Annotated in this window: 39 protein-coding genes, 1 tRNA gene and 1 pseudogene (1 of these 41 running past the window's edge); 22 read left to right on the top strand and 19 right to left on the bottom strand. The window is 43.6% G+C overall.

Annotation, left to right across the window (positions count from 1 at the left end):
* The first annotated feature begins 202 nt into the window (after window positions 1-202).
* Window positions 203-391 (top strand): hypothetical protein, encoded by a 189-nt coding sequence (locus EO92_RS17150; protein ID WP_082098558.1) that lies wholly within the window; start codon window positions 203-205, stop codon window positions 389-391.
* Between the two features lie 466 nt (window positions 392-857).
* Window positions 858-2,189: an ATP-binding protein gene (locus EO92_RS09905; RefSeq protein WP_048171279.1), complete on the top strand. Its 1,332-nt coding sequence runs from the start codon at window positions 858-860 to the stop codon at window positions 2,187-2,189.
* A gap of 53 nt (window positions 2,190-2,242) precedes the next feature.
* Here the strand turns inward: EO92_RS09905 and EO92_RS09910 are convergent, their stop codons facing one another.
* From EO92_RS09910 to EO92_RS09965, 12 genes are all read right to left on the bottom strand, one after another.
* Entirely contained in the window at window positions 2,243-3,583 is a 1,341-nt protein-coding gene (locus tag EO92_RS09910; protein ID WP_235283283.1) for a hypothetical protein, read from the bottom strand.
* Window positions 3,584-3,859: 276 nt separating this feature from the next.
* On the bottom strand, window positions 3,860-4,150 hold the full coding sequence (locus EO92_RS09915) for a hypothetical protein (protein WP_156161359.1): 291 nt from the start codon (window positions 4,148-4,150) through the stop codon (window positions 3,860-3,862).
* Between the two features lie 96 nt (window positions 4,151-4,246).
* Window positions 4,247-5,146 (bottom strand): hypothetical protein, encoded by a 900-nt coding sequence (locus tag EO92_RS09920; RefSeq protein WP_048171281.1) that lies wholly within the window; start codon window positions 5,144-5,146, stop codon window positions 4,247-4,249.
* Between the two features lie 694 nt (window positions 5,147-5,840).
* Entirely contained in the window at window positions 5,841-8,729 is a 2,889-nt protein-coding gene (locus EO92_RS09925) for a DEAD/DEAH box helicase family protein (protein WP_369793142.1), read from the bottom strand.
* 12 nt (window positions 8,730-8,741) lie between these two features.
* Window positions 8,742-9,278: a DUF4145 domain-containing protein gene (locus tag EO92_RS18290; RefSeq protein ID WP_200896764.1), complete on the bottom strand. Its 537-nt coding sequence runs from the start codon at window positions 9,276-9,278 to the stop codon at window positions 8,742-8,744.
* Window positions 9,278-11,386 carry a DUF262 domain-containing protein gene (locus tag EO92_RS09930; RefSeq protein WP_048171283.1) on the bottom strand — a complete coding sequence of 703 codons (2,109 nt, stop codon included), beginning with the start codon at window positions 11,384-11,386 and terminating at the stop codon, window positions 9,278-9,280. The genes EO92_RS18290 and EO92_RS09930 overlap by 1 nt, the downstream gene beginning before the upstream one ends.
* A 5-nt stretch (window positions 11,387-11,391) precedes the next feature.
* Entirely contained in the window at window positions 11,392-12,195 is an 804-nt protein-coding gene (locus tag EO92_RS09935; RefSeq protein ID WP_048171285.1) for a TIGR02391 family protein, read from the bottom strand.
* 1 nt (window position 12,196) lies between these two features.
* On the bottom strand, window positions 12,197-13,363 hold the full coding sequence (locus EO92_RS09940) for a restriction endonuclease subunit S (protein WP_048171287.1): 1,167 nt from the start codon (window positions 13,361-13,363) through the stop codon (window positions 12,197-12,199).
* Complete coding sequence (locus tag EO92_RS09945) at window positions 13,360-14,898, bottom strand: class I SAM-dependent DNA methyltransferase (protein ID WP_048171290.1); 1,539 nt, start codon at window positions 14,896-14,898, stop codon at window positions 13,360-13,362. The genes EO92_RS09940 and EO92_RS09945 overlap by 4 nt, the downstream gene beginning before the upstream one ends.
* Before the next feature lie 725 nt (window positions 14,899-15,623).
* A complete protein-coding gene (locus EO92_RS09955; RefSeq protein WP_048171294.1) occupies window positions 15,624-17,159 on the bottom strand; it encodes a helix-turn-helix domain-containing protein in 1,536 nt (511 codons plus the stop codon).
* 490 nt (window positions 17,160-17,649) lie between these two features.
* Window positions 17,650-19,089 carry a hypothetical protein gene (locus tag EO92_RS09960; protein WP_052734327.1) on the bottom strand — a complete coding sequence of 480 codons (1,440 nt, stop codon included), beginning with the start codon at window positions 19,087-19,089 and terminating at the stop codon, window positions 17,650-17,652.
* Between the two features lie 260 nt (window positions 19,090-19,349).
* Entirely contained in the window at window positions 19,350-20,438 is a 1,089-nt protein-coding gene (locus EO92_RS09965) for a radical SAM protein (RefSeq protein ID WP_048171341.1), read from the bottom strand.
* A 218-nt stretch (window positions 20,439-20,656) separates the two neighbouring features.
* On the opposite strand from EO92_RS09965, the gene sugE reads away from it, so the two are divergent.
* A complete protein-coding gene (gene sugE / locus EO92_RS09970; RefSeq protein WP_048135080.1) occupies window positions 20,657-20,974 on the top strand; it encodes a quaternary ammonium compound efflux SMR transporter SugE in 318 nt (105 codons plus the stop codon).
* A gap of 27 nt (window positions 20,975-21,001) precedes the next feature.
* On the opposite strand, the gene EO92_RS18295 is transcribed toward sugE, so the two are convergent.
* Complete coding sequence (locus EO92_RS18295) at window positions 21,002-21,196, bottom strand: hypothetical protein (protein WP_156165783.1); 195 nt, start codon at window positions 21,194-21,196, stop codon at window positions 21,002-21,004.
* Window positions 21,197-21,364: 168 nt separating this feature from the next.
* Here EO92_RS18295 and EO92_RS09980 point away from each other — a divergent pair, with 168 nt between their 5' ends.
* The 3 genes from EO92_RS09980 to EO92_RS17755 all read left to right on the top strand — a co-directional run bounded on the left by EO92_RS09980 (window position 21,365) and on the right by EO92_RS17755 (window position 24,080).
* A complete protein-coding gene (locus tag EO92_RS09980) occupies window positions 21,365-22,171 on the top strand; it encodes a hypothetical protein (protein ID WP_082108027.1) in 807 nt (268 codons plus the stop codon).
* A 988-nt stretch (window positions 22,172-23,159) separates the two neighbouring features.
* Complete coding sequence (locus EO92_RS09990; protein WP_048162576.1) at window positions 23,160-23,351, top strand: hypothetical protein; 192 nt, start codon at window positions 23,160-23,162, stop codon at window positions 23,349-23,351.
* A gap of 534 nt (window positions 23,352-23,885) precedes the next feature.
* Complete coding sequence (locus EO92_RS17755) at window positions 23,886-24,080, top strand: hypothetical protein (RefSeq protein WP_156165784.1); 195 nt, start codon at window positions 23,886-23,888, stop codon at window positions 24,078-24,080.
* 248 nt (window positions 24,081-24,328) lie between these two features.
* Here EO92_RS17755 and EO92_RS10000 read toward each other — a convergent pair whose 3' ends face one another.
* Both EO92_RS10000 and EO92_RS10005 read right to left on the bottom strand, forming a co-directional pair.
* A complete protein-coding gene (locus EO92_RS10000) occupies window positions 24,329-26,116 on the bottom strand; it encodes a DUF790 family protein (protein ID WP_048171299.1) in 1,788 nt (595 codons plus the stop codon).
* Entirely contained in the window at window positions 26,103-27,623 is a 1,521-nt protein-coding gene (locus tag EO92_RS10005; RefSeq protein ID WP_048171301.1) for a DEAD/DEAH box helicase, read from the bottom strand. The genes EO92_RS10000 and EO92_RS10005 overlap by 14 nt, the downstream gene beginning before the upstream one ends.
* 216 nt (window positions 27,624-27,839) lie before the next feature.
* Between EO92_RS10005 and EO92_RS10010 the strand changes: the two genes are divergently transcribed.
* Window positions 27,840-28,508: an HD domain-containing protein gene (locus EO92_RS10010; RefSeq protein WP_048171303.1), complete on the top strand. Its 669-nt coding sequence runs from the start codon at window positions 27,840-27,842 to the stop codon at window positions 28,506-28,508.
* 58 nt (window positions 28,509-28,566) lie between these two features.
* On the top strand, window positions 28,567-29,475 hold the full coding sequence (locus tag EO92_RS10015; protein ID WP_048171305.1) for an MBL fold metallo-hydrolase: 909 nt from the start codon (window positions 28,567-28,569) through the stop codon (window positions 29,473-29,475).
* Window positions 29,476-29,673: 198 nt separating this feature from the next.
* On the opposite strand, the gene EO92_RS10020 is transcribed toward EO92_RS10015, so the two are convergent.
* Window positions 29,674-30,486 (bottom strand): winged helix-turn-helix domain-containing protein, encoded by an 813-nt coding sequence (locus EO92_RS10020; RefSeq protein WP_048171308.1) that lies wholly within the window; start codon window positions 30,484-30,486, stop codon window positions 29,674-29,676.
* Between the two features lie 510 nt (window positions 30,487-30,996).
* Here EO92_RS10020 and thiC point away from each other — a divergent pair.
* On the top strand, window positions 30,997-32,244 hold the full coding sequence (gene thiC, locus EO92_RS10025) for a phosphomethylpyrimidine synthase ThiC (RefSeq protein ID WP_048171310.1): 1,248 nt from the start codon (window positions 30,997-30,999) through the stop codon (window positions 32,242-32,244).
* Window positions 32,245-32,521: 277 nt separating this feature from the next.
* Here the strand turns inward: thiC and EO92_RS10030 are convergent, their stop codons facing one another.
* Window positions 32,522-33,397 carry a PAS domain-containing protein gene (locus EO92_RS10030; RefSeq protein ID WP_048171345.1) on the bottom strand — a complete coding sequence of 292 codons (876 nt, stop codon included), beginning with the start codon at window positions 33,395-33,397 and terminating at the stop codon, window positions 32,522-32,524.
* 224 nt (window positions 33,398-33,621) lie between these two features.
* On the opposite strand from EO92_RS10030, the gene EO92_RS10035 reads away from it, so the two are divergent.
* The 9 genes and pseudogenes from EO92_RS10035 (at window position 33,622) to EO92_RS10075 (ending at window position 48,127) form a co-directional block, all read left to right on the top strand.
* Window positions 33,622-33,981 (top strand): DUF2769 domain-containing protein, encoded by a 360-nt coding sequence (locus tag EO92_RS10035; RefSeq protein WP_082108030.1) that lies wholly within the window; start codon window positions 33,622-33,624, stop codon window positions 33,979-33,981.
* 391 nt (window positions 33,982-34,372) lie between these two features.
* Window positions 34,373-35,017: a dimethylamine corrinoid protein MtbC gene (mtbC, locus tag EO92_RS10040; RefSeq protein WP_048171312.1), complete on the top strand. Its 645-nt coding sequence runs from the start codon at window positions 34,373-34,375 to the stop codon at window positions 35,015-35,017.
* Window positions 35,018-35,087: 70 nt separating this feature from the next.
* Window positions 35,088-36,491 (top strand): annotated as a pseudogene (gene mtbB, locus EO92_RS10045) ([dimethylamine--corrinoid protein] Co-methyltransferase).
* A gap of 300 nt (window positions 36,492-36,791) precedes the next feature.
* The gene (locus tag EO92_RS10050) at window positions 36,792-38,237 is read left to right on the top strand and encodes an APC family permease (RefSeq protein WP_048171313.1); all 1,446 of its coding nucleotides are present in this window, start codon (window positions 36,792-36,794) and stop codon (window positions 38,235-38,237) included.
* Window positions 38,238-38,688: 451 nt separating this feature from the next.
* The gene (locus EO92_RS10055) at window positions 38,689-41,259 is read left to right on the top strand and encodes a histidine kinase dimerization/phosphoacceptor domain -containing protein (protein WP_048171315.1); all 2,571 of its coding nucleotides are present in this window, start codon (window positions 38,689-38,691) and stop codon (window positions 41,257-41,259) included.
* 1,723 nt (window positions 41,260-42,982) lie between these two features.
* Window positions 42,983-43,768, top strand: coding sequence for a winged helix-turn-helix domain-containing protein (locus EO92_RS10060; protein ID WP_048171317.1), 786 nt, complete (start codon window positions 42,983-42,985; stop codon window positions 43,766-43,768).
* 83 nt (window positions 43,769-43,851) lie between these two features.
* Window positions 43,852-46,470: a histidine kinase dimerization/phosphoacceptor domain -containing protein gene (locus tag EO92_RS10065; protein ID WP_048171319.1), complete on the top strand. Its 2,619-nt coding sequence runs from the start codon at window positions 43,852-43,854 to the stop codon at window positions 46,468-46,470.
* Between the two features lie 3 nt (window positions 46,471-46,473).
* Window positions 46,474-46,875 carry a response regulator gene (locus tag EO92_RS10070; protein WP_048171321.1) on the top strand — a complete coding sequence of 134 codons (402 nt, stop codon included), beginning with the start codon at window positions 46,474-46,476 and terminating at the stop codon, window positions 46,873-46,875.
* A 733-nt stretch (window positions 46,876-47,608) separates the two neighbouring features.
* Entirely contained in the window at window positions 47,609-48,127 is a 519-nt protein-coding gene (locus EO92_RS10075) for a response regulator (protein WP_048171324.1), read from the top strand.
* A gap of 127 nt (window positions 48,128-48,254) precedes the next feature.
* On the opposite strand, the gene pap is transcribed toward EO92_RS10075, so the two are convergent.
* Together pap and EO92_RS10085 are read right to left on the bottom strand one after the other, a co-directional pair.
* The gene (pap, locus tag EO92_RS10080) at window positions 48,255-49,769 is read right to left on the bottom strand and encodes a polyphosphate:AMP phosphotransferase (protein ID WP_048171327.1); all 1,515 of its coding nucleotides are present in this window, start codon (window positions 49,767-49,769) and stop codon (window positions 48,255-48,257) included.
* A 2,762-nt stretch (window positions 49,770-52,531) separates the two neighbouring features.
* Window positions 52,532-52,996 carry a hypothetical protein gene (locus EO92_RS10085; protein WP_048171330.1) on the bottom strand — a complete coding sequence of 155 codons (465 nt, stop codon included), beginning with the start codon at window positions 52,994-52,996 and terminating at the stop codon, window positions 52,532-52,534.
* A gap of 847 nt (window positions 52,997-53,843) precedes the next feature.
* On the opposite strand from EO92_RS10085, the gene EO92_RS10090 reads away from it, so the two are divergent.
* From EO92_RS10090 to EO92_RS10105, 4 genes are all read left to right on the top strand, one after another.
* Entirely contained in the window at window positions 53,844-54,176 is a 333-nt protein-coding gene (locus tag EO92_RS10090; protein WP_048133979.1) for a DUF2551 domain-containing protein, read from the top strand.
* Window positions 54,177-54,213: 37 nt separating this feature from the next.
* Window positions 54,214-54,615 (top strand): hypothetical protein, encoded by a 402-nt coding sequence (locus EO92_RS10095; protein ID WP_048133975.1) that lies wholly within the window; start codon window positions 54,214-54,216, stop codon window positions 54,613-54,615.
* Window positions 54,616-54,818: 203 nt separating this feature from the next.
* Window positions 54,819-54,891, top strand: a tRNA-Gln gene (locus EO92_RS10100).
* Between the two features lie 676 nt (window positions 54,892-55,567).
* On the top strand, window positions 55,568-57,671 hold the 5' portion of the coding sequence (locus EO92_RS10105) for a tetratricopeptide repeat protein (RefSeq protein ID WP_048171332.1). It continues 1,124 nt past the right edge of the window; the window shows 2,104 of its 3,228 coding nt (coding positions 1-2,104); its start codon is at window positions 55,568-55,570; its stop codon lies beyond the right edge, outside the window.

Raw genomic sequence — 57,671 nt, forward strand, 5'->3', positions numbered from 1 at the left:
GTGGTGACAGCAAAATACCTCAGTCCTTGCTTGGTTTTCGCTTCGGAAATCAGCATGGAATGAGAGACTTCAAAATAGAAATAAGTTTGCAGAATCAATAACATCAGAACGTGAGGAAGTTGACGCTTATATCCCACGAAGCTGAAGACTTCGGGGTTTTACGCTCCTTCCCATAAAAATTCATTAATATGAGGTTGATTACTTGGCTTACAGGGCTCCATCCAGAGTTTCCGGAAAACCTCTACAGAGGAGCATTTTGTGCTTTATAGGGTTTCATAAATGGAAAAGAAGTGGAGGTTTGAACATCTATGCTTCAAATGTAAAAGAAAAGTATTTTGTGTGTACAAGATGTGGAAAAAAGAAAACGATATATGAACCTAAAAAGGATTGAAAGTTCCGGATAGGTTTTGGAAAAATTAATAAAATTATATGTTTTTTCATAACAAATTATACTACATTTTCCCAAAGTTTGCCCGCCTTCAACCGACCGGGTCTGTCTAAGGAGTCTATTAAATAATCTTTATTTTTATCCCCCAACATATAAATTTTTATTAGTATGATGCCTGTTTCTTGCTCTAGCTTTAAGACGTTAAATTAAAATCTATTTTTCAAAGAGACGTTCATATAACTGCTAATTTGAAAATAAGCAGTAATCTGGAGCAATTTCAATTATTTTGAAGCCAAAAACACATTTTCCAGTATCTGTAAAATGAAATCACATGACTGCACCCGTTTAATTAGAAATAAGACTGCATTTTCTCCTTCTTAAGAATCAGTAAGTATTAAGTTTTTTTTCAGAAGAGAAGATCTGTGCCAGAATAACTATATAGTTTTACCTCCCAAATTATTCTGATCATATGCAAAGACCTGAACTTCTTCCCCTGTTTCTTGACCATAAAACCTTCTTCCAAAGCCCCTCTGATATAATCAAGCGCAACATTCCAGTTTCCCCCTGCCTGGATGGACATGAGATCAATTTGATCTATGGTCCACTCCATGCAGGCAAGACGTCTTTCCTGAGGCAGGTCGCAAGCTTTCTGCAGGGTGTGAAGGTTTACATTAATTTTGAAGACAGCAGGTTTAAAGAACTGGAACCTGAAAGTTTTCAGGAAATCGAGGGAATTGCGGCTGAAGTTTACTTAAAAGAGAATGAAAATGAGGACGGGCAGATCTACTATTTCCTTGATGAAATTCATAATGTCCCCGGCTGGGAAAGCTGGGTTGACAGGCTAAACAGAGAAGGGGCAGGAGTCTTTGTAACCTCGTCTTCCGCAAGTATCCTGAGTCAGGAGGTTTCGTCACTCTTTGCAGACAGGACCAGAGTCCTCAAACTTTTGCCCTTTTCCTTTAAAGAATACCTTGATCTGAGAGGCCTCAGGGTCCCAAAGCCGAACTTTCTCACACCTTCCCGTTGCGATGATATGCTGTGCCTGTTCCTGCATTATTTTGAAAACGGCGGCTTCCCCTGCGTAATAAAAGATGGAAATTCCACACTTTCCCGGAAGTATTTCGAGGAAACTCTGCAGGCAGGGGTTATTGCAAGACATAATATTCAGGATGCAGAAGGGCTGAAAAAACTTGCAGTTTTCCTTATCTCAAACATGGCATCGGAGTACTCACTCGAAACCCTGAAAAAAGTGAGTGGTATCGACAGTGAGGATACTATCCGCAGCTACCTTGACTATCTGGAAGAGGCTTTTTTGCTGTACCGGGTCCCTATGTTTAATCACTCATCCGAAGACGGAAAAGAAAATGAAAATAAAAATGAAAATAAAAATGAAAAAGATGCCCCCTGTAAAATTTATGCCGGAGATACGGGTTTCTTCAAGACAGTATACCCCAATTATCCGGACAGCCTGGGATTAAGATTTGAAAACCTTGTGTTTCTTGAACTGCTCAGGCAGGGAAAGCAGGTCTCATACTTCCGGGACAGGAGAGAATGCGATTTCCTTATAACCGAACCAGATAGCCAGGCTGTTACGGCTGCGGTTCAGGTCTCGGTCTACTTCGGAAGCCCGGCAGTAAGAGAACGGGAGGTCCTCGGGCTCCTGGCAGCTATGGAAGAATACGGGCTTAACGAGGGGCTTATCCTTACCATGGACGATGAAGGAGTCGTGGAGGTCCCAGACGAAAACGGGGAAAAGAAAACAATAATCATTAACTCTGTATGGAAATGGATGCTGGAATAACCATACTATTTCCTTTCATCCTGATTTTTTCACTTCTTACTTTGGGATAAATCTCATTTATTTTCGCGCTTCCTTCTTATTTCCCTGGACGATGTCCCATCGTCTTCGTATTCGTCAACCGGGATAATCTCACAAAACTCAAGAATCTCAGGGTTGATGGACAGTTCAACTGATTTCCTGTGAAACACCATGAACCGTACATTCTTTTCCTTAAAACTCCTTATAATGGCATGTGTATCTACTGCCCCGTCATAGTATTTTTCATCAAACAGCCTGTTGAAAGTATCTGCCCCGATGATGAAGGTGCTGTTCGGGAAAAGGTCAGCTTTTTGTAGGAAAAGCGGCGCATTGGTCAGGCAAACGCCACCCATGAAGGCTCCGTCTTTGTATTTCCTTAACGAGTCAAGCCTCTGGCTCAGCGAGATAAAATCTATGGGCGGCTTGTCAACATTCGTCAAAGAGATTTCAAAGTGGACGGGTGCATTATATTTTTTCGAAGCACACTCTGCCATGAAAACATGGTTTTTGTGGCAGGGGTCAAAAGAGCCGGAGAATACGAGCCTTATTTCTTCGGGAGCTTTTGCTTCATCAAAATTGATCCTTACCATTCCAGCTGTTTTGCAGGAACTCTCCGGGGTGCAGCTCTGCTGTTTCAGGAGATCTCCGACAGGCCCGGAAACGGAGGCATATTTTTCAATAATTTTCTCTCCTGTCCCTTCTTCTCTTTCTTTTCCGGACCCGATCCCGTCAGGCAAATCGATTTCAGGAACGCCGCAGTGGCGGGCAAGTATATTGAAAATCAGGAGCGCAGCAATCTTTTCTTCCTCTTCCCGTGTCCTGTCCGCTGTCAGTCCAAGGGTGCAGACCCCTGTTTTACAGGCTGCCTGGATGGCAACGTGGACCTCGTGTTTTCTCCCTTCCCGCTCGTTTGCAGCCCTGAGCTTGCAGGTCGCTCCGATCCCGATCACATCCTGGGCTGCAGTTCCGCCGGAGCTTTTTGACAGTTCCATGGCCCGCTGGTAAGCGACCATCGCCATCAGCCGTGCAGTTTTTTCCGAGCAGTACTTTTCAGGCTTCCTGCCGAGGAAGCGGTCCATTGCATCTGTACTGTACGGGACAACCGCGTCCAGAACAGTTGCAGAGCCGCTGCCGTGGCGGAGAAGTTCCCCGATAATCTCAGCCCCGCCTCCGGTTATTGCCAGAACTACTTTGCAGGGGGATTCGTGGACCTGGAAAATACGCTCAACAGGCAAATTGATTTTATTTGCAGCCAGTTTGTCTACCATCAGTTCTGTGGATACACTTAATGAGATTATAAATATTATTACCACACCCACGGCTACAACATTGATCAGATTGAAAAATACGTGCTCCTTTTCAAGTGCTTTGAGCAACGGTCCATGTAGAATCCTTTGATGGGGTATACAATTTCGGCTGGTTCATTGACGGAGACACTGTATTTTTGTGGCAAAAAAGAAGTCAGTGTAATAACCCCTGAAACTTATTCTTTCCAGTAAAATGCGAATTATTCGAGGTTTTTCTCATTTAGCTGGAAAATTTTCTGTTGGTGTGTATCTGTTTTTTCCAGTTAATGTGGAATTTTCGCCATATTCTATATAATGTATATGATCATTTTTTCACATGATGCTGAAGCCGACTGATATTTCTTTTTAACCCTGGTATTTTCTTAATTCGTTCTCATAATATCCTTCGCTCAATTTTTCCACTTCTTCAAGTATTGGGATATAGAGTCCTTCGTCTGCAAGTATGCCAGGTCTTTCTCCTACCCAGGTTATCCAGACATTCTGTCCACTTAATTTGATCTGGTTTTTAAGTTCATCAAGAATAATTTCCCATACGACGCCTCTTTTTGCTAGAGAAATGCAATCTTCAATGTCCCCACTCCTTTCAGTCATGATCTTGAACAGGAAAACATCTTCATTGGAGCAGCACAGTTCCACCGATAACAAAAATTTCAAGTTTATCAGGTTCAGGAGTACCGGCAAGGAGATCATCAATTTATATAAAAAGTCTCCAGACTTCCTCTACACTCTCTATCATTGTTGCTTACCTTCCTTGATCTCAATCCCATACATCTCAGCCTTTTCCTTTATTTCTTCAAAAGCAGGATACCCCCTGATCCTTTCCCCCTGCAAAATAAGCTTCAAATTCTCAACTATGTCGTTTCTCACACCTTTCAATTCTTCCTCAAACTTACAGTAGAACAGTGCAAGGAATATGAAATGTCTTACAGAAGCTTCTTTTTCTGCAACATAAAGCGCATGCTGGAAAATATCTTCTTTTGTGAGCTTTTTTTCCGGTTCTTTATCCGAATAATAGTAATAGGTAGTTGGCAAAAGGAGTTTGATCCCTTCTTTTTCAAAGACCGAAAACCCCGTCTTTTTTCCAGAATCCCCGCCATACTTATTGGAAAAAATGACCCCACCCTGGTTCCGGTAGTATATTACCGAATTATAAGGCACTCGCGGGTCAAGCAGCCTTTCGATATCCCTTATTTCCCTGAGCAGGTCTGGCACTTCTCCCCAGATCCTTTCATTGAGTACATAACGCCCCCCATCTCTTTTTACCAGGCTTATCTTTAAGGCTTTTTTCAATAAAGCATAGACCGTACTCTTTTTCACATCTGTCTCTTCAGTGATTTCATCCACACTTTTTGCTTCAAGCAGAGAGGCGAGTATCGGGATTCCGGAATCTGCAAGAACAGGTGTAAAATTCGGGTACGAATCGAGAATCCGGGTCAACCTGACCATCAAGGTGCTTTTCCTTGGGACAACTTTTCCAAATGAGAGGGTTACAAGGTCTTTTTCTTCAAGCTTTTGCACAATTCGGTAGATGTGCTTTTCACTTTTATTGAGAGCTTTGGCTACGGTGCTTATTGAGGTATTGCCTTTTGCGAGTTCTGCGATTGTTTGAAGTTCGGTTCTGGAAAAATGCATTAATTCCAATACTATGCGAATAGAGTATAAGTTTTCGCATTTTGGTAGAAAAAATTGGTTAGGTGGTAGTTTGTTTATCAGGTTAGGAATGATTCAAATATAATATCGAGGGGTTTTGTTGCCAAGAATGGTTATTGAGGGAAATGGAACTATAGATCAATTCCCAAACTGAAATTTAGAAGTTATATTTTTATCATTCTTAGTTTATTCTTTAGATTAGAAAATCAGTTTGTTAACACCTGTTTTGGGGAAGAAAGCTAAGAAATAGGGCCAGTTCAATTGTCGTGACAGTGTCACGACAATCTCTTCTTCCGGGAATACTTCCGAAAACTGGATCATTCGACGCAGGCTTTTCTCTTAGAAAGACCCTTTAATACCGGCTGCCAATTGTCGCCTCACTGCGGCGACAATTTCCTGCCTATATTCCGTCCTTTTTCCTTCGAGGTTCTCTTGTCAATTTTTGTCAGCTACTTATAAAGAGGAGGTTTTGCATTCAGGGTAATTCTCTCACCAGTGATGAGACTTTTCCATAGGACAGCTTGGCGACGGGGGCAGGTTGATTGTGCAGCAGGCTGCTGCACAATTTATGGAATTTCTTCATGGTAGCTGAGCAACCTGAAGTATGTTCAGCTCAATTGTCTACGCAGTGCGGAGACAATTCCTTTATGAATTATCTTAAGCAGTTCAAAAACCCTCAAGCAGTAATTATTTGTGGGGAGGGGAACGCAAGCGCTGTTGCTGTTATCTGTTCCAGTGTTGCTATCAACTCGTCCACTTGAGCCGAGGTAAAAAGCCCATCAGGACCCTGTGGCGTAAGGTCGGTAAAAGGTGATTCGTAAAGTAACGCAGCATCTATTGCTCCGTGTTCGGTAAGATGATTAATAATCAGGTTTACGAAATCTATCTGGTTTGCAGTCAGTGTTTTGCCTGATTGGAATATGGCCAGCGACTGTTTTGCAGCTTGCCTATCCAGCCCTATCAGTGAACGCACGAAAAGACCGAGTCCATGTGACACCTCTTTGGCACGGGCAATTTCTTCTGGTTCTCCCAACCCACTTTCAGAGAGTATCCGCTCCAGTTCATCAAGATCAGTTGCAGTCAACGGCATATTCATCCGAAGCTTATGGATGACGGTATAGTCCTGATGTTCCAGGAGGAAAGCCCTGGTTTTGGCGCGAAACTTCTCGAAATCTCCGGCTGCAGCAAAGCCCGGCAGTTCTACATCGGTTTCGCCGCCCATTTCGTCTTCGAAGTCGGTGTAAATAGGCTTTCTGCGGTGCTTCTCTATCAGTTTTACCAGGGCACGCAGACGCCGCCTAAGCGTTTCCAGCATGGGAGTTGTGACATTCTCCCACCATTCATCAGTCTGCACATCCAGAATCAGAGCCATCTGGTCACGTACCATCGGGATGGCCGATTTTTCTTCCAGCAGACCTGCGATATCTTTTACCTGGTTGCGCAGGCGCTCAAAGGCGGGCTCTGCACGCAGTAAAGCCAGCTGCAGGTTCAGGACCAGTAGATCAAAACGTTTTGCCTCTTCTGCTTCCGGTTGCAGTTCCGAAGGCAGACCTGCAACTTCATGGGAAAGCTCGGAGAGGGCTTCGCTGGACAGCTTTAACCAAGCTTCAGACCTTGAGTATTTCTCGACTAGCTTCCGCCTGGGACGCACGACGAAGTTATTCAGATTCATCGAGGCAATTTCACTGTGCAGCATTTCGGCAATCGAGCGGCGAACTTCAACTTCTGTTTTTGGTTCACCATATATTTCCTGGGTCTCCTTGCCGATTTCGCAATCAATGTCAACTTCAAGTTTCCTGTCCAGCTCGGAGAGTAATTCAAGTCTTGATTTGAACAGCCGTGTGCCAAGCGAATCTCCCAGTGCACCGTCAGTGGTTTCCGGATTCTGGCTGAAGAACTCCAGGTTCTGGCAGTAATCGAAAAGATAAAAGAATTGTTTGTCCTTTCCCGGTTCAAAAAGGTCCGGGCACAGCCGGGTACCACGTCCCACCATCTGCCAGAACTTTGTCCTTGAACGCACCAGTTTGAAGAAAACCAGATTCACTACCTCCGGCACGTCGATCCCGGTGTCAAGCATGTCCACAGAGATGGCAAGATGTGGGGCTTTTTCCTTGATCGAGAAATTGTTTATCAGGCTCTGGGCGTACTCGATCTTGAAAGTGATGGTACGGGCAAACTCACCCTTGAAATGTGGATAATTGGCATTGAAACGTTCGGCAATATACTCAGCATGAGCCTGGTTTTTGGCAAAGAGTATAGTCTTGCCCAGGCGGTCACCGCCAGCGACTTTCAGGCCCCGCTCCATCAGGTGTGCCAGCACTTTGTCCACGGTGTCCTTGTTGAACAGCCACTTGTTGACTGCTTCGGCTTCTACCCTGTCAGGGATTTCGCCGTCCTCGTCCCATTCTAGCTCATCCCACTGTTCCTTATCCTCATCGGAGAGTTCGTCGTAATTGATCCCCTGGCGCTGGAACTTCAGCGGCACTGAAACCGCTTTTGGTGGGACTAAGAAACCGTCTTTTACAGCTTCTTCCAGATGGTAGGCATCGGTGGGGACACCGGTTTCGAGGTCAAAGAGGCTGTAGGTGTTACGTTCAATTTCATTTTTGGGCGTTGCTGTGAGGCCCACAAGGAGAGAATCAAAGTAGTCGAAAATTGCTCTGTATTTCTTGAAGACGGAGCGGTGAGCCTCGTCGATGATCACAAGGTCGAAGTGTCCAACTCCAAAGCGGCGCTGTCCATTGCTCATCTCTTCTATCTGTTTCATCATCGTCGGATAGGTCGAAACGAACACTCGCCCTTCTGTATCCTTTTCCGTAACAAGGTTCACAGGTGCAGAGTCGGGCATGTGCTTTTTGAAGGCATTTACCGCCTGGTTAACCAGAGCCACCCTATCGGCCAGGAACAGCACACGTTTGACCCAGTTACAGCGCATAAGCAGATCGGAAAGTGCGATCACCGTTCGAGTCTTACCGGCGCCTGTTGCCATCACTACCAGAGCTTTTCGGTCATTGTCCTGTTCAAAGGCTTCTCCAATGCGTCGGATGGCTCGGGTCTGATAGTAGCGTTCGACAATGGCGGAATTTATCTCTGCCGTGGCGAGAGGTCTGCGGCTGCTGCGCCTCTGGATTAGCAGTTCCAGTTCAGGTTTTTTGTAGAAGCCCTGCACCTGTCTCGGGGGATAGCTGGAATCGTCCCAGATCCAGGTTTCGTATCCGTTTGAGTAGAAGATAACAGGCCTCTGCCCGAACTGATTTTCGAGGCAGTCGGCGTAGAGTTTTGCCTGCTGCTGGCCAACCCGAGGGTCTCTTGTGGTGCGTTTTGCTTCCACGAGGGCAAGGGGTTTTCCGTCGTCGCCCCAGAGCACGTAGTCAACATAGCCAATCCCTTTTTCATTCGGCATGCCTGAGACTTCAAATTCCCTGTCCTGAGCTTTGTCAAGGGGCCAGCCGGCTTCTTTAAGCAGGAGGTCAATCAGGCTTCTGCGGGTCTCGGCTTCGGAATAATCGTGGGTGTCCGGCAGCAGGGTTGAAGCTTCTTTTGCTTTTGCAACCTCGGCCCGCAGGCGTTTGAGTTCTTAATCTATTGCGGATTTGTCGGCGAGAAGCAGAAAGAGTTTTTCGTCCTTTTCCCTGAGGCTTGCCTCCAGCTTCTGGAGCTGCTCTATCGTCTGCTTCGGGACGGTTGTTTTCGGCAGGTCTTCAGGGTTGAAACTCAGCCCAGGTTCAGGCTTTTCTTTTCTGGCATAGGTGCGGGCAAGCCAGTAGCTGATATGGAAAAGCTCACTCACGGCTGTTAATGAATCATGCAGCAGAACTGTACTGTTGCTGTGCACGGCCTGGTTTCCAAGCCGGATAATAACACGTGCTTTGTTGAAGATTGCCTCTCCCGCAGCCTTCTTGAATGTGGGCTCATGGATAAGAGCACTCAAATTTTCCTGATACGGCAGGAGCAGTGAGTAATCGTGCTTATACATCCACTGCACAGCCAGTTCCAGTGCACGGCGAGCGTAAAAACAGGCAGTGCGAGGGTCAGGATAAACTGCATTTGAGGCTTTTGTGGCTGCCTCATACAAAGAAGGCCATTCGGCTTCGAGAAAGGCAAAATTAGTCATTAATATCCTCCGTTCCCCATCTGCCGCTCAAAAGATTGTCGCACCAGACCCATAACATAGGGTAGCTCATCCAGCGACGCCAAGCCGATTTCTACATCACCGTTACCCCAGCGTCCGATGTTAGAGACATCTTTACAGAGTCCTTTGGGATCGTTTATTTCAGAAAAAGCCATGTTAAGTGACAGGCGCAACTTCTTAACTTGTGGCACTACGTCTACAAAGTTTGTTTCAGCCTTATAGGCGACGTAAAGCTTAAGGAACTCCTCGGTTACACAGGGGTCCAGGGCGAGCACTTCTTTTCTGAATGCCTCAAAGAGAGCATGCATGACACCGGTGTGAATGTATGAATGATCTTCAATTGTGTAACCCGATTTTACATCTTTGGACTTGTAAACTTCCAGAACGTCATTTGCCAGCTTTGGCGCTGTCCAGACTTCAAGAGACGTATCTGCCAGCCTACCCGCTCTTTCTTTGATAGTTTCTTCGTTCCACTGGTCGCACTGGCCAATTCCCTTATTGAGTTTTAGAGGGCTTTCGTTGAAACCTCCTGGCATGTCACATTTTTCTTTGAAAGGCCGATCACTGTACTCAGAATTATACCCAGTAAGGGTAAGGTTGCCAAGAGTATGAAGCCATGTCTCATGAACCCTTTTCCACTCAGAACCCAGTTCCGTTTTCCAGGCTGGGGGAAGGTTCTCATTCTGCGGCATGATATGCTCGATGGTGTATTCGTCTACCTGCACGCGTTCTTTACGTCCGTAGTTTTCCAGCTTTCTGAGCCAGTAGCTGCGGCTTCGGAAGTTGTAGAGGTCGCGGTTTTGCAGTTCACGCCGGAACTCTTCGTTGTTTGGAAAGCGGCGATACGAAGGTAACAGAAGTAGATATGCCTGGATGCTTTCAATGTAACGATCCTTTTTGACAGCCTTAGAAAAGGTTGCAAAGGTTTTGTTCATTGAGTTTGTGGGAATAGAGCAGATTGCACGGCGGAAAACGTAGGCTTCTACCAGCCGAACCGCTGCAATAAATTCTTCCTTGGACAGCATTTCGGCTGCGTAGTCGTGATAAAGTTCGAGCAGGAATGGATAGGCTACATCTACTCTGAGCTCGCGTAAGTCATGGAAAGCAAATTTCAGATCGGTATCTGTCTCTTTTCCAAGCGCCATGGCGCAGAAGTAGCGGGAAAAGGTCCGGATGTCGGCTACAAGCGATTCTACTCCTGCCTGTGCCGTCTTTGTGGAACTGGCGTGAATTTTAAACGCATCATAGACTTCCCCGATTCTGGGAATCACACCGGTTTTAACAGTCAGATAGTGGCGCATGAAACCATCGAAGTAATTGCTATAGGCTTCCTGTCCGAAATCCACTTCCATTGGACGCCAGAACTGCTCATAGAGCCTCGTTTGCAGTTGTGGCTCCAATCCCATTAAGATATAGTTGCGTATCAGGTCGGCCTGGCTAAGCTCCTTGCCGGTTGAGTTCATACTTTCGAAAATAAGCTGCGGATTATCCTGATCGCGGTTGAGTGCGATATCAACTACTATAAGTTTGGCCAGCCCTTTACACAGAGGCATAAGATTGTCTTTATACCCAGCAATCCACGATTCAAAAAGTTTGAAATTCTCCATCACCCGCAGAGAATATTCTTTTGGCTGCTCTCTGTTGCCGACAATAGAGGTAAGCGAATCCTTATCCGTCTGCGAAAGGATAAGCTTGTAGTACTTTTCTCCTTCTTCTTCAGGGTTAAGCAGATAATAATTGCGCAGTTTGCGAGGTGAAAAACCGTCCAGAGGCTCACGTTTTTCCTCATCCAATTGTTCCAGCGCTCTAGCCAGAGCAGCTATCAGCAGTGTTACTGTGGTCAGACGCTGCTGTCCGTCGATTACGAGCAGGGGAGATTGGCTGGATACCTGATAAATCCCTTTTTCTATGTAAACGATAGAGCCGACAAAGTGGGCTGAGATATCATCGTTACTACCTGTCCGCAGAATATCATCCCACAACTGCCAACACTCTTTCTCAGTCCATGAGTAGGTGCGCTGGTATATCGGAATAACGAACTGGGGGGATTTCCTAAGGAAATCCAGTAATTTAGCTTCAGTAGCTTTCATAAAAATCAATCTCCTCTGAGTCCTGTCACGGTACACTCGTCCAGTTTTCTATGCAGGAGTGAGATAAGAGAAAGATAATCAGCTGCATCATCTTCACCCTGCCAGAGTATCTTTGGTCCGTGAGCTAACGGATTGCGGACAGCTGCAAAACAGCCTTTCAAAAGTAAAGCAAAACCCTTATGTTCTGACCTCTCGGTCTCAGTTTGCAGTGAATTAATCGCCAGGATTGGCTTCTCTATTGAAAAAACCTTATCGATAAGAGCGGCTCCATCTGTCTGTACCCCAGATAAATCACGTATCCGCTGAGCCAGACCCTTTGAAGCTTCAAATACAGCATGGAAATAATTATCCTGCAGAAGCTCAGGCCGGCAATACTTCAAGACTTCTGGATGTATTTGTCTTCCCTGAAACTTTGCTCGGATAGTTCGTGCCTTTTTTTCAGCCTCATCAAGAGTTTTTGCAATCTCACACTGCCGGAACTTTCCATCCTTACCGTATTCCAAACCTGAAAAAGAAAGAATAGTGTTTAGATGCTGGCGATTCGCTTCGAACTCGTCATTGCGTTCAGCGAAACGAGCAGGAGCCAAAAAAGATTGAATAAAGTCAATTATCTGATTTGCACAGTTATTCTGTTGCTGACAATCAAGAAAGACCCAATAAAGACGTCTCCATTTTGTAGATTGACGTGATTTATCCACCAAACCCCGACTGTTTAGAACTCGGGAAATATCATCACCACTGCCGCATTCTCCAAGCAATCGCGCAAGTGCTTCGATTTGACCTTCTGGGAACGGTGGAACGGCACTCATATTATAGCTCTCCCCTGAAAGCGCGGTACTGGAGAGAGGCAAAAAGCTCATCCAGTTCTCCCAGTGAGGCTTTGTGTGAAACTTTCAGCTTTTCTAAGGTAGCAATTCGGAGAGAAAATTCTTTTTGCATGTCCAATGGAGGTAAATAAAATTCTAGGGATTTAACATTTTCAAAGTTTAAGCCTGATTTCACTCCTTTTTGGTCAAGTGAAGAAAATTGTCTCTTTCCCCCCTCGCTTTCCAAATATTGAGATACAAAAACAGGATCAACTATTTTTTTATTGAGTCTAATTAACGCGAGATGTTGGTTAATATAAGCTCCTTCAAGAGCTGTTTGATCGTCAACTACTGCAGTTCGCCCTAAATCTGCAGTAATGCTTATTAGCAAGTCGCCATCTTTTACTTTTGTTCTAATCGACTCTGCTGTTTTGGGTGGTTTAACTAGCTGAATATCACTGAAATCAAGTTTTCCATTTTTAACATTCTGTATCCGTATAAATTTCTCTCCGGCGTCACTATAGTATTTAGCCCATCCCCTTGAACCACTTGTCATAAACTCTATGCATTCCCCTAGTTTAGTCATATCCCAATTTTTAGGATTCTTCACAGGATCTCCAAACATCCCAATAAAAATAGCTTGAGTGAGTTCATCGAGCTGGGCGAGGGCGGCTCGGCGTTTGGCTCGGAGAGCCTCCGCACGGTCCAGAATTTCTGCAATCCGTTTCTGTTCCTCTAGAGTAGGAAGTGGGATTTTAAGCTCCTCTACAACTCTACGTGTGACGTGCTTTAGCCCTACCCCTCCGTGAGAAAGTTGAATCAACTGATCCAACTGTACGTTAACTGCAAACTTTACCCATTCAGGAGTCACACGTTTGCGGTCGATGTCACAACGGAAAATATGCTGGTTTAAAACTGAGTCCGGCCCATACCAGATATGAGAACCAAAAGAAGTGCCAGGAGTACCTGACCAAGCCAAGAGCAAGTCTCCTGCTTTCACAAGGACTTGATTTTCAAACGATCCTGCCCAGAAATTGAAAGGTTTACCTGCTCCATTTAAGTTCTGGATGCGAATAATCGGAACACCTGATGTGCTCCAATCGGAAGGTTTGAATGCTTTTCCATTCACTAAATTGCAAATAGAACCAAATGTGACGGTTTCCCAACTCACTTCAGCATCCCTTCCAGTTCTGTCATCCCCTGTTGAATCTCTTCTTCCAGCTTTGCGAGGCTTTCGAGTATCCCTTTTGGGGTCCTGTGTTCAACGTCTTCATGTACCACTTCTTTGTAGCGGTTGAGGGAAAGATCGTAACCCTGGCCGGCGATGTCGGCTTTTGGCACGCAGAAACTCTGCTCGGTTCGGGCGCGTTTGAGTTCGTTTTTATTGCGTTCCTGCCAGCGGGCCAGCACATCAGGCAGGTTGTTTTTGGCGTGTTCCTCCTCAGTAAGTTCGGTCGAAGGTACAGGACCAAGTTTTTCCTCGTCCAGGAGCGGGCTGCGCTTGTCGTCAAGGCTCCAGCCGTCGGCCTGCATGTCATAGAACCAGACGTTGTCAGTGCCTCCTGAATTTGTTTTGGTGAAAAGAAGGATGGCAGTGGAAACTCCGGCATAGGGCTTGAAAACGCCGCCTGGAAGTGAAACAATGGCATCAAGTTTCTGTTCCTCGACAAGCATACGGCGAAGTTCCTTGTGGGCTTTGCTTGAGCCGAAAAGCACACCGTCAGGAACGATTACAGCAGCCCGGCCGCCTGGCTTTAACAGACGCATAAAAAGGGCAACGAAAAGCAGTTCTGTTTTCTTGGTCTTGACGATCTGCAGAAGGTCTTTTGCAGTATTTTCGTAGTCCAGCGAACCTGCAAATGGAGGATTAGCCAGCACAAGTGTGTAGGCTTCTTCGTCACTGGAGTTTTCCTGGGCAAGAGAGTCACGGTAGCGAATATCTGGGTTTTCCACGCCGTGCAGAAGCATGTTCATGCTTCCTATGCGGAGCATGACGTTATCAAAATCAAAGCCGTGGAACATCCCGTGGTGGAAGTGCTGTTTCAGCCTCTCATCGTGCAGGATGTTCGGATGGTACTCTCGCAGGTATTCGCCTGCAGCTACGAGAAATCCGGCTGTACCGCATGCTGGATCGCATATAATATCTGTTGGCTGGGGGGCGGTCAGCTCTACCATAAGCTGGATGATGTGGCGCGGAGTACGAAACTGGCCGTTCTGGCCAGCGCTGGCGATCTTGCCAAGCATATATTCGTAAAGGTCACCCTTAGTATCGCGGTTTTCCATGGGCACGCTGTCCAGAAGGTCAACTGCCTTTGACAGCATCGAGGGCGTGGGAATGGTGAAACGGGCACCCTCCATATGCTTGGCATAGGTGGAATCGTCGCCTCCGAGGGTACGCAGGAAGGGGAAGACGTGCTCGTCGACAACTGTGAACATCTCGGCAGGGGCGAAGTGTTTGAAGTGGGACCAGCGCAGATCCTCGTAGGGACGTCCTTTCGGGTCGTTGCCCTCGGGGAAAACACGGCGCTCCATAGGGCGCTTGAGCCGTGCGGATTTGTTCTCTTCCAGCGTGTGCAGGTCATCCAATCGCCTTAAAAACAGCAGGTAGGTAATTTGCTCGATAACTTCGAGAGGGTTGGAGATTCCTCCAGACCAGAAAACGTTCCAGATGCCATCAATTTTGTTTTTCAGTTCACCATTGATCATTTTTATTCCTCTATAATCCCAGCTTGCAGCCTCGTATACTGCTCCTCAATTGCGGTTCGATTAACGTTATTTTCATTCATTTTTTAGCCTGACATCTGTTCTCAATTAGTATCAATAATGAGGGTTTCGATTAGCTTCGATTGTTCTTCTTTAAGGATTTTTCTGTTCAGGTATATCCGTTAATCTTTTTAACTCTTGCTCTTTTTCACAATTTTTTCAAATTAAAGGATATATTCCACTATCCTAAATCATCTTTTTCTTTTCAGTTTCCTTACTGATATAATATATCGAAAATGGTAATAACAGTTCTTTTTAATTGAAGCTGCATCCGGGAGATTATCTTCTGAGACCTGAAGTTAAACGGCTCGGTCTTTATGGCTCGATCTTTATACTTCTGTATATGTGTTTTTACGGAAAGGCCGGCTGCTTCGCACCCGGTGAGTGCCCCGGTTTCTATGAAGTGGAAAACAAAGCGGGGTGCCGGAATGAGTTTGGGAATAAATTCACGGCCTTTAAGAGTAAGTCCTCGCAAAAACAAAAATTGAAACTTTTCTTTGTGGATTGATTCTGCTGAAATCGGAAGATTACGGCGAAAATCGGAAGATTATCGGAAGATTTCCGATCGAAAGATTTCGGACAATGACGAATTCAATATGTCATCAGCCTTCATTACCTCGTCCTCATAGTTTACGATTATCGGTTTCTTCTTTACGATTACTTAACGATTAGCTCAGCCCTTTAAGGCGGTATCTGGTAGAGCGACCAGCTCCCAGCTTTTCAGCCAGTCCCATTTCAACCAGCTTTCCGAAATCTGCTGCCGTAACCGGACGTGTAACGCCGAAATCTGCCTCACATTGTCGGCTGGTAAGTTCTTTGCCTTCGGCAAGCAGTTGCATCATTTTCCATTGCCTCTCATTCAATTGAGCCTCAATGGCAGGCGTTACCAGTAGCTGAGATTCAGGTACCCTGATTCGATCTAGATTCTCGCCTGGTCCCGGGAAAATGACCTGGAAGTATCCAGTGTCAGTTCCTATCAGAGGCTTATCCAGGCCGTGGTTTAGCATCTGGTCTCGCATGCGTCGGAAACCGCTGCCGCGCTCCTCTATCCGGTGGAAGTAGGAGAGGCACTGTGCCAGCACGGGGTTGCGTGAACAGGGCCTGTAATTTCCTTTACGTAAACTGGCAAGTGTGATAGGGGCTGGTGGGAGGCCGGGACTGGAGACAACCACCCGATCAGAGAATACTTCGAGAATGATCTTTCGCCCGGCATCCTCGTATTGCCTGTGGGCAACGGCGTTTACAAGAGCTTCTCGCAGGGCCTCGACGGGGTATTCATCAATCCGAACCCGGTTAAGTCCAACGATTTTCATGGGGTGTCGGGTGTTACGGTCAATGAAAGAAACTGCCCGGTCAATCACCAGGGGCATCGGTCCCCGTATGTCCTCATGATCACGCGGCTCTCCATCAGGTTCGGAACCCCGGTAAGTGTCCGCAAGCACCCGGCACTGAGGAAAAACCGCAGAAGGGTCTTTTGCCAGCAGTACGATCCCGGCGGCTGTGGCGTAGTGTTCCTCCGATCCCGAAAAAGTCCAGACCAGGCCGCGTAGCATTGCTTCCGCCAGTAAGTCGGCAGAAGATAATTCATCCGCTTTCCTGTTCTCAGCCGCTGCCACAAGCTGACGAGCAACTTTATGGTCGAGATCCTTCCAGGGAATTCGAGTAAAAGGCTGCGATTCAAAAGTCGAGGTGGCCTCGATGGTCTGCTTTGCAATTACATTTTCATCGCTGCTCGGAGCAACGCCAAACATGTCTTTAAGGAGCTTAGCCAGGGCCTCCCTGACTTCTTTTTGAAGCTCGATTACGTTCCCAAAGCGCTTGTACTTGAAACCGTCAGCGTCAATTTCTCTCAGAAATGCATCAGTTCCTTCCTCACGATTCATGCTCCTGCTGCCCTTAATGAAAGCAAGAATCGGTAGGTTCCCTTCCCTTGCCCGGCGATATTCAGTGTGAGTTATCGAAAGTTCTCCAGTAAGAGTGCCATATTGTACCCCGATTATGAGCAAATATACCTGGCAAATGTCAAGGGCTCTAAGGCAGCCCTCAAGTGCCTTATCTGGAGAAGCCGGCTCATACTCATAAAGCACGGGAACGCAGTGTGCTGACAGGAAAGGGTCAGTGCTTACAAGGTTCTGGATGATGAGCCGTTCATCTTCAAGTTCTTTCTGCACTGAACTAACGAATATCCTGAATACCTGAGTCATCGGGGAGCCTCAAAACTTACCATTATATCTTATAATCATCGACAGGATAATTTAATATTGATTGTTTTGTTTCAGATTAAGTCTTTATACAGGGCCAAAACTTCCAATGGTCCATTGGTCTACAAAGATGCATAACCCAGAATCGCAGTATTATATAAAGTAGATATTGATACGGCTTTCGCTTTTAGCCTGCCTCTCATTCATTTACATTTTGGAAAAGCCGGCTGCTTCGCACCCGGTCAAAGCCTGGGGTCCTGTTATGTGAAAAATACTGATCGTTTTGCTATTTTAAGGAGCATATATTTCTGGGACCTGTGGGATTTGTGCAAGAGGCCCCTGCACAATTTCAAAGTCGTAGGGGGATTGAGAGGACCTGCCTGGTTTTGAGGATAGCGTCTCCGAAAGATCTTGACTAAAAAAAGGACAAATTGGCCGGGAGGGTTTTTACCGGCCAGTTAGAAATTCATTTATTTCATGTGTGTTTCTTCTGTTATTTTGTTCTCCTGGTCATTAAAAAGAGGGCCGAAAGGATGGAAATGACTGGTATGGAAATATTTAGCGGGGATTTTTCACTTTCAGGGTTTTCTTCTTCTTCTTTTTCTTTTTCTTCTTCAATTAGCCCTTTATTTCCATATTTTTCCTCGCTAGCCTCATCCGTTACCTCGTTTCCTTCCAGCTTAACCAGCCAGGCATTTTTGCCTTTTTCCCCGAATGATTTGGTGGAACCGACGACAGCGTATCCGCCGTCGCTGGTAAGTTTGAGGTCATTCACCCGGTCATCTTCTTCTCCGCCGAAGGTCAGTTTCCAGATTTCGTTTCCGTCCTTATCGGTCCTGACAAGGAAACCGTCATAGGAATCTATGGCAAAAGAAGCTTTTATCGTTGAGTCTTCGGAGATTTCTCCGGTGTATCCGGCAAATATGTATCCTCCGTCCGGGGTTTGCTGGACAGATCTTACGTAATCGTCGCTTTCCGCTTCAAATACCCTGTCCCATTCTTTAGTTCCTTCGGGGTCGGTCTTTATCAACCAGGCATCAAAAACGATTCCTTCCAGGTCCTTTTTCTGGCCTGCAATAATATATCCCCCATCTGCCGTCTGCCGGACCGAATTTGTCCAGTCGTAGCCTTCGCCTCCGAAAGTCCGGTTCCATTCCTCATTTCCTTCTACGTCCATTTTTATCAGCCATATGTCTTCGTAATTGGAACCCCTTACTTCTTTATTTGCCATGCCATAGGTGGTCGTCTCGCCTGCGGCTATATATCCACCATCCACAGTCTGCCGGACGCAATGTATGCCGTCATATGTAATATGATTGCCCAGAGTCCTGTTCCACTCTTCGTTTCCTTCAGGGTCCGTTTTAAGCAGAAATGCGTTTGGATTTGTGATCATGTAGTTATAAGTACAGCCTGAAATTATGTATCCTCCATCATCGGTCTGCTGCCCGAAGATCCCATGAGTTGCCGTATTCAGGCTAAAGCTCCTGTTCCATTCTTCTTTTCCTTCGGAATCCGTTTTAACCAGCCAGGCTGAGTATTTATCGTCGGTTAAAGAGTCGGTTGTGCCTGTTAGTATATATCCGCCGTCACCTGTCTCCTGAATTGTGCTAAATCTATCTTCATGGCGCTTACTGAAGGTTTTCTCCCACAGCACATTCCCTTCAGGGTCGGTTTTTATTAATACTGCGTTGCCTTTGACCCGGATAGTATCAAAATCGGCGGTAGCTGCTATTATATATCCTCCTTCAGAAGTCTGCAGAACGGAAATTGCGGAATCATCAAGCGCTCCCCCAAATGTTTTGTTCCACTGTTCTCTGGGCATGAACCCATTTTCAGCAGCTGCGATACCTGTTAAAATTATTGCAACGCACAAAGTTGAAATCAAGTGTTTTATGCATTTCACTTTTATGCATTTCATTTTTGCCATTTCCATAAAAATCTCCCTTTGATAATGAATAGTCGGATAAATTTAGGATGTCTACACTTATATTATTTTTCAATAGTGCACACTATATCCTGATCCTTGAAGACTCTTTGTATATTTTCAAAAGACCTGCTGCCTTCGGCACCCGGTGAGCGCCCCGGTTTCTATAAAGTGAAAAATAAAACGGTCGCCGGAAAATTAGCAAATGGAATCAAAAAAGAGATTTAGGTTTATTCTTAAATTGAGAGTTTTAGCGGTTTCATGCACCTTCAAATTAACAAATCCTCAATCCCAGCCCCTCTCACGATATCAATCGCATCCGTTTCCTCTTCCAGGGTCAGGTGCCTTCCAAGATCCGGATATTCCATTGCCCGGTAGCAGGGCCTGTACTGGAACATCAGGTTGAACCTGATCTGCGGGGTGTGTCCTGCAACCCATTTGGCAATTGGCCTTGTGCAGCAGTCCAGGTGCCCGGGGAGGACGAGGTGGCGGAGGAGAATTTCGGCGGTTTCGTAGGCGAACTCGAAGTTGGGCTGAACGACTTCCAGGTAGTTTTTAACTTTTGAGTACTTGAGAGCGCATTCATTGTTGCCGTACTTGAAGTCCCCGAGGTAGACGTCAACCACGCCTTCCAGGATTTCGGCGATTTCCCTTGAGTGGTACATGTTCGAGTTCCAGACCACAGGGGTGTTTACCGACATTTCCCGCACGATTTTCAGGACGGTGTGCGGGTGCGGGGTCGGGGTTACGAAGTTTACGTTTTTTGCGCCGTGGAGCCTCCTGATGTCAACAAGCTTTGCAAGTTTTCGGGGGTCGACCTCAGTGCCGCATTCCGGGCAGGTGGAGATGTCCCAGTTCTGGCAGTAGACACAGGCAAAAACGCAGCCGGTAAAAAAGATCGTGTGGGAGGGGACGAGTTCGGGCTCTTCTCCCATGTGCAGGAACTCCGAGGCGTAGCGAGAAACGTCGGTAAGCCGGCAGAAGCCTTTTTCTCCCTCTTTTCGGTTAATCCCGCAGCGGCGCTCGCAGCAGTGGCAGTTTTCAAGCATCCTGTCCACAATTGCAACCTTGAGGTCAAGGAGGGAGGGACTGGCTTTCGGGATTTCCAGGAAGCTTGTAGTATACAGCTTCAGCATGTCCGAACTATCCGGATAAGCAAGGGCTTCCATGGCCTCGATTTCAAGGCTTTCCCGCAATTTCCTGTATTCTTTGATGCTTGCTTCATGGATATTCCGGAGCTCTTCAAGTTCCATTTCCGGGTTAAATTCGACTGAAATTCTCTCTGTTATTCTGGAGAGGGCAGGCATTTCATCTCCCTGCACCATAAGATAGCGTTTCAGGTACTTCGGAGCTGCCATATTGAAATATTCTCCTGCATGGGTTAAAGGCTTATTGTTTGCTTTTCTGAATTTAATTTCTGATCTCAATATTCAAGATTTTACCTTTGAGAAATTTAACAGACCTTTCCAGGGGTTCTTTCGGGCAAGATTATAAGAAGAAAGAGGCTTTTGAATACTTTTCAATTGATATTTTCACTGTAACCCATAAAAATTACCTAAACAGGTGTAGAACAAAAATGGAATGGATCTTTCTTTTCATCGCTGGTCTTTTTGAGGCAGCCTGGGCAATCGGGCTGAAATATACGGAAGGTTTTACAAGGCTTTATCCCAGCATATTTACAGTCGTTTGCATGGTCCTGAGCTTTTATTTCCTTTCCCAGGCTCTGAAGATTTTACCAATAGGAACTGGCTATGCAGTCTGGACCGGAATTGGGATTCTCGGCACCACTGTCCTGGGCATCTTGCTCTTTAATGATTCCATGGATTTCGGCAGGCTTGTCTGCATCATTCTGATTTTCTCAGGGGTGATGGGGCTCAAGCTGATTTCTCCATGAAACCATGTAAAGTTCTCTAATCCCTTCTCAGCATCCTTTTTTCTTCTCCTTCTTCTCCTTCTTCTCCTTCTTCTCCTTCTTCTCCTTCTTCTCCTTCTTCTCCTTCTTCTCCTTCTTCTCCTTCTTCTCCTTCTTCTCCTTCTTCTCCTTCTTCTCCTTTTTTCTTCGGGATTTTTGCAATTTCCTTATAAGATCGCTTTTTCCTGCAGTACGGATAGCCAATAATTAATAGCTGGCAGGACAATGTTAAATAAGGGGATTAAGCCCGTGGGTTTGAATTGTACCTTCTGGTTAGCTTAAGCGGTACCCGCGGGAAGTTTAAGGGAGATCTTTTAGGGGGAAGTTTTTCTGGCTCTAATTGAAGGCACAACTTTCAGTCTCTGGGATTTGATGTTTATTTTGTTCGTAGTTTTCTTTCTTTACACCGTAATTTACCCGCAGTCGCAGCTCAAAAGAATCCAGATGCAGCGTCTGGCAAAACTGAAAGCCATGGAAAGGCGCCACGGCTGTAAAGTACTGACAATGATTCACAGACGGGAAGCAATTTCTTTTTTAGGGCTGCCTGCTTACCAGTTCATCGATGAGGAGGATGCTGAACAGGTCCTGCGCTGGATAAGGAAATACAGGGATTATCCCCTTGAGCTGATCCTGCACACCTCCGGCGGGCAGCTCCATGCCAGCATCCAGATCGCCCGTGCCCTGAAGAATCACCCCAAAAAAACCCGTGTGCTCATCCCCCACTACTCAATGTCAGGAGGCACAATTGTTGCCCTTGCAGCAGATGAAATCGTCATGGACAAAGATGCAGTTATAGGGCCTATCGACCCCCAGGTAGGGGATCTCATGCGAGGGCTCTTCCCTGCACCTTCCTGGATCTATGCCGCAGAAATTAAAAAAGAGGATGCGGAAGATGTCACTCTTGTCATGAGCGATATCTCCAGAAAAGCCCTCAAGCTTACCCGGAGTGTCGCAAAAGAGCTCCTGGAAGGCAAAATTGCACCTGGCCCCGGCGGAGAAGACAGGCTCGATGATGTGGTTGAAAAGCTGGTCAGCGGAGAAATGATCCACAGTACCCCCCTTTCAGCCGCAGAAGCTAAAGAAATAGGGCTTTCCGTAAACACGGATTTTCCGGAAGAAGTACACGAGTTCATGAAACTCTTCCGGCCTGTGAAAAGGAATGTGGCGTATGTGGAATAAAATCCCTGTACTCTGGAATATTCAGGATTTGATTTCATATTAACTGTCTAAATCTGGATATATCTTACCAGGATACATCTTTTCAGGCCGCCTCAAAACAACTTTAATTTCCTGGAGATGGGCAGTATTGACTTTAAACTCGATGAACAATATTCTGTAATTCACATCCTGATTAACTTAATTATAAAATATTTTGCATTGGTTGTAAAATATGGTATGTCCAATGTAAAATATTTTAAATTTAATATAAATATTTGTAGAGTTTTAAAACAACCGGGTTTCCATATTTTATTAACATTTTTTTAAAATAGTGAATCATTTAACTGATGCATATTTTTTACCACAGTATAAATGTTAAAAAAATACTACTATTTAAAGTTATCTCTGATTTTCTCTATAAACAATGGCTTTTGATGGCTATTTTATACAGAATAAGTATTTATATCAGTATATCAGTTATACTATTGGTAAAATATAATACCACTGAACTAAAATTGAGCAATGGTTATCGGGGGATAATATGACTTTTGGAATCGAAAAAAATATCAATTTATAGTACAGCTTTTGCAGCAAGTACTGGATAATGTGGGAAGGGTAAGAGTATACAGGACACGTAATTCCTACCTGTTTGTGGTTGGAAGAAATCTTTGCATTTCCGAATGAATCCACGAAAAACAAGGTTTGAATTAAGACCTAAGTAACTAAAAGATACTGGCGGATTACAAAATTATTGGTGGATTACAAAAATAGTGCCGGGATTACAAAAATAGTGTCGGATTACAAAATTATTGGCGGATTACAAAAATAGTGTAGGGATTACAAAAATAGTGTAGGGATTACAAAATTATTGGCGGATTACAAAATTATTGGCGGATTACAAAAATAGTGTAGGGATTACAAAAATAGTGTAGGGATTACAAAAATAGTGGTGGATTAAGACAACGTTGAAATCAGTATAAAAAACTAAATTATTGGGGAGTGGTGTTAGATGACTCTTTTTAACCTGACTGAAGCTGAAAAAACAATATTAATGGATGAAACCGTCGTTGACTTAAAACATTCTTTAGAAGTTGTCATTAAAAATTTACTTGCAGAATACGAGACAGATCTTGAATCTAACCTTAATATTTCGAAAGTTGAGGTAAATTTCATTGTAAAAATGGATGGAATTGAAGTATGAAGTTTATTTAATTAGAGGTTATTTAATTAGAGGTTATTTAATTCTTAACATGGAAGGTTCACAGCCTTCCTAATTTTATTGCTAATCCCCTATTTTCGGGGTATAATCTTCGCTTTAAGCAATGAAATTAGAAAAAGTCTTGTTATAAAAAAGTCTTGTTATAAAAACCTCGTATTTTTTTCACTTTGCCTATAAAATAGCCAAAAAACAGCTATTTGCTGGGTACGATGGGTGTTTTTTGGGTATCGTATGGATTTTTAGGGGTCACCATTATTTTTTAGGTTTACGTATATTTTTAAGGTGAAATCAGAAACCCTCGGCAGGAAACCCGTTAAATCTCCATATTTAGCGGGTAGTTGTCTTTATAGGCAAAGCTCTTTTTCAGAAAACCTATATAAGTTATTAAATGCATATTATTGTATGCTATTGTGTATTACACACAATAGCAAAAACATTGGTAAGATTGGGTGTAAGCGTAAAATTGTAAAAATAACGAAGCAAACCCAGATAACCACACCAGGAGGTGGAATACCAATGAAAACTATGAAAGAGTTTGTTGGGGACTCGATAATAGCAGCAATTACATTTTATTGTCTGCTGTTGATAATGTTTCCTCTGGGTTGGGTCGTTCTGCTCGGGATCACGATCACAGATCTGAGTATATACAAAAGATATTACAAAAGATATATAGAATCGAGAAATCTTGGGGCAGATTCTAAGTATTTGTAACAAAATAATTTAGGCAAAGATGAATTTATTTAAAGCTAAATCAGTCATTTTGATAGTGAAAGTTATTTAATCATTCCTAAATGTTGCCTATGTTATTTTGCCGCATATTTTAAGTATGAAATCCGATCAATGGAAACAAGAAACCAATAGCTTTCCATACATTTTCCACCAGCACGCTTTGCCTGAAAAATTGACCAAAAACGGCTAGTTGTTGGGTTCGAGGAGTTTTTTTGGTGTAAAAACATTTTTTAGGCAAAGCGTATTTTTTTAACTTTTGCGTTCTCTTCACTGAGCCCGGTCCAGCTAACCTTATACCCCAGGTTTTCGAGTAAAGGGTAATAGAGGCTGCTGTCGAGCCCGAAGCCCTCAAACACCTTCACTGCGCCGGCATATGTTTCTGCAGCCCCTGGTTTTTCAAGCTCCATGTCTATTTTCTTAAGTAACTGCCTGTGGAGCAAATAATTCTCAAGAAGCACATAGTTCCTGTACTTTTCGGATTCTTCGGATTCCTTGAATTTTCCGACTTCTTCGGATTCCCCTAATTTTGTAAGCCTGCCTTTGATCTCTTTTTTTAAAGCATCAAGCAGGACTCCCTTCTCGGCTGCGATTTCATCAAGGCTGATCAGTTCCCCGGAAAGATGAATCTTCGTTTCCTGCAGTTCCGACAGGTCTTCTTCAAGCCTTCTTCTCTCATATTTTCTAAGCACCTGCGTGATTTCATTTGCCGGAATCTTCCTGTCAAAGAAAATCACGTCCTGTGCAGGGAAGTCTTTTTCCGAGCACTTTAGTTTCCGGTTAATCAGGAGAATAACGGGTTCCTTTACTTCCTTTAGTTTTTCGGTCTTCTTTTTAAGGTATTCCGGCGTCCAGAAACCAACAACCTCGACATACACTTTCATCCCGTCCCTCTGAAGGGAAAAGTCCGGAATAAATGCGTACCTGCCTGCTTTCAGGATCGTTGGTTCTCTTTTTGCTTTCCAACCTCCTAAACTTAAGCTGGCAAACTGCTGTTCATAAGTGCTGTCATAAGTTTCACTTTCAATATCTGTTTCTGCTTCCTGAATTCCAGCTCCCTGAGTTCCAGCTTCTTCTCCCCCAAACCCATTCTCAGTCTCGATTCCTGTCCTGTATCCTTCCTGTCCTTCTGCAAGCTGAAAGTCGGGAAAAACCCTTTCCGGCACTCTTTCAGGATATCTGGCTGCTTCCGGTATGGGTCTGAAAGCCTCTTCCGAGCCGTCAAGGACTAAATCAAGGATGCGTTTCCCCTGGTAACCTTTATGGAGAATTCCTGCCTTCAGGCTCCAGCCCTTTGATTTCAGGAGGGTAGGGAAGAGTTTTGCAAACGAATTTCCATATCGCTCCGACATCCTGAAAAGAGATGCTGGCCCGTCAAGGTGAAGGTGAACGCTTTTCAACCTTTCAGTTTCTTCGTTTTCGCCTGCTTTCTCCTCAGTATCTTCCAGGGAATACATAAGCCCGGATCTGAGAATCTTCCAGAGAACGTTCTGGAAATCTCCTGTTATCCATATGTTCAGGTCAATAGCGCGGAAAAGGATGGTCTGGGTCAGGGAGATGTTATATTGCCTGAGGAGTTCTGCAGGGGAAAGGGGTTTGAATTCTTTGAGGATCTGGTTTCCCTCAAGGTCTGCCCAGAGAGATTTTTCAAGTTCAGGAATTGATATCGATAGTTTTTTTGCGGCTTTTTGAAGCGCCTCTTTTCTTTCGGCAGGAGAAAGAGCCATCCCGGTACAGGCGTCAAAAACCGCTTCTCTGGCCATAGAAGGGTCAACAGCTGAAGAGGTTTCAACCACAGCCCGCCTTCCAAGGAGCTGGGAAAGCCCCCGGATGAAGCGGTAATTCATCTCTTCATAACCTTCAAGTTCTGTCAGGAGGTCGCCGTAGGGTTTTCCTGCATGCTGCTCGAAAGTCTCTATAAGGAGCCCTGCAAGCTCAAGGTTTTCTGAATTAAAAGCTGCATATGCCGGCTTGATCTTTCCTCCGGAAATGCGGGTTACAAGGAGGTCAGAAGTTAGCATAAGAATCACCTTTCTGGCTTTCAGGGTTTTCAGCTCTTTCAGAGCTTTCTTCAGGTCTTTCTTCAGGTCTTTCAGAGCTTTCTTTTCTTACCCTCTGAGCTTCTTTTCCGCCCTGTTCTCCGGGGCTTTCTAATGGACCTTTTCCGGAAGATAAAGCTCCTTTTCTTCTTTGTGCGGTTCCGGTCTCCGAGGTTTCCGAGGCTATGATTTCATAGAGTACGGCTTCTTTCCCCTCTTTTTTTCGGAGGATCCTTCCAAGGCGCTGCACATATGCCCTCTTGCTGCCTGTCCCGCTTGCTATGATCCCTATGTTTGCTTCAGGCACATCAATACCTTCATCCAGTACCTTTGAGGTAACAACAGCCCTATAGCTGCCTGCCCTGAACTTTTCGAGAATGGAATTCCTTTCTTTTGAAGGAGTCCGATATGTGATCGCTGGGATAAAGAATGTATTGGAAATCCGGTGCACAAGCCGGTTATGTTCTGTAAAGATAAACACCCTGTCCTCTATGTGCTGCTCCAGGATCTCCCTCAGTTTCTCAATTTTTGAATCGCTGTTGAAGGCAAGATCTCTTGCTGCATTTCTTGCAAGGAGGGCTTTTCTGGCTTCAGGGTCTCTTCCGCTTTTCATGACCAGTTTCTGGAAATCCTGCGGGCCTCTCATTACTATCCCGGTTTTTTTGAGGTAGTTAAGGAATATAGAATATTTCTGGTCGTATTCTTTCTGCTCCCCGGCAGTAAGCGTCACAGAAGCCCGTTTTATCGTATAAGGGGCAAGGTGTCCGCCTGCAAGTTCCGAGACTTTTTTCTCGTAGACTTTTCCCCCTACAAGCCGGTTGAGTTCCTTATGCAGCTCATCTTCCCTTTCGTATGTGGCAGTCAGTCCGAGCCTGCATGGGGCTGCGGAAAATTCGGCAATGCTCCTGTATCCTGCTGCAGGCAGGTGGTGCACTTCGTCAAAAATCAGGAGACCGAACCTGTTACCCAGGGTTTCGGCATGAATATAGGCAGAGTCATATGTGGAAACGGTTATGGGAAGGATTTTCTTCTCGCCGCCCCCAAGCTTTCCGATTTCCATGGAAAAAGCTTCTTCAAGCTGCTTTTTCCACTGTTCGAGCAGGTCAAGGGTCGGGACAATCACGAGGGCAGGGGTATTGCACCCTGCAATTGCCCGGATGCCGGTAAGGGTCTTTCCGCTCCCTGTCGGCAGGACCAGAACTCCCCATTTTTCATTTTCACTCCAGGAAACAAGGGCTTCTGCCTGGTAATCCCTTAAATTCAGCTTCTTTCCCGAAGCTTCATAAGCTTCTGCAAGGTCAGGACAGGGGAGGAGATCAAGGACAGCATCTTCAAAATCGATCCCGGAATTTTTCAGGTAACTTATGATATCTCTGTAATACATGGCAAGGGCCCTGAAGCTCCCGCTCCTTTCGTCCCAGGCCGAATTGGGGACCCGGACGTTGCCCTGTATGAGGAGAGTTCCCTGCTTGAAGCTTATTTTGATCATTGTTTACTAAGATTCTGGACATGATATATAATAATTCAGTTATCAGCAGGCCCAGGCAGGAATTTATTACATAAGCTAATTTTTTATATGTTTGAGTCCCAGAATTGGTATCTTTTTACACGCTTCGTTACACGTTCTATTGCGCAGAGTTTTACAGCTTATGCAAAAAAGAAAACTGAGAAATAGCTTCAAGTTAATTTCAGTTCTAAAAAGGAAATAAAAAGAAGGGAATTCTGCACGAGCTCTAATTCCAGACCTGTTGGGGATGAAAAGTCCGGGGAAGCTTTTTCGCCCGAACCCGTACCCCTCGAAGACCTTTTCCACAAATACGGAATTGAACGCAGCCATGCCGATAATGTGGCCCGGAATGCACTCGAACTTTATGAGATCCTCGCTCCTGTCCACGGGCTGGGCTCTGAGTTCCAAAAACTCGTGGAAATGGCTGCCCTTGTGCATGATGCCGGGGTAGCTACGGACTTTGAGAACCATCACAGGGCAGGGAGAGATATCCTGCTCCGCCACCCGCCTGCCGAATTGCCTGGACGGCTGTGGCCGGTTGTTGCCTGGACGGCTTTCCTGCACAAAAAAAAGGTAGGAAAGAAGAAAATCGAGGACCTTAAAGGAAAAGATTTCGGGAAAATGCCCGAAGACCTGCAGGATGTCACCCTGAAAGTGGCTGCCCTTATCCGGCTTGCCGATGCCCTTGACTACAGCCGGATGGGAAGCAGGCTAGGAAAGGTCACTTTTAAAGGCCGGGGAGTCAGGTTCGAAATAATAGGGCAGGGGGCTGCAGTTGATGCGGAAAGGATGTACAAAAAGGGGGACCTCTGGCATTTGCTCTACGATACGGAACTTGAGTTTAAGCCTCAATCACATCAATCGTGAGGAGTTCCGTAAATGTCTCCTGAAAAGGACTTTTATTCATGCAAACAGATAGAAACATATGCAGATTGAAATACTCGGGTGTGAGTCCTTCGGGGCAAGGTCTCTTGCCTGCGCTGTAAAAACCGGGGATAAAAAAATTCTGATCGATCCGGGAGTTGCCCTTGCCCGCCTGCGTTACGGTTTGCCTCCCCACCCTGTAGAGGTTGCAGCTGCCCTCGGGATCAGGAAAAAGATCCTTTATGCCCTTGAAGGTGCAACGGATATAGTAATCAGCCACTACCATGGGGACCACATGCCCATGAAAGCCGAAGACCCTTATCAATTGCCAGTAGAAGCCCTCCCTCCTCTGGAAGAAGTCAGGTTCTGGTGCAAAGGTCCACAAAATATTTCAGGGCTGTCTGCACGCAGGAGAAAAGAGCTCTCTCATTTTCTGGGCTCTTCCCTTCCCGCTTCTGAAGGCATTAGTTCCGACGGCATAAGTTTTTCTTCTCCTGTTCCGCATGGGACAAGAGATAAGGGGTTTGGCACGGTAATGATGACCCGGATCTGTGAAGGAGCCGAGGTGTTTGTCCACAGTTCGGATATCCAGCTCCTGGACAGGGAAGCTGTGCTTGAGATACTTGCCTGGAAACCGACAGTAGTTTTCTCTTCCGGACCCCCGCTCTATCTTTCCCACCATGTTCCTGAAGCTTCAAAAGAAGCGTTTGAAAATGCTCTTCTTCTTGCCAGAAATGTTGACACTTTGATCCTGGACCACCATCTTCTGAGGTCTTTTGAAGGCTACAGGTGGTTAAAAAAACTGGCAGGAAAGGTTGAAAATAAGGTCCTGTGTGCTGCAGAGTTCATGGGAAAAAAGCCGAAACTGCTTGAGGCGAGGAGAAAAATCCTCTATAATAAACAGCCTGTACCCGGGGGATGGCATGAAGCATATTCAAATGGTGAGGCAGGGCTTGATGAATATCTCTAATATACCTGAGGACCTCTAATATACCAGGACTCATGCAGTTGAACTGAAAAACAAAAGCGGAAAACACTTAACGGTATAAATCACAATAATGTTGATAAGGCCGTATGCACTTGATTTCATTTATCAAGTGCGTAAGTCCTATATACGTTGTGAAGAGCACACCTGATGAGGAGCTTTTTAGCTTTTTTTGATTCCTTTTCAGGGTGTACTGCTGGCATAGCTGTCGATATCCCGGATTTGTTCCGCTCTTTGTTCGTAGTAGTCATAGAGTTCTTTGCCCCAGGCAAGAGCTCCGGGCTCAAAGCTTATCATGTATTTTCGGTCAAAAACAGTATCTTTCGGGAAAAGAGCTATTCCCATGAAGTTGTCTGCCGCTACAATATTAGGAGTCATTTCACAGTCTTTGCAGACCAGGAGTTTAGTATTCTCCATTTTAAGAAACTGTCTGGTTTGTTCCCTGTAATCATCCTCGCCCCACCTTCTAAGGATTGATTCTGGAAGAATCAGTGACACCGATGTACCCTTTTCTGCAAGCCCGAGACAAAAGGACGGATAGAGAGGGTGGAAATAAGAACTGAGCGTCTCGAACGTCTTTGCCTTTTCAGCATTCTCGACATACTCGGGAATCATTTCGAACATATGTTCTCTCTGGGGTTCAATTGTAATACAGTGCCCGAGTTCCCCTATGCGGCTCAGGAGAAAATGCGGAATTTTACTCATATCCCTGTCAGCCCAATAATCTGCATTATCTTCCAGTACAGAAAGAGTATCCAGCAGGGGTTTCATCTTTTCGGTTATGATTTTTCCTATCTCGCTAAGCCTGTAAAGCTCTCTGTCCTGAACTACAAGGTGTTTTTCCTTGAGCATTTTAATCTGGGGCTGGAGTGAAGTTGCACCTGCTTTAAGGATTTTTTTTATTGTGTTGATGTCCTTTGGCCCTTCAAGCAGAAGGAGAAGCACGTTTTTTCTTTTATCGGAGAGGAAAATCAGGTCTAGTAGAGAGTTTTCCATATTATGCACCTTGATCTGATTGCCTGTATCTGATCGCCTGTATTTGATTGCCTGTATTTGATCGCCTGTCGTTTCTGGCCTGTAATTATTGAAAATATATATTATATTGAAGAATCTCCGCGATATAAAAGTATATTCATATATTTATAAAAAATTGAAGACTAATTATTGACATATTTGTTACTCTTTTATAAATATACATTTCCGTACAATTCATTCCGGGAAGATAGGAAACTGTTTATTTCAATTGGAGAAATTTTTTAGAATTCTTTTCATTTCCATCCTGTCATTTCTATCCCGGATTTTCAAGGTTTATGTCGCTACATGAAAGGCTCCTGGTTAACAAGGTGCAAATACAAAGTCATACTAAAATATTTTTGTTAACGTACGCCTTAATAAATAATGACATAATCTCTATTATAAATCATATAAATATATTTATAAACTCATGTGTGATTGAACTGACAGATAGGCAGTTCCACATTAAATACAGGAAGAGTGCAAGGACCCATGAGACCCACGCAGATTGATTGTGCACGTGAAGGAAAACTTACCCTCGAAATGCAGCAGACTATGGAGAGAGAAAATATTGATGAGGATACCCTGCTCTCCCGTGTAGCTGAAGGAAGCCTCGTTATAATGACAAGGGAGGGCTGCCCTTCTATAGCCATAGGCAGGGGTGCCAGCACCAAGGTAAATGTCAACCTGGGCACTTCGGCTGTCAGGATAGATCCGGATGCAGAGCTCGAAAAGGTGAGGATCGCAGAAAAATATGGGGCTGACACCATTACCGACCTTTCCATGGGTGGAGACATCCGTGCTATACGTGCAAGCGTGTTTGAGAACAGCAGGCTTCCCATCACTACAGTCCCCATCTATCAGACGGTTGTGGAGTGTGGAATGAAGGACCTTACAGAGGGCGACATCCTCTCATACCTCAAAGCCCATGTGGACGAAGGTGTGAGCTCTGTGGTGCTGCACTGCGTGGAAAAGGCAACCCTTGAGAAGCTAAAGGGCGTAGGGAGGGTAATGGGCATGGTCTCCAAGGGAGGTTCCCTTACCAGTGTCTATATGCTTACAAATGGCTGCGAAAACCCCTTCATAGAACACTTTGACGAGGTAATCGAGACCCTCAGGAAAAAAGATGTCGTCCTTTCCCTGGGAAACACAATGCGAAGCGGCTGCATCCATGACTATAGGGATGGAGCCCAGCTGATGGAGATCGAAACCAATGTCCGCCTTGCGAAAAGAGCAAACGAGGAAGGTGTGCAGGTAATAATAGAGGGCATGGGCGGACATATCCAGGCAGCTGAGATCCCGGAACACGTGAATTTATACAAATCAAGGTCAGCTTTTCCCCTTTTCGTTGCAGGTCCCCTGCCCACGGACATAGCCCTTGGCTATGACCATATCGCAGGTGCGGTAGGGGCAAGCATGGCAAGTGGGGCAGGGGCGGACTACCTGTGTTACATAACCCCTGCAGAACATCTCTCCCTCCCGAACCCGGAGCAGGTAAGGGAAGGACTTATCGCTTTCAGGATAGCTGCCCACATAGGGGATTCCATGAAATACGGGGTAAGCGAAAGGGACCTGCTGCTTGCACAGAAGCGTGCCCATTTTGACTGGGGAGGACAGATCAAACTCGCCCTTGACCCCGACAGGCCGGGGGACATGTGCCCCATGACAGGCCCGTGTTCCATGTGCGGCGAATACTGCGCCATAAAGATCATGGGAGATTACCTCGCAGGGGATGAATAACTGGGGCAGGTCATATTGTCAAAGACCAAACAAAATTCTTTTCCGGAATACACAGGAAAAGCCGCCCAATATGGCCCTAATATCTTAGGGCGGCAAAACTGTTCTTTCAGGGCCAATTATTTAAAAGGAGACAGGACTGTTCCCCGATCCAGAACCTTTCCCCATTATTCTGCCGGGAACTTTTGAAAACTGCAGCAGTACGTGGGCCCTGATCTTCTCCATAATCCGGGCCTTCTGCAATTTCCTGGAAAAAATAAGTTATTAATTTCTTTTTCTCTCAGGCTTTTTTGATCTTTCCGGTTATGTCTTCGATTATCCCCTGAAAATGGGTCACTTCCCCTTCCTGGTTGCGCTGGATAAAGGTTTTTTCTTCTACCCAGCGTACCTCTCCGGTCTGTGTCAGGATGCGGTACTGCCGGTTAAACTCTTTTCCGCCTTCGTCGCAGTTTTCCTCAAGTTCGAGTTCTACAAGGAGCAAATCTTCGGGGTGGACGATTTTACCGTAGAGGACTCTTCCTGATATGAAATCTTCAGGAGCGTACCCAAACTGCCGGACGTTTTCGGACACGTAAAGGGTGGGCCAGTACTTTTCTGCCTTCCAGAGAAATACGACCATTGAGCTGTTGTTGATTACGGTTTCCAGCGCCTTCTGCCTTTCAAGCAGAGATTTTTGTTTTTCCATCAGGGCCTTCTGGCTCTCAAGGGCGTCTCTTAACGCTTTTTCGGTTTGTATTTCGGAGGTGACGTCCCTGACTATTCCCTGGAAATGGGTCACGTTTCCTTTTTCGTCGCGCTGTATAAAGGTCTTTTCTTCAACCCAGCGGATCTCTCCCCCACCCGTCAGGATCCTGTAGCGCTGGACGAAGTGTTCTTTTCCCAGCGCGCAGCACTTTGTAAGTTCATTTCTTACCCGGTCAATATCCTCGGAATGAACTATGTTTGCATACATTATCCTGCCCGTAAGGAATTCCTCTGCACTGTACCCCAGCTGGGTCACGTTTTCCGAGACATATTTCGCAGGCCAGTCTTTTTCCGGGGTCCAGAGAAAAGCCATTATAGGGCTGTTGTCGATCACGGTTTCCAGAATTCGCTGCCTTTCGAGTGCTTCATCATGAATCAGTTCGTTGCTTTCAGTTACCCGATTGAATCCCATATTATCCCTTATCCTCCAAAGCCTTTTTAAATCCAGGGCCCACCTGGCCACAGGTAAAAATGTATTTATGAAACCCTCAACCAATATACAATATATTTTGACATCTTATAAATTAATGTCCTTTTTTACATAGGGGGAATATTCTGGACTTTGAGGTTCCAACAGAAGACAAAGAAAATGCCGACGCGGCAGATGCAGAAGAAGCAGAAAAGTTCTCACGGGAGATGCCCGATATCACCCTGAAAGCCAGGGAAATATACGGAAGGTATTTCGGGATCTGCAGTTCATACCACCACCTGAAAGCCTGCGTCTGCAAAACCTGCCCATCTTATCCGGGGGGCACAGGGATGTTCTGTGCCAGAGGCAAGAGCGAGGTAGAGGGGAAAAAAGAGGGCTGTTTCTGTGAAACATGTGAGCTTTTTAAAAAGTTCCGGCTTGAGGGCGATTATTTCTGCCAGCCGAAAGAAAAAGTGGAAATTTTTGAAAAAAAACAGCCCCCTCTGAATATCTGTACGAATTTCAAAACGAGTGCCGGTATAATCAGAGTCTGCGTACTGGATGACCGGAATATGCATTCTAAGTAACGAGTCAACTACCCGCTAAATCTAAAGATTTAACGAGTTTCTTGCTGAGGTTTTAGGAATAAGGCCCGGATTCTTAAGGAATTGATTCCTGAGAACTCGAATTCACTTTTTAATTTCTGAACTCAATCCTGGTTTTGTCCCTGTTTTTATTAGATTGAATATTTCAATACAATTAAAAATCCTCATTACTTGAGCATGAACCAGAGAGCCTGTCCTTTACCTCCTGTCCTTCACAACGCTTCCCGGAAGTTCCAATTCCATACCATTGAGAAAAAACACCAGAGGCTGGGCTATATAATTCTACATATATAATATGTACAATCAGGAATCAAACTTTAGTAGCGATACTTCGGATTCTGAAGCGGGTTTCTGACTTAATGGAGGTTTAAAAATGGCAACTAAAGAAGAACTTATTCAGGAGCTTTCGGATGCGGTAATCTCCTGTAAAAAGGATGCAGTACTTGCTGCTGTTGAAAAAGCAAAGCAGGTTATGGAACCCGCAGAAATCATTGATAAAGGGCTTTCAGCAGGCATGAACCAGGTAGGAATTCTTTTTGAGAGAGGGAAACTTTTCTTACCCCATGTAATGATAGCTGCTGATGCAATGACAGCAGGTGTCAAATTCCTTGAAGCTGATCTCCCTGCAGGGAGCGAGAGCAAAAAGCTCGGAGTAATTGTAAATGGGACCGTCGAAGGCGATGTGCATGATATTGGCAAGTCGATAGTCTCAACCATGCTTCAGTCCGCTGGTTTTGAAGTCCACGACATAGGCAGGGATGTTCCTATAAAGAACTTTGTCGAGAAGGCAAAAGAAGTCAATGCAAATATGATAGGGCTTTCTGCCCTGATGACCACCACACTTCCCGGACAGAGGAGTGTTATTGAACTCCTGAAAGAAGAGGGTCTGCGCAGCCGTATTAAGGTAATGGTAGGAGGGGCACCTGCAACCCAGGCCTGGGCAGACAAAATCGGAGCAGACTGCTACGCTGAAAACGCAAGCGAAGCCGTCGCAAAGGCAAAAGAACTGCTGCTCTGAACTCCGGTTCTCATTCTGAGTTTAGTCATCTAAGTTCAGTCAATATCAGTTATCAATGGAGGGAATAAAAATGGCAACTGAATATGCTTTGAGGATGGGAGACGGGAAACGTGTCTTCCTCACAAAAGAAAAGATCATGGAGGAGATTGAGGCAGGTATGGCGAATGCCTCTGACCTTGGAGAAATCCCTGATCTCAGTGCTGATGAAATTGACAAGCTTGCAGAAATCCTTATGATGCCCGGAAAAGCCGTCAGTGTCGAGCAGGGTATGGAAGTGCCTGTAACCCACGATATAGGCACAATCAGGCTTGACGGGGACCAGGGCAACAGCGGAGTTGGAATTCCTTCCAGCCGGCTTGTCGGCTGCATGATGCACGAAAGAGCCTTTGGCGCCGACACCATGGAACTCGGGCACATCGACTACAGTTTCAAGCCCGTAAAACCCGTTGTTTCAAACGAGTGCCAGGCAATGGAAGTCTGCCAGCAGAATATGATTATCCCACTTTTCTACGGCGCAATGCCGAACATGGGGCTTTATTATACTCCGGATGGGCCTTTTGAAAACCCCGGAGACCTCATGAAAGCTTTCAAAATCCAGGAAGCCTGGGAGTCAATGGAACATGCAGCAGAGCACCTTTCCAGGGATACAGTCTGGATCATGCAGAAGCTCTTTGCCTCGGGAGCAGACGGGGTCAACTTCGACACCACAGCTGCAGCCGGAGATGCGGACTTTTACGGTACCCTGCACGCAATTGAAGCTCTCAGGAAGGAATTCCCTGATATGTATATAGAAGCCGGAATGGCAGGGGAAATGGTACTCGGTATGCACGGAAACCTGCAGTATGACGGTACAACCCTTGCAGGGCTCTGGCCGCACCAGCAGGTTCCACTTGTTGCAAAGGCAGGTGCAAACGTTTTCGGGCCTGTTGTCAACACAAATACCAGCAAGACCTCACCATGGAACCTGGCACGTGCTGTCACTTTTATTAAGGAAGCCGTAAAGGTTTCTCCCCTGCCCTGTCATGTTGACATGGGTATGGGTGTCGGCGGAATTCCGATGCTTGAGACTCCTCCGGTAGATGCCGTTACAAGGGCAAGCAAGGCAATGGTCGAAATTGCCGGCGTAGACGGCATATAGATCGGGGTCGGCGACCCGTTGGGTATGCCGATTTCCCACATAATGGCTTCAGGTATGACCGGAATAAGAGCAGCCGGAGACCTCGTTGCAAGGATGGAGTTCTCAAAGAACATGCGGGTCGGAGAGGCAAAAGAGTACGTGGCAAAGAAGCTTAACGTTGACACAATGGACCTCTCGGACGAACATGTAATGAGAGAACTGCGTGAAGAACTCGATATTGGTGTGATCACCTCCGTGCCAGGAGCTGCAAAGGGAATTGCTGCAAAAATGAATATCGAGAAGCTGCTTGACGTCAAGATAAACTCCTGTGAACTCTTCAGAAGACAGATCAGATAAACATACCGAATAGTAACCGAATTTGCACAAAAAATTGCCATAAACATAAATAGTGGGTTTATAGCGGGTTTATAGCAGGTTTCAGGGACCATATTCCTCTGGAATAATTCAGGAAACATGGCGAAACTTTTTACGGGTTGCTGCCACAGGCGGAAAAACGCAGGTGCACCCACCCGGCCTGGTTCCTGAATATCTTCCCGCTTCTTCTGCTTGCAGGTTCTGCAGGCTTATTTATGCTGCAAGAGCTGTGCGAATCTTCAGGTTATGCCAATAAATAATTAATGGAGTGTGTGTTGAAAAATGAGTGACGAAAAAAGTGAATCAGGTGGGCTTCAGCGGACAATTGACTGGAAGCAAGGGCTTGCAATCGCCCTTGGTGTTCCTGTGCTGATCCTTCCATCTATCGGCTACTTTGCAAGCTATGTCTGGGCTTTTGCAATCGTCATCTGGGTCCTTTCCGTTTTCCAGGGGTTTATGCAGAACTTTGCCTACGGAGAACTTGCAACAATGTTCCCTAAAGCTTCAGGGCTTCCGGGATACGCCCAGAGTGTGTTTGGTACGAATAAGGGAAACAAGAAGTACGACCAGGGAAAACTTCTGGGAGGGTTCAGTGCCTGGAGCTACTGGTTTGCCTGGAACCCCGTGCTTGCTATCTTTGCAATCCTTATTGGAAGCTACCTTAAAGGCCTGGTCCCTGCCTTTGCCGGCGTTCCTGACCTTGCTCTCTATCTTGCCTCCGGGGCAGTTGTGTATGTATTCCTTATGTTAGTCAATTATCGCGGGCTTGCCGGCGGAGCAACCCTCGGGTACATCCTTGCCGTGCTTTCTCTTGCCCCGCTTATCATCATTTCCCTTGCACCTTTCGTAACCGGGCAGTTTGAAATGAGCAACATCACCGGTGCCTGGCTTCCCACAGATTGGAGCTGGGATATACAGCACATCCTGATCCTGCTAGGGCTTTTTGCAATGGCTCAATGGAGTGCATGTGCCTGGGAAACTGCAGCAATCTACGGGCCCGAATACAAAAACCCGAAATCCGACGTTCCTAAAGCCCTCTTTATCTGCGGCGCAATCTGCCTGGTGACCTTTATCCTTGTTCAGGCAGCCTGTACAGGAACCCTTGGAATAGAAGGAATCCTGGAAGAACCTTTCTCGCCAATGCTCCCGATGGCTCAGATGACTCTTGGACCCGTAGGTGGGTCTCTTACCATTCTCATGCTGATAGCGGCAATGGTAATGATCATCCAGACCGCCTTCCTTGGAGCTTCAAGGGCGATGTATTCCATGGCTGATGAAGGAAATCTTCCAAAGTTTTTCGGAAAGATGAATGTTCATGGAACCCCTGTTAATGCGATGATCGTCATAGCTCTCTTCAACATGGGGTTCATTTGCCTTGGAACTCCCGCAGCCATCCTGGCGGCATCTGCAATCGGATACGTCTGTGCTAACGGAATCAGTCTCTTTGCGTACGTGAAAGCAAAACTCGACCCCCGGTTCTCAAAGCTTGAGAGACCTTTCAAAGCTCCAGGGGGCTGGAAGTACGTTGCTATGATTTTCGGGCTCTTTAACCTGCCTCTCTGTCTGATAGGGGTGATTTATCTCAATAGCCTTGAGGTGGGCTGGACTTCCACCATAGTCGGTTTCGTGGTTCTTACCCTCTATATCCCACTCTGGTTCTATTCCCAGAACGAGAACCCGGTAAGGGTGGAAAAAGAAACCCCTGTCTCGGGTGAAGCCACGACATAAGTTTTAAATGGGGATGCAGAAACATATCCTGCATTCCTTCTTTTTTTCAATCAAAATTAATATTCAACATCTAAAGACTTCAACCCAGAAGTGTTATCACGAAGATTGTAACCAATTACAAAATCCAGTGATTTTTAATTTTACGTTCATCACTGGATTCTGGAACTGGGTCTTTATAGGAGTATTTAAATGTTTAAAGTGCCCATAAAATTAATCGTTAAAAACCCTATTGTACCTGATTTATCCTCAGGTCCATAAATTCTTCTGACTATAGGGGACGTCCAGGGAAGAACATTTTCAAAAGCATGTAAATAACGCTCTTTGAACGAATTCTTTTGCAGAATATATAGGGTTAAAGGACTGGTTTTCTCCAGATCAGAAGGCGTGGAAAGTTGCTTTCTTTCACCTGTTCGACAGCTAAAAAAGAAAGGGACCATAGTGAGGGTTAATAATGCTCAGTGATACCCCGTTGAAAACAAAGATGATACTCTATACCGTGCTCGGGGTTTTTCTAATCCTTACGGCTTCCACAGCTGTGATTATTTCCACGGTTACAACGCAGGAAGAAAAGCTGGCCTACCAGCAGTCAGTTGAAATGGCTTCCAATTATGCAAACCAGTTTGATGCAGACATGAAAGCCAACCTTGCCATTGCAAGGACGATTTCCACTGTCATGACAAGTTACGAAACTGCAGACCGGGACGAAGCTCTTCTTATTCTGGAAAACCTGCTCCTGGACAATCCTCTTCTCCTTGGGACCTATGTAGCTTTTGAGCCTGATGCCTTTGACGGGAAAGACGCTGAGTATGTAAATGCTCCTGCCCATGATGAAACTGGCAGGTTTGTCCCTTACTGGAATAAAATGAACGGGACTGTTGCAGTTGCACCTCTGCTTCATTATGATGATTCGGATTATTACCAGCTTCCAAAAGATACGAAAAAAGATATGCTCACTGAGCCCTATTTTTATGAAGGGGTCTTCATGGTGAGTTACGTTTCTCCTATCATTAAGGATGGGGAATTTATCGGGGTAGGGGGAGTGGACGTTTCCCTTGAATATGTGGATGAAGTGGTAAGTGAGGTCCGGACTTTTGATACCGGATACGCTTTTATGGTCAGCAACGAGGGAATTCTTCTGTCCCACCCGACCCATAAGGACTGGATCGGAAAAAAGAATCTTTATGATTTAGGAGGGGAAGAACTCAAAACAGCCTCCTTTAATATTAAAAACGGGGTCAGTGGACATATTGAAACAATGGATCCTACAACCGGAAAAACCGTTATTATGTTTTACGAACCTGTTGAGACCGGAGACTTTGCTTTCGTACTGGTCGTCCCGAAAGAAGAAATGCTTGCCGGAGTTACCGATCTAAGAGACCGGCTTCTTATCATCTCTGCAATCTCAATTCTGTTCATGGCTGCTCTGGCTTATATGATTGCGAGATCCGTAACAAAGCCAATTAACAGAATTGTTGATGACTTCAAGAATATTGCTGAAGACGCTGTTAAAGGGAAGCTCGATGTAAGGGCAAATACCCATGTGGAAATTGATTTTCGGGAAATTCCCCGTGGCTTGAATGAAATCATCAATTCTGTGGTTATCCCTATCCGGGAAACCATGCGGGTAACCAATGCCCTTGCACAGGGGGAGTTGAAGGAAAGGGTCAATGTGGACGTGCAGGGGGAGTTCCGGGAACTTGAGGACACGCTGGATAAGTTTTCCGAAACCCTTAATATGATTATTGACGACTCGACCGCCGTGCTTACAGCTTTTCAACACAATGACTTCAAGCGCTCTATCCGGATACATGGGCAGGGAGACTTCAAACTCCTGACCGATGGGATTGAAGAGACCCGCCTGGTCCTTGACAGGGTTACAACCCAGCGCAGGGAAGCAGAAAAAGCCTTAATTGAGTATGCAAGAAAGCTTGAGCACTCAAACAGGTTAAAAGAAGAAATGGAACGAATAATCAACACCAGCCCTGTGATTGTCTTTTTGTGGAAGTACGAAGAAGGCTGGCCAATAGAGTTTGTCTCGGAAAACATTACCTTGCTTGGATATGATGTAGAGGATTTTACCTCTAACAGGATTCTTTATGCGGACATTGTCTATCCGGAAGACCTTGAAAAGATGCACAAAGAGCTTGCCCGGAACGTGGAGTCCGGCTGTGATGTCTATACCTCGGAGTACCGGATCTTTACCAGATCCGGGGAAATCCGCTGGGTGGATGAGAGGACTTTTATTCAGAGGGACGAGAAAGATGAGATCCACCTTCAGGGCATCATCCTTGATATAACCGAACATAAAAAAGCTGAAGATGCCCTTTTGCAGATGGAAGAAATCCGCAAAAAAGAGATTCACCACAGGATCAAGAACAACCTTCAGGTAATCTCAACCCTGCTCTACCTGGAATCCGGAAATTTCAATGATGAAAAGGTAATCGAGGCTTTCAGGAACAGCCAGCACAGGATTAAGTCGATGGCTCTTGTCCATGAAAAACTATATCAGTCCGAAGATATGGTAAGTGTAGACTTTGCAGACTACATCCAGAACCTTGCAAACTACCTTTTCGGAGCATATTCCGTGGGTGACAAAAATATCAGCCTGAGACTCGATGTTGATAATGTTTTCCTCGGAATGGATACTGCAGTTCCCCTGGGCATTATTATCAACGAACTTGTTTCAAACGCCCTTAAACATGCCTTTTCGGAAGGAGAAAGCGGGAAGATCTGCGTCTGTCTCAAAAAAGAGGATAAAGGAAAGGTCGGCATAAAGGCTGAACATGCAGGCACCGGAAAAGAACGCAAAACAGGAATCTCCGGGGAGTATTTTTCACTCATTGTCAGGGATAACGGCAAAGGCTTCCCTGAAGAAATAGATTTCAGAGAAACTGACTCCCTGGGCATGCAGCTTGTGGTCACACTTGTGGACCAGATTGAGGGAAGCATTGAACTTAACACAAGTAGGGGAACCGAATTCAGGATCAGATTTCGGGAATTGAAATACAAGCAAAAATTATGACTGCTGCTATTGATCGAGTTGCAGTGACTAATCTGGCAGAAACTGCTCTCAAAATAAGCAGGATTGTTGAAGTATATCATGATGATGGAAGTAAAATTAAAAGGAAGTAAAATTAAAAGGAAGTAAAATTAAAAGGAAGTAAAATTAAAAGGAAGTAAAAGGTAAAATCTGCAGGGAATGAGATAATTACAGTGATTTATGTGCCAGTTCATTTCACTATTTTCACTTTGTTTCAGGGGTGGAGTAAAGGAGATGTTCAACAGCCTATGTATCAGGTCATAAATTTGCCTGATTCCTCTTGTTTCCGAATGACCTTCAATTTGCCATTATCTCAATTTGCCATTCAGGATCATGTCCATAACATCACAAAATCCTTACTTGAGATCTTGAGGTCTTTTCGATCATTAGCTGTTTACTAATTGGTTTTCCTTTCTCATATTTGTTAATTCGATTTTCTCTCAGGTTGGGGTTCCTTTATGAGAAGTTATTTTAACTGGCATTTTCTTGTTTTTCTCTCATATCCTGACAAATTTCCTTTTCTTCGATGAGTTCCCAAACTCATATCCCATTGAGTTTCTTTTTGATGTATCTGGTTTTACATCTTATATTTGTTTCTCAAAATTATCCCTTATTTTGAGTCTCAAATCATGCCAGGATGAACCTCTTTTTGCTTTTCCTGACAGATTCTTATTATATAATTGATGATATATAGCCCAACCTGTGAAGTTCCTTCAAATGACGTGGGTTCGGGAAAGGATCTCAGGACATTACCCATTTCATGTGATTTTTTAATGCCGTTAAAAGTTTCAATCACTTGAAATAAATCAAGTAAATCATTTGAAATAAAGAGGTAAATCACTTAAAAAGAGCAAGTAAATAACTTAAAAAGAGCAGGTATTATTTGGAGGTACCCGAGGAATATGGCCTTAAATCCCATGACCACAGTCCTCAGGTAAATGTTGTAATGCATTTGCTAGGGTTCAAGAGAAGCTAAGAACGCTGCCTGCACACCTCAGGCAATCTAGCTGTTCTCTTTCTCTTTGTTCTCAGTTTGTCCCGTAAGTGCCGGATTACATTCCCACATGCAGCCCGGAAACCTTTCGTTCTTTCCTGAGATTCATTTTAATTTCATTTCGAGGATGCAACAATTTTCCTATGCTATACTTAATCCATTTTTGTACCATTTTTAATATGGTTTTCAAACCTTCTCTTTTATTATACCGGGAATTTACTCAAGACAAGTTGTCTATTCCAGAAGGTTTGATCAGTTTCCCAGTGTGTGATTTATTCTATAACTCCGATAATATATAGCCCAATCTATGGGGTTCTTTCAAAACTTTCAGGTAAAAGAGAGAGTGAAAAGGATATTCCTTTGGCATAGGATTTTTTGATGCTGTTAAATTTTTTGAGCGGCTTGAAATTCTCCTTACTTAAAAAAGTATATTTTCAGGTCAGATATGGAAAATTAACCCAAAATCTAAACTTTAGAGATAAAACACTGCAGTGAGTTATTATATCTGGCTTTTGTCCAGGGTCCATAACTGATTTATGTTTTTCTATCGTTTTTTACCTTGCTGGAATGCCAACCGCAGCCGTATATGGTGAGGGGGAAAAGGCCATGAAGATGTCATCTTCGGATATTCTGGGATAATATCTCCCGATTAATTAGAGATAACCAAAACATAACATATTAATAAAAGTTTATTTATATTAGGGGGTAGCAATGAGCTCCTCTTTATGCGATACTATCTGGCTTTCTGAAAAAAGAAAAAACCTCCTCCTTTTACTTATGGAGGGACCCCGGGACATCGAGCAAATAAAGACTTCTCTTAATGTGAATTCTAAAGCTATGATGCCTCAAATCAAGATCCTGAAAAAGCAGGAGTTGATTCTCCAGAAAGGGGGAACCTACGAGCTTTCGGAGATAGGAAAACTTGTGGTAGGGAATATGCTCCCTCTCCTGAATACACTTGAGGTCCTCGAAGAAAATAAGGAATACTGGGCAAGCCGGGATACTAGCGTCATACCCCATGACCTTTTCATGCGCCTCGGTGAGCTTGGAGAATGTATGGTGATTGAGCCTGACCTGAACCATCTCTTTGACCTCCCCAGGGAATTTACGGAAAATCTTTCGAAATCCGGGTGCATCCTGAGTTCTCTTTCCTATTATCACCCTCTGTATCCTTCTCTATATTCGAAGCTTGCAATGAGTGAAGTTAAAGTGGAACTCGTGCTAACGGAATCCGTGTTTGAGAGACTCAAAAATGACTCTCCCGATGAGCTCAGGTCCTTTCTTGATTCCAAAAATACAATTGTATTGGTCTGTGAAGAAAGTCTCAATATTCCCACCATTGCCGTCACGGATCGTTTCATGTATCTCTGCCTTTTCAACAGGCAGGGAAAATATGACCACCGAAAGGTGATGAGCTTCGATGCAAGTGCACTTCGCTGGGGCAGAGAGCTTTTCATGCATTACAGAAAATCCGCCCGGGAAGTAACAGACTTTTAATGCCCTCGGTTTTTTAAAAACGGTAGTTGACGGTCCATGCTGAGTCTTTCCCCAAAAGCTCGAATTCACGGAAATCTGGTACTATGAGGTTCAAAGACGTCCCCTTAAAGCCAAAGCTGGTTATTCTTATTGTTGTCGGAGTTTTTCTCGTTCTTGCCGTATCCATGGCAGTCATCATCGGGACAGTAACCTCTCAGGAAGAAAAGCTTGCTTATGAGAAATCCATTGAAATGGCAGACAACTATGCAAACCAGTTCGATGCCCATATGAAAGCCAATCAAGCTGTTGCACGAACCCTTGCGCTTACAATGGCTGAGTACGAAGCCTCTGACAGGGAAGAGGCAATAGACATCCTTGAAAATGTCCTTGAAGGGAACCCCAGTTTAATCGGCGTCTATCTGGGTTATGAGCCGAATGCCTTTGACGGCAGGGATAGAGACTATGTTAATACCTCCGGGCACGATGCAACCGGCAGGTTTGTCCCGTATTGCAACAAGATTGAAGGCCCTCTGGTGGTTGAGTCCCTTGTTCATTATGATTCTTCTGACTACTACCAGCTGCCAAAAGCTACTGGTAAGGATATTCTGACCGAACCCTACTTTTACGAAGGAATATTCATGATGAGTTACGACTCTCCTATTTTTAAAGACGGAGAGTTTGCAGGGATTGCTGGCGTGGATGTCCCGCTTGAATATGTGGACGAGGTCGCAAGCAATATCCGGACTTTTGATACGGGATATGCTTTCATGGTAAGCAACACCGGTGTTTTCCTTTCTCATCCCACGCGGAAAGACTGGATCGGCAAAAAGAGCTTTTCTGATTTTGATTCAAAAGAGATTAAAAATGCCTCAGATGATATTCGGCAGGGGATAGGAGGGCACATTGAAGTTAAGGACCCGACCACAGGCAAGACCGTTATTATGTTTTACGAACCTGTTGAAACAGGAGAATCTGCATTTGTGCTGGTAGTCCCTAAAGAAGAAATGCTTGCCGGGGTTGCTGATCTGAGGGATTGGCTTCTTATCATCTCTGCAATCTCGATAATTTTTATGGCGGCTCTGGCTTATATGATTGCACGGTCCATCACAAAACCTATCGATGAAATTGTTGATGATTTCAGGAACATTGCGCAGGAAGCGGTTAAAGGGAAGCTCGATGTAAGGGCAAATACCGATGTGGAAATTGATTTCCGGGAAATTCCAAGCGGTCTGAACGAAATTCTTAGGGCCGTGATTGTGCCTGTCCGGGAAACCATAAGGGTAACCAACGCCCTTGCAAAAGGGGAGTTGAAGGAACGGGTCAATGTAGATGTACAGGGAGAGTTCAGGGATCTTGGGGATACCCTTGATAAGTTTTCCGAAACCCTCAACAGGATCATTGATGATTCAAATGCTGTTTTGACTGCTTTTCAGCACAATGATTTCAAGCGAGAGATCCTTGTGCATGGACACGGAGACTTTAAGCTCCTTACGAACGGGATTGAAGAGACCCGCAGGGCTCTTGATCTTGTTACAGCGCAGCGCAGCGCCGCAGAAAAAGCCCTGCTGGATTACGCAATGGAGCTGGAACGTTCCAATAAGCTTAAAGAGGAAATGGAACGAGTCATCAACAATAGTCCGGTAATAGTCTTTTTATGGAAATATGAATCCGGCTGGCCTGCAAAATTTGTCTCGGAAAACATTACGCGGTTAGGGTATGAAGTAACGGATTTTACCTCAAAGAAGGTATTCTACGAAGATATCGTCCACCCGGAAGACCTCGAAAATATGCACGAAGAGCTTGCCCGGAATGTGGAGTCCGGCTGTGATGTCTATACCTCGGAGTACCGGATCTTTACCAGGTCCGGGGAAGTCCGCTGGGTGGATGAGAGGACTTTTATTCAGAGGGACGAGAAAGATGAGATCCACCTTCAGGGTATCATCCTTGACATAACCGAACATAAAAAAGCTGAAGAGGTCCTGTTACAGATCGAAGAAATCCATAAAAAAGAAATTCATCACAGGATAAAAAATAACCTTCAGGTAATCTCAACCCTGCTCTACCTGGAATCCGGAAACTTCTCAGATAGGAAGGTAATGGATGCCTTCAAAGAGAGTCAGCACAGGGTGAAGTCAATGGCACTTGTTCATGAAAAACTCTACCAGTCTGAAGATATGGTAAGTGTGGACTTTGCAGATTACATTCAGAATCTTTCCAATTATCTCTTCCAATCCTATTCAGTGGGGAGCGGAAAACTCAGTCTAAGACTTGATGTTGATAACGTTTTCCTCGGAATGGATACTGCAGTTCCCCTGGGCATTATTATCAACGAACTTGTTTCAAACGCCCTTAAACATGCCTTTTCGGAAGGAGAGGACGGAGAAATCTACATCCAGTTGCACAGGAACAGAAGAGATTCACCTTCTTATAGAGAAAATTATAAAAATGCAGAAGATCAAGTGGCTAAGTGCGAGAAACCCGATTGTACTGGCATTAGCAGCACACAGGGGATAAATAAAGTAGAGGATAGGCTGACCCTGATTGTCAGAGATGATGGCAAAGGGTTCCCTGAAGGCCTCGATTTCAGAAATACGGATTCCCTCGGGCTCCAGCTGGTGACTGCACTTGTAGACCAGATTAACGGGAGCATAGAACTTGACACCAGCAGAGGAACCGGATTTATAATTACCTTTCAGGATCTGAAGTACAAACCAGGGGTGTAAAGAATGGCAGAAGGACGAATTCTGATAGTAGAAGATGAACATATCGTTGCGATGGGAATTAAGCGCATGTTGAAGGGCCTGGGATATACGGTTACAGGTGTCGCTTCATCCGGAGAGGATGCCATAAGCAAAGCTGAGAGCACTTTTCCTGACCTGGTGTTGATGGACATAATGCTGAAAGGAGAACTTGACGGCGTGGAAGCTGCAAAGGAGATCAAAGAACGCTTTGATGTGCCTGTGGTTTTCCTTACTGCTTATTCCGACAGCACTATTCTCGAGCGGGTTAAAAAGACCGGACCCTCCGGCTATATCGTAAAACCTTTTGACGAAAAAGACCTGCACAGCAATATAGAAATAGCCCTGCACAGGCACAGGAATGAAAAAGAAGACCTTGAGGAGAATTGAAGGGGAAAGATAGGCAGGTAGAGAAAGGTAATCTTTTATAAACTTTTCAGCACAATTATTCTTGAGTTCAGCTCTTCAACTCTGATTCAACTTTTCAGACCTGTAAACCTTTTATTCATCTGTTCGCGAGAGCTTTTTACTCCACAAACCCCCTTCTAATTCTGGTTGTTTCCTTTTCTGGTTGTTTCCATTATCCTGCTAAATGATCACTGTAGAAACGGATAGATGAAGATAAATGAAGGAGACAAAGATAAAATGAAGATTTTCATAGGGGAAAAATTTTAAGGTTAAAATTTATAATGGCATTAAAAAATCTCGTGTCCCTTGCCATAACCTTTCTTTTCGGCACAGGATAAAGCCTTTAAATTATCTCATCTCTTCGGTCAGTACCGTATAGTGGAGGCTATATAGCTTTATTTATATAGAGACTTCGCATAAGGGAAACTATCGGGTTGAGTCTTTGTTTGACCACGTGGTTTTTACGGGAATAAAGTCCTCTGGATAGATGGAATAATGGCAATCCAGGAGATTGCCCGGGGATTGATATTGACTATCATCAATGAGCCTGCGTCAAAAGCCCTTAAGCATGCCTTTTCTGAAGGAGAAGGTAAGATTTGAATTCAGTTGACATAAAGATTAAAATGATATTAATTATGAAATCAACAACTTCAACAGGATAATAGGGGAGTTAAAAATAATTCCGGAGCTGAAGTACAAAACGAAGGTGTAACGAATGTCAGAAGGAAAAATTCTGATTGTCGAAGATGAACATATTGTCGCAATGGGAATAAAACGGATGTTAAAGAGCTTGGGGTATACACTGGCAGGCGTTGCTTCATCCGGAGAGGATGCTATAAATAAAGCCGAAAGCACTTTTCCTGATCTTGTGTTGATGGACATAATGCTAAAAGGGGACATGAACGGGATAGAAGCTGCAAAAGAGATCAAAGCACGCTTTGATGTGCCTGTGGTTTACCTGACTGCCTGTTCTGACAGCAAAATAGTGGAGTGTGCCTGGAAGACGGGACCCCTGGGGTATATTGTAAAACCCTTTGATGAAAAGGACCTGAAAAAAAGTATTGATGTGGCTCTGCGCAGGCACAGGATGGAACTAAATGAGCTTGAAAAAGGCTCTTATAACGCTGAAAAAGGTTCCGATGAGCTTGAGAAAGGTTCCGAAAAGTGTGAAAAATGCTCCAGAAAACTTCCTGAGTCTGTTGAATGTACTGAAAGTCTTCTGAATTTTAAATAACTCTCTGATTTTTTGGGTTATATATTCAATTCTTCATCTCTTTTTTGATAACTCTTTTCCATTTTTGAATTTGTCTCGAATCTTTTAACTCCATTTGAGTTTTTACTCCTTTTCAATTTTTGATTTATTAAGCCTTCTTCAATTCTTCTTCAAGGGTTTCAGCTACGGTTTTCAGGACTTTTGCCCTTGAATAACGCTTGTCCCTGGATTCGATAATTATCCATGGGGCACCTGTGGTACTCGTTTTCTGGAACATCTCCTCGGCTGCAACTTTATAATCGTCCCATCTGTTCCGGTTTCTCCAGTCGTCTTCTGTAATTTTCCAGCGTTTTTCCGGGTCATTTAGCCTGCTTTCAAAACGCTCGAGCTGGGTTTCTTTATCTATCTGAAGCCAGAATTTGAAGATAATTGCTCCTGCATCGGCAAGGATTTTTTCAAACTCATTGATTTCCCTGTAGGCTCTTCTCCATTCTTCTTCCGTACAGAACTCTTCCACTCTTTCTACGAGGACACGCCCGTACCAGCTTCGGTCAAAAATAGTTATATGTCCTGCCATTGGGATTGCGTCACAGAAACGCCAGAGGTAATGGTGGGCTTTTTCAGTATCATTCGGTGAACCCACGGGCACAACCCTGTAAAGCCGGGGGTTGAGTTCTTCAACAAGGCGGCGAATGTCCCCTCCTTTCCCTGCAGCATCCCAGCCTTCAAAGATTATAACAACTGAACGTTTTTTTCTAAAAAGCTCATACTGGAGGGTTTCGAGTCTGTGCTGGTAAAGCTTTTTAGACTCCCTGTATTCTTCCACAGAAAGGGTTTTTGAGAGGTCGGCCTTTTCCAGGGCTGAACCGTTAAGTACAGGGAGATTTGTAGTTACTATGTCAAGATATTTGATTGTCTGCTGCCCGGGAATCTTTGTGATCTTTTCAATAGATTTCTCGATTGCGTGAGTTACTGTTACCATGATTTTCAGGACTGCAAAGTTCCTGTCATTCGCCTCGACTATTGTCCATGGTGCATTAGGGACATCTGTTTTCTCAAGGATTTTTTCTACAACAGGCAGGTGTTCATCATACTGTTCGATAAAATCCAGTTCTTTTCCGTTTTTTCCTTCATATTCATCAAGAATAAGGGGAATATCTTTTTTTTTGATTTCCTTGAAACGCTCTTTCTGTTCTTTCTCACTGATGTGGAGGAAAAACTTGAGTATCAGGTACCCATCATCCACAAGCTGGCGCTCAAAATAGGTTATTTCTTCCAGGATCTTTTCCAGGGCTATTTCGTCTTTTTCTTTTCCGAAAAGCTCGATTACTGCTCTGCTGTACCAGCTCCGGTCAAAGATTCCAAGTCTTCCTTTTACAGGAATTCGCGCCCAGAACCGCAGAAGGAAAGGCTTGAGGCGGTTCTCGTAACAGGGCCTGGCCATGGTATGGAAATCAAATCCTCGCGGGTCCAGAGGCAGGATAAACCGGTTGATGTCCTCCCCCATTCCTGATGCATGCCAGCCCTCAAAAACAAGTATAATGGGTATTTTCAGCTCCCATGCTCTTCGTTGAAGCTCACCGAGTTTAACCTCAAGTGTTTTCATACTCGTCTTATATTCTTCGTTTGTTATTGCCTGGGATAAGTCAACGTTTTCAAGCATACGGGAGTCCTGTGTTATTCTTTAAAACCAGATTTCTAAGTGTTTAGAATAATATTAACTATGCAGGTATAAGTTTTGTCTTTATTTCGTATATAATAACGATATAGATATGTCCAACTAGTTATTTAAATTTTTGAGGCAGATAATGTAAATAGAGACTAAAGGCAGGTAAGAAGTAATGTAAGTAAAGAGGGAGGTCTTATCTAGAATCATCTACTATATAAATAATTTTTATGTCGCTTCTCGGCGTTCTAATTTTTTGGAAGTCCGCACCTAATTGCCCAGGAGAGTTCATATATAGTAAAACTCTATTTTTTACTTACCGATATGTTTTTTACGCACAATACCTATCCAATAGTCTATACCAACGAGATTAAAAACTATTTTATAAATATAGTCTGATACATTAACAAGAAAACTTAAGGTATATCCTGTAACCACCTGACAATTATATACATCGCGATGTGTATTCGGGCATAAGTTGCTATTTTGATGCACTCCAAGTTAAATTTGCAACATATAGCATATAATATTATATGGATTGGTTGTCCCTCGTATTATTAGTATGTTTTTTATACCACTCGCCAGTAGAATACATATCAAAAAATAGATTATATATTATACATTTTTGTCTTAATAAATCTATATTCAGTGACAATCGATTGGATCGAATTATGTGCATAATAAAAAATGTGTTTTGTATAACTGATTTATATGGTTAATTCAGGATTTGATTCTAATAATACTTTATGATATTGAATATATATTTTAATATGTGGCTACATGAGGGCGCTTTTATTATAATTACCACTATTAGACATATATGTTGAACAAACGATTGTACCTTCTATTAAATAATGTGACGCCAAATTATGTGCACAGCATAAAATATATAAATAATTGTCGGCAATAATTAAACGTCCCAGATCTTTTAATAGACATATTTACAAGAGTATCTTTGAGGCAGTAACCAACAGAAGAACTAACTAAGAAAACCAACACTGTGATTAGGCATATATGATTATCTATTGAGTAAGCAATATAAGTTAAAGTTACGCACCATGCATAACCTTTAGTTAAGAAGGTATGAGTTATATGCAACGTAATGCATATGTGTAACAGTTACTCAAAAAAATATACACATATTCTGAAAAGGATATTTATTTGTGAAGTCGCGATTTAGATTACCACACCCACAACTTTTAAATTTTTTCTGGCAAATAAGGGATTTTTTTACACCGTGTGTTTAAAATCAGATTGTATTTATAATATACTTTTTTAAGCAAATAGGGTAGACTACACAGCCCAAATACTCTCAAAAACACATACGTGATGGATCCCCGTTTGTCCAAAAAATATCTTAAAATAAGCGCATTGGTTGGAGCGGTGTGTCTTTTTTTTTGAAAGCGTGTTTTTCTAAAGAACCCCTGCAACAGAGTATCCTATACATATAGTATATAGGTACAATTGTCTTTATTTTCAGAATTATTTTCCAGTAATATTGTTTCGTATCTAATATTGCGGTGGTCGGTAGAAAGTACTCTATTCCTATAGTTTATAGAATGAATGACTTTACTAAATTGGGGGTTGACCTGGAAATGACGCTCAATGCAAAATTTGTTCCTATATATTATAGGAATGAATTATTTGAGACATTTTCATTGGGCATGGGGACTGGCTCAAAAATGAGGGCCTGAAAATAAAATAGACCAATATGCAGACAGGTAATTATTGCAATACGGATATATTAAAAAATATAGGTTTTGTTCAGTAAAGGCGGCATTTAGATATTTGGGGAAGAATCCAGTTCTTTTGTCGACTGAATGAGTTCTAAAATTCATATTTGGGGGATAAACCACAACCCGGTTCTGAGTAAAGTCATTTTTTACCCAATTACTTCACTTTCCCTGAAAGTTAGTTTAGATACGTCATCCAGTTATTGCCTGGCAATTACATATTTACTAATAAATTAATCTTTTATCTACCTATGTGTATATAGTGATATTTGAACCAAATTCTCTATATACTAATTACTTTGAAAATGGACTGAAACACATAGTACTGGAGGAAAATGTTTTAAATAGTAAAGATAAATTTTCAGTTAAAAAAATAGTTGATAAATTAATGTCTCGTTTAACAATTTTTTAGACGGATCAACCTATTTTTAGATATTTAGTTGATATTTACTGGCAATATTTATATATTTACTAACATATTAATATTTTATTGACATATATTTATATAAACGTATTTAGGCCAAATACTCTACACTAAATACGTTGAAAAGAGGTTGATACACATAAGCAAACAAATGATAAAATGTCATCATATATTGCCCTGTCTTGCTTTAGGATAAAAAAATTAACTAAATCTGGCATTTTTTCACAATTTGTTGTATTGGACTTGTGGACCTGGACAAGTCATTAAATGGTTACATAAGAAGTAAATTCTTGTTAGTCACATATTGACATATTAATTTTATCACGAACTAATTTTTAATATCACATCATTTTCATTATAGTATTGTATCCAGAGTTTAAGCTCATTATTTAGTATTTTATTTATGGACATTTTTGCAAGTACATTGTTTAAGCTTACATTAATTAGTTATATTTTTGAAATGAAGTTGCTGTTACCTATTATTATATCCACCAGTGGATTTTATTATAAGTAACTTTATATTGTTACATGTATTTAAACCAGAGTTGGAGTCGATTTATCCTCCATTTTTGCTAAAAAATAGAAAAATTCATGTAACGAAATTATAACTCCAGCTTTAAATCAAAAATTTCTTCAAAAAGTTCATACTTTTTGCGAGCTCTATAGAGGTACTGACGGACCGGGTTTTCATCTTTTGCCCGTGCAACAAGGGCTTCAATTTCCCCTTTTGAAAAAACTGCTTCCAGTTTTTTTATGGGGACGGCCTCAAGTTCTTTCCAGCTGTCAATCACAGGGTTACTCAGAGGGATGGGGATAGGAAGAAGCATTACCTGAGTTTCGTCTACCCAGTTCCAGTCGGAATCATATATATTTGCATAGAAAGCCCCGCATGAAATGCACTTCGTTATGACTGCGATATTCCTCCCTGTAGAATGATAGCTAAGGCTCAGGAGCATGGAGTCGCAGCTGGTGCAATTTCCAATCTCGTTTTTTTCCAGGCTATACGCAGGTATTCGGTTTTCTTCGATGTAAAGAGTTTTCTCATTAAGGTCATACCTATATTCCACATTATCCGCTCCTGAATGAGGCCTGAAGTCCCGGAAAGTTAAGTTTTTCTGATCCAGGTCCGGGTACTTAATTTTCCATATGATTTCTGTCTAAGGTAATAACCTTTATTAATTAATCCCTCTTTTGATAAAAAAATTGTGAGTTCAAGGTCCCCTTTGTTATTCCCATACTCTTATTTTTTACCAGCATTTAGAACTCCAACTAAAGTTGCCGCACATTTATTCAACAATATACTTTTAAACCTCTTTTTTATAGGTAATCAAGTTACATAAAGAAAAAAATTCCATGCCGCATTAAAGAAAAATAAACCCTTATAACAGCCCCATCATTCTGTTTCTTGAGATTTTATCAGACTTTGGGACAATATGGCAAATATTTTTATCGAACAGAAAAACCAGATTTTTATTATATCAATCAAATAACTCGGCGTATTTTTGGGAATTAAACACAAGCTTAATATATATGTTCGTAAGAATATAATAATTTTGTTGAGTAAATATATTATTCGAGTATTCAAATTAATAACAGGAATTTTAAAGGCTTTTTCAGCTATCGAAATATTAAATAGTTTTATCAGAATAAGTAGTTAAAAACAAAAGTATAAAAGTCCTGAATCTGTGCAGGACAACTTAAATAGAACTCCAAGAATATATAATGGAAATGGATCCTAAAAAGCGATATATTGGAGAAAGGATATATATATACACAAAACTGACCTTGAAGCAAAGTAAAATTGCCTGAAGAGCAGTAGCTTTAATATCTATTCCCATCATGACGAATAAATTTACAAACCTATATATAGAGCTATAACTGACATAGTTTACTACATCAGTAAGGTGGTAATTTATGGTATCCATCCGAGCTAAAATTAAAGCCAGATTAGAGAAATTTCTTGAAGTAGATTCCAGTGGATATCGAAGGGCTATTCTGTGTATCTTCATCAGAGTAAAGAAAGCAACTATTGATGAGCTGCATGAAATGCTTTCAAGTAGATATAATGTATCAAGAAATACCGTAGCATCCATGGTAGGATACATTCATTCGAAACTTGGAATTCTGAGAGCACATAAGGAGTCCTACAAAACCCCGATGGTTTATCTTTTAAGAGAAGAGTACGTAGACCTGCTTATGAAGATAGTTGCTTCTTCCACGAAAAAATCTACTAATTCCGCAGCCTGAACAGCTTATCACTTCAACCCCAATTGCCTGATAGAAAATGTCACTTGTGAAAAACGCACCAAGAACCGCAACTACCATCGTAGTGCGATCGGATGCAAATGCCCGTATAGGCCAATCAAGAGACCCATACTATAATCTTATGAGGCGTATTTTTCAGGAAGACGCCACTGCAGTACGGGGTCAGAAATTCCTGTCAATGGTTGAAGAGCGACAGACTGCCGGCAATGCCATCCGAACTGATGAATGGAAGACCATTCTGGAAGAACTCCAGATAGGCCGTGCCTCTTTTTATGCAATGCGCAATAAACTCCTGGGAGCCGGGCTTATCTCAATAAAAAACAAGGAGTACCGGCTTTCCGGCCAGTTCTCAAAAGACCTTATAAACATGGCCCGCTGGTGGTGGACTGCTGTCCTCAACCAGTCCGAAGAAAGCCTGTGATTCGATAAGGAATAATACCCTTTTTACCGGAATAATAATTCCTTTTTTTAAATTAAACTTTTTAGAATTCTGATTTTCTATTCTATATCTTAAACTTTTAACAAATCCAAAGGCGCTCAGTCGAAAGTTATATATAGGAGATCTTCCTTTAGAAGATACGCTTCAAGGCGCAAGAATCACGCCCCACAGCGAAAAATCATCGAAGCCCGGTAGTGTAGTGGTCAATCATGCGGGACTCTGGATCCTGCAACCTCGGTTCGAATCCGTGCCGGGCTATACCCATTTTTTAAGTAATCCCGTTCTTTTGATTCATAGCGAAATGTCTTATTTTTTTTAACCTTTAAATTAAATATTTTAAATTAAACTTATACCACATTAATCTGAGGTTTTGCATCAATAATATTTTCTACTCGCTCCCATTAGAGATTAGCAGGAGCTTTCCAATGGGCATTTTGGAAGATATTCAAACATTTTTTTTCGAAAACGTCATCAATATTTGTATCAATCAAGGGTTTTTGTTAAGTCTTGATTCATTGGTCATCGGTTAAGATTCGTTTTAATTCTCACGTTACTGTTTTTCCAATCTACCATTTTTCATTTGAACTATTCTTCCCTAAACCTTTCTCTGTTTACATGTGGATCCAATTTTACATGTGGATCCAATGCCGGGTTTTATATGTACCCATCACTGTTTCAAAAGTAAGCTCAATTCCACATCTATGCAAAATCACTGTCAATAAATTTGGTGCGTTTTCAGCAAATGTTATGCTCCCCTCTCCCGGGAGAGAGAATTGCATGACCCATAATTGAGCTTGATAGGGAAAATCATTTTCTTTTATAGGGGCTTCTTTTTTAATAAATCCTGCCTGACAGCAAATTAACAAAGTATATAACATATAAAAATCAACTAAAATTATTAGAAAGAAAGTATAGCTTAAGCGGGGAGTTTACAATGATGAGCTTATTTTCCGATAAAGCATCAATCGGAGATAAAGTCAATCTGACTTTGATTAATGGGAGAGTGTTGGAGGGAAAAATAGAAGGTTTTGGCGAAGACTTTACCATAATCAAAACTAAAAGAGGGACTGCCGGCATATATTATAAAATGATAGGAGCCTGGGAAATCCTCTCTGACTCAAATCCGGACCAGGGTTTAGAAGACCCTTTAAGCTGTATGGACCCGGAATCTGCGGATCCGGAACCTGAATACGAGGCGATGGAGCAAACTCGAAATCCTGAAACTGGGGAAGAGGTATTAGAAAACGAAGCCGAGGACTGCAATCCTGTTGAAAACCAGATCGAAGAGGCTCTCGGAAACTTTAAAGCAAAAGTAGCCTCTGCAAAGCTGACTCTTCATGAGCCGAATATGTCATTTCCATTAAATAGCCTCGATTCAACCCATCTGCAGGAAGACAAAAAGAAATGGGATAAAATAAACAGCCAGTACCAGAACTGCATAAAAAACAAAAATTATTCTCCACTACCTTCTCTGGTCTCGGAATTGTTGAAATTTGCGGAAAAATACCAGAAACTCGGTGTTTTTCACTACAACGCAGGTTGCTATCTGGTGCACCTTGAGGCTTTCCGGCAAGCCCAGAGTTATTTTGAAGAAGCATTCTCCCGGGAACCCTTGCCTGAATATATCTATAATACTGCATATGCTGCCCTTAAAACTAATGACTATGAAAAAGCCCATATTGGCTTAGCAGTATACTTTAACCTGATACCTCCGATGGAAGATCCTGATGCATGGTACATGTTCTGCAGCCTGACTGAAAAAGAATTCGAGTATTCAACATTTGGAGATACCCTTCTTTCATTACCGGGACAAAACCCCGGAATAGAGGGAGCTGCCAGAAAGGAAAATGAGGAATACGTTAATGATACTCCCCCTCTTTTGCTAAAATCAGCACTTTATGTCCTTCAGAGGGATAAAAAATACAAAGCTGCAGAACCTCTTATAACGGCCTTGCAAGAAAAGGACCCGGAACACAAAACTCTTGACCTGGAAAATGTAACGTCCCTGCTCGAATCGGCCTTTAAAAACTATTCCAGACAAACATGCAAGGAATATGAAAGGCTTATAGGCTATGGAAAACTCACGGGCCTTTTGAAAGAATATAGAGGCTCCCGCATGGAAAGCTCTTCTTCTATTAAGTATTCTCCCCCTATTAATTCCCCACCTATTATTAACCCCAATAACTCTTCTATTAACTCCTCTAATACTTCGACTAATAACTCTTCTATTAACTCATCCAATACTTCGACCAATAACTCTTCTATTAACTCATCCAATACTTCGACTAATAACTCTTCTATTAACTCCTCTAATACTTCGATTACCCCCAATAACTCCCCTATTACCCCCAATAACTCCCCTATTACCCCCAATAACTTTCCTATTATTTCCAATAAACTAAAACCATCCCCCGATGAAATAGATTCTTTCAATGGAAATGAGCCTGACGATGAAGTAGGGCGAGCAAGGGAAGAATTCTGCAGTAAAATTCCCCGAAAGCAGGGCCAGATTTTCAAGTATCTTGCACCGCAGGGTTACGGGTTTATAATCGGCCAGGACGGGAAAACCTATTTTTTCCATGTCAGTGCAATAATCGACAGTTCGATATCTGACGTTGATTTAAATAATGTATACTGGGGAGCCCAAATCCAGGTAATATTTCAGCCCACAAAAGGCTCGCAGGGAGATATAGCTGTCCAGATCTCTGCATACCCTGTAGTGAATGAGATGCAAAAGCTAGCTGAGAGATATGCAGACTCCGGAGATTTCGGGAAAGCAATAGAGCAGATAAAGTATGTGCTCTCAATTGATTCAGAACATCCGGACTCAAGACCCCTCCTTGAAACCTGGACGAAAAAGCAAAAAGAAATCCTTGAAGAGGAAAGGGCCCTTAATGAATTGATTGAAACAGAACCTGGTAATACGGAAAGCTGGCGTTCTAAAGTTGAGTTCCTCATAGGACACAAAAGATATGAAGAGGCACTTTATGCACTTGATGAAGTAATCAGTATTACTCCTAATTTTATAAATTCCCTTC

The organism is Methanosarcina sp. 2.H.A.1B.4, assembly GCF_000979385.1.
Lineage (GTDB): Archaea > Halobacteriota > Methanosarcinia > Methanosarcinales > Methanosarcinaceae > Methanosarcina.

Excerpts from the sequence above, each read along its gene's own strand:
- EO92_RS09905 (WP_048171279.1), top strand. The coding sequence starts at position 858 with ATGCAAAGACCTGAACTTCTTCCCCTGTTTCTTGACCATAAAACCTTC.
- EO92_RS09920 (WP_048171281.1), bottom strand. The coding sequence starts at position 5,146 with ATGCATTTTTCCAGAACCGAACTTCAAACAATCGCAGAACTCGCAAAA.
- EO92_RS18290 (WP_200896764.1), bottom strand. The coding sequence starts at position 9,278 with ATGACTAATTTTGCCTTTCTCGAAGCCGAATGGCCTTCTTTGTATGAG.
- EO92_RS09930 (WP_048171283.1), bottom strand. The coding sequence starts at position 11,386 with ATGAAAGCTACTGAAGCTAAATTACTGGATTTCCTTAGGAAATCCCCC.
- EO92_RS09935 (WP_048171285.1), bottom strand. The coding sequence starts at position 12,195 with ATGAGTGCCGTTCCACCGTTCCCAGAAGGTCAAATCGAAGCACTTGCG.
- EO92_RS09945 (WP_048171290.1), bottom strand. The coding sequence starts at position 14,898 with ATGATCAATGGTGAACTGAAAAACAAAATTGATGGCATCTGGAACGTT.
- EO92_RS09955 (WP_048171294.1), bottom strand. The coding sequence starts at position 17,159 with ATGACTCAGGTATTCAGGATATTCGTTAGTTCAGTGCAGAAAGAACTT.
- EO92_RS09960 (WP_052734327.1), bottom strand. The coding sequence starts at position 19,089 with ATGGAAATGGCAAAAATGAAATGCATAAAAGTGAAATGCATAAAACAC.
- EO92_RS09965 (WP_048171341.1), bottom strand. The coding sequence starts at position 20,438 with ATGGCAGCTCCGAAGTACCTGAAACGCTATCTTATGGTGCAGGGAGAT.
- sugE (WP_048135080.1), top strand. The coding sequence starts at position 20,657 with ATGGAATGGATCTTTCTTTTCATCGCTGGTCTTTTTGAGGCAGCCTGG.
- EO92_RS09980 (WP_082108027.1), top strand. The coding sequence starts at position 21,365 with ATGTTTATTTTGTTCGTAGTTTTCTTTCTTTACACCGTAATTTACCCG.
- EO92_RS09990 (WP_048162576.1), top strand. The coding sequence starts at position 23,160 with ATGACTCTTTTTAACCTGACTGAAGCTGAAAAAACAATATTAATGGAT.
- EO92_RS17755 (WP_156165784.1), top strand. The coding sequence starts at position 23,886 with ATGAAAACTATGAAAGAGTTTGTTGGGGACTCGATAATAGCAGCAATT.
- EO92_RS10000 (WP_048171299.1), bottom strand. The coding sequence starts at position 26,116 with ATGCTAACTTCTGACCTCCTTGTAACCCGCATTTCCGGAGGAAAGATC.
- EO92_RS10005 (WP_048171301.1), bottom strand. The coding sequence starts at position 27,623 with ATGATCAAAATAAGCTTCAAGCAGGGAACTCTCCTCATACAGGGCAAC.
- EO92_RS10015 (WP_048171305.1), top strand. The coding sequence starts at position 28,567 with ATGCAGATTGAAATACTCGGGTGTGAGTCCTTCGGGGCAAGGTCTCTT.
- EO92_RS10020 (WP_048171308.1), bottom strand. The coding sequence starts at position 30,486 with ATGGAAAACTCTCTACTAGACCTGATTTTCCTCTCCGATAAAAGAAAA.
- thiC (WP_048171310.1), top strand. The coding sequence starts at position 30,997 with ATGAGACCCACGCAGATTGATTGTGCACGTGAAGGAAAACTTACCCTC.
- EO92_RS10030 (WP_048171345.1), bottom strand. The coding sequence starts at position 33,397 with ATGGGATTCAATCGGGTAACTGAAAGCAACGAACTGATTCATGATGAA.
- EO92_RS10035 (WP_082108030.1), top strand. The coding sequence starts at position 33,622 with ATGCCCGATATCACCCTGAAAGCCAGGGAAATATACGGAAGGTATTTC.
- mtbC (WP_048171312.1), top strand. The coding sequence starts at position 34,373 with ATGGCAACTAAAGAAGAACTTATTCAGGAGCTTTCGGATGCGGTAATC.
- EO92_RS10050 (WP_048171313.1), top strand. The coding sequence starts at position 36,792 with ATGAGTGACGAAAAAAGTGAATCAGGTGGGCTTCAGCGGACAATTGAC.
- EO92_RS10055 (WP_048171315.1), top strand. The coding sequence starts at position 38,689 with ATGCTCAGTGATACCCCGTTGAAAACAAAGATGATACTCTATACCGTG.
- EO92_RS10060 (WP_048171317.1), top strand. The coding sequence starts at position 42,983 with ATGAGCTCCTCTTTATGCGATACTATCTGGCTTTCTGAAAAAAGAAAA.
- EO92_RS10065 (WP_048171319.1), top strand. The coding sequence starts at position 43,852 with ATGAGGTTCAAAGACGTCCCCTTAAAGCCAAAGCTGGTTATTCTTATT.
- EO92_RS10070 (WP_048171321.1), top strand. The coding sequence starts at position 46,474 with ATGGCAGAAGGACGAATTCTGATAGTAGAAGATGAACATATCGTTGCG.
- EO92_RS10075 (WP_048171324.1), top strand. The coding sequence starts at position 47,609 with ATGTCAGAAGGAAAAATTCTGATTGTCGAAGATGAACATATTGTCGCA.
- pap (WP_048171327.1), bottom strand. The coding sequence starts at position 49,769 with ATGCTTGAAAACGTTGACTTATCCCAGGCAATAACAAACGAAGAATAT.
- EO92_RS10090 (WP_048133979.1), top strand. The coding sequence starts at position 53,844 with ATGGTATCCATCCGAGCTAAAATTAAAGCCAGATTAGAGAAATTTCTT.
- EO92_RS10095 (WP_048133975.1), top strand. The coding sequence starts at position 54,214 with ATGTCACTTGTGAAAAACGCACCAAGAACCGCAACTACCATCGTAGTG.